At 67.4% G+C, this 55,025-nt stretch carries 66 protein-coding genes and 1 tRNA gene (1 of these 67 running past the window's edge); 18 read left to right on the top strand and 49 right to left on the bottom strand.

Annotated elements, in window-relative coordinates; genetic code table 11:
* From IPK75_17995 to IPK75_17925, 15 genes are all read left to right on the top strand, one after another.
* Positions 1 to 44, top strand: partial view of a hypothetical protein gene (locus IPK75_17995; GenBank protein MBK8200242.1) — the 3' end only. 724 nt of this gene lie to the left of the window's left edge; the window shows 44 of its 768 coding nt (coding positions 725-768); the start codon falls outside the window, past its left edge; it ends in the stop codon at positions 42 to 44.
* A gap of 35 nt (positions 45 to 79) precedes the next feature.
* On the top strand, positions 80 to 403 hold the full coding sequence (locus tag IPK75_17990; protein ID MBK8200241.1) for a hypothetical protein: 324 nt from the start codon (positions 80 to 82) through the stop codon (positions 401 to 403).
* Positions 393 to 686, top strand: a complete 294-nt coding sequence (locus IPK75_17985) for a hypothetical protein (protein ID MBK8200240.1) — start codon at positions 393 to 395, stop codon at positions 684 to 686. Before IPK75_17990 ends, IPK75_17985 begins: the two co-directional genes overlap by 11 nt.
* Entirely contained in the window at positions 676 to 987 is a 312-nt protein-coding gene (locus IPK75_17980; GenBank protein ID MBK8200239.1) for a hypothetical protein, read from the top strand. Before IPK75_17985 ends, IPK75_17980 begins: the two co-directional genes overlap by 11 nt.
* Complete coding sequence (locus IPK75_17975) at positions 984 to 1,256, top strand: hypothetical protein (protein MBK8200238.1); 273 nt, start codon at positions 984 to 986, stop codon at positions 1,254 to 1,256. The genes IPK75_17980 and IPK75_17975 overlap by 4 nt, the downstream gene beginning before the upstream one ends.
* Positions 1,253 to 1,510: a hypothetical protein gene (locus IPK75_17970; protein ID MBK8200237.1), complete on the top strand. Its 258-nt coding sequence runs from the start codon at positions 1,253 to 1,255 to the stop codon at positions 1,508 to 1,510. Before IPK75_17975 ends, IPK75_17970 begins: the two co-directional genes overlap by 4 nt.
* The gene (locus IPK75_17965; GenBank protein MBK8200236.1) at positions 1,507 to 1,911 is read left to right on the top strand and encodes a hypothetical protein; all 405 of its coding nucleotides are present in this window, start codon (positions 1,507 to 1,509) and stop codon (positions 1,909 to 1,911) included. The genes IPK75_17970 and IPK75_17965 overlap by 4 nt, the downstream gene beginning before the upstream one ends.
* Positions 1,908 to 2,234, top strand: coding sequence for a hypothetical protein (locus tag IPK75_17960; protein MBK8200235.1), 327 nt, complete (start codon positions 1,908 to 1,910; stop codon positions 2,232 to 2,234). Before IPK75_17965 ends, IPK75_17960 begins: the two co-directional genes overlap by 4 nt.
* 47 nt (positions 2,235 to 2,281) lie before the next feature.
* Complete coding sequence (locus IPK75_17955) at positions 2,282 to 2,428, top strand: hypothetical protein (protein MBK8200234.1); 147 nt, start codon at positions 2,282 to 2,284, stop codon at positions 2,426 to 2,428.
* A 111-nt stretch (positions 2,429 to 2,539) separates the two neighbouring features.
* Positions 2,540 to 3,835: a hypothetical protein gene (locus IPK75_17950; GenBank protein MBK8200233.1), complete on the top strand. Its 1,296-nt coding sequence runs from the start codon at positions 2,540 to 2,542 to the stop codon at positions 3,833 to 3,835.
* Entirely contained in the window at positions 3,825 to 4,607 is a 783-nt protein-coding gene (locus IPK75_17945) for a hypothetical protein (protein MBK8200232.1), read from the top strand. Before IPK75_17950 ends, IPK75_17945 begins: the two co-directional genes overlap by 11 nt.
* Before the next feature lie 217 nt (positions 4,608 to 4,824).
* Positions 4,825 to 5,127: a hypothetical protein gene (locus IPK75_17940; GenBank protein MBK8200231.1), complete on the top strand. Its 303-nt coding sequence runs from the start codon at positions 4,825 to 4,827 to the stop codon at positions 5,125 to 5,127.
* Positions 5,128 to 5,274: 147 nt separating this feature from the next.
* On the top strand, positions 5,275 to 6,324 hold the full coding sequence (locus IPK75_17935; protein MBK8200230.1) for a ParM/StbA family protein: 1,050 nt from the start codon (positions 5,275 to 5,277) through the stop codon (positions 6,322 to 6,324).
* A 3-nt stretch (positions 6,325 to 6,327) separates the two neighbouring features.
* Positions 6,328 to 6,642, top strand: coding sequence for a hypothetical protein (locus tag IPK75_17930; GenBank protein MBK8200229.1), 315 nt, complete (start codon positions 6,328 to 6,330; stop codon positions 6,640 to 6,642).
* Between the two features lie 26 nt (positions 6,643 to 6,668).
* The gene (locus IPK75_17925) at positions 6,669 to 6,860 is read left to right on the top strand and encodes a hypothetical protein (GenBank protein ID MBK8200228.1); all 192 of its coding nucleotides are present in this window, start codon (positions 6,669 to 6,671) and stop codon (positions 6,858 to 6,860) included.
* Positions 6,861 to 7,049: 189 nt separating this feature from the next.
* Here the strand turns inward: IPK75_17925 and IPK75_17920 are convergent, their stop codons facing one another.
* The 34 genes from IPK75_17920 to IPK75_17755 all read right to left on the bottom strand — a co-directional run bounded on the left by IPK75_17920 (position 7,050) and on the right by IPK75_17755 (position 36,192).
* On the bottom strand, positions 7,050 to 7,562 hold the full coding sequence (locus IPK75_17920) for a hypothetical protein (protein MBK8200227.1): 513 nt from the start codon (positions 7,560 to 7,562) through the stop codon (positions 7,050 to 7,052).
* Positions 7,563 to 7,574: 12 nt separating this feature from the next.
* Positions 7,575 to 8,156, bottom strand: coding sequence for a glucosaminidase domain-containing protein (locus IPK75_17915; protein MBK8200226.1), 582 nt, complete (start codon positions 8,154 to 8,156; stop codon positions 7,575 to 7,577).
* Positions 8,149 to 8,352 (bottom strand): hypothetical protein, encoded by a 204-nt coding sequence (locus IPK75_17910; protein ID MBK8200225.1) that lies wholly within the window; start codon positions 8,350 to 8,352, stop codon positions 8,149 to 8,151. Before IPK75_17910 ends, IPK75_17915 begins: the two co-directional genes overlap by 8 nt.
* A gap of 7 nt (positions 8,353 to 8,359) precedes the next feature.
* Complete coding sequence (locus tag IPK75_17905; protein ID MBK8200224.1) at positions 8,360 to 8,623, bottom strand: hypothetical protein; 264 nt, start codon at positions 8,621 to 8,623, stop codon at positions 8,360 to 8,362.
* A gap of 17 nt (positions 8,624 to 8,640) precedes the next feature.
* A complete protein-coding gene (locus IPK75_17900; protein MBK8200223.1) occupies positions 8,641 to 9,288 on the bottom strand; it encodes a hypothetical protein in 648 nt (215 codons plus the stop codon).
* Entirely contained in the window at positions 9,227 to 11,104 is a 1,878-nt protein-coding gene (locus IPK75_17895; GenBank protein MBK8200222.1) for a hypothetical protein, read from the bottom strand. Before IPK75_17895 ends, IPK75_17900 begins: the two co-directional genes overlap by 62 nt.
* An 8-nt stretch (positions 11,105 to 11,112) precedes the next feature.
* Positions 11,113 to 12,459 (bottom strand): hypothetical protein, encoded by a 1,347-nt coding sequence (locus IPK75_17890; protein MBK8200221.1) that lies wholly within the window; start codon positions 12,457 to 12,459, stop codon positions 11,113 to 11,115.
* A gap of 4 nt (positions 12,460 to 12,463) precedes the next feature.
* A complete protein-coding gene (locus IPK75_17885; protein ID MBK8200220.1) occupies positions 12,464 to 17,806 on the bottom strand; it encodes a phage tail tape measure protein in 5,343 nt (1,780 codons plus the stop codon).
* Between the two features lie 398 nt (positions 17,807 to 18,204).
* Complete coding sequence (locus tag IPK75_17880; GenBank protein ID MBK8200219.1) at positions 18,205 to 18,507, bottom strand: hypothetical protein; 303 nt, start codon at positions 18,505 to 18,507, stop codon at positions 18,205 to 18,207.
* 125 nt (positions 18,508 to 18,632) lie between these two features.
* Entirely contained in the window at positions 18,633 to 19,085 is a 453-nt protein-coding gene (locus tag IPK75_17875) for a hypothetical protein (GenBank protein ID MBK8200218.1), read from the bottom strand.
* A gap of 51 nt (positions 19,086 to 19,136) precedes the next feature.
* The gene (locus tag IPK75_17870) at positions 19,137 to 19,367 is read right to left on the bottom strand and encodes a hypothetical protein (protein MBK8200217.1); all 231 of its coding nucleotides are present in this window, start codon (positions 19,365 to 19,367) and stop codon (positions 19,137 to 19,139) included.
* A 50-nt stretch (positions 19,368 to 19,417) separates the two neighbouring features.
* Positions 19,418 to 19,756, bottom strand: coding sequence for a hypothetical protein (locus IPK75_17865; protein ID MBK8200216.1), 339 nt, complete (start codon positions 19,754 to 19,756; stop codon positions 19,418 to 19,420).
* Positions 19,757 to 19,794: 38 nt separating this feature from the next.
* On the bottom strand, positions 19,795 to 20,232 hold the full coding sequence (locus IPK75_17860; GenBank protein MBK8200215.1) for a hypothetical protein: 438 nt from the start codon (positions 20,230 to 20,232) through the stop codon (positions 19,795 to 19,797).
* Positions 20,233 to 20,274: 42 nt separating this feature from the next.
* A complete protein-coding gene (locus IPK75_17855; protein MBK8200214.1) occupies positions 20,275 to 20,667 on the bottom strand; it encodes a hypothetical protein in 393 nt (130 codons plus the stop codon).
* Positions 20,664 to 21,038, bottom strand: a complete 375-nt coding sequence (locus IPK75_17850; GenBank protein ID MBK8200213.1) for a hypothetical protein — start codon at positions 21,036 to 21,038, stop codon at positions 20,664 to 20,666. Before IPK75_17850 ends, IPK75_17855 begins: the two co-directional genes overlap by 4 nt.
* Positions 21,038 to 21,673 (bottom strand): hypothetical protein, encoded by a 636-nt coding sequence (locus tag IPK75_17845; protein ID MBK8200212.1) that lies wholly within the window; start codon positions 21,671 to 21,673, stop codon positions 21,038 to 21,040. Before IPK75_17845 ends, IPK75_17850 begins: the two co-directional genes overlap by 1 nt.
* Positions 21,670 to 22,044: a hypothetical protein gene (locus IPK75_17840; GenBank protein MBK8200211.1), complete on the bottom strand. Its 375-nt coding sequence runs from the start codon at positions 22,042 to 22,044 to the stop codon at positions 21,670 to 21,672. Before IPK75_17840 ends, IPK75_17845 begins: the two co-directional genes overlap by 4 nt.
* Positions 22,045 to 22,053: 9 nt before the next feature.
* Positions 22,054 to 24,039 carry a hypothetical protein gene (locus IPK75_17835; GenBank protein ID MBK8200210.1) on the bottom strand — a complete coding sequence of 662 codons (1,986 nt, stop codon included), beginning with the start codon at positions 24,037 to 24,039 and terminating at the stop codon, positions 22,054 to 22,056.
* Between the two features lie 15 nt (positions 24,040 to 24,054).
* A complete protein-coding gene (locus tag IPK75_17830) occupies positions 24,055 to 24,387 on the bottom strand; it encodes a hypothetical protein (GenBank protein ID MBK8200209.1) in 333 nt (110 codons plus the stop codon).
* 84 nt (positions 24,388 to 24,471) lie between these two features.
* Entirely contained in the window at positions 24,472 to 27,117 is a 2,646-nt protein-coding gene (locus IPK75_17825) for a hypothetical protein (protein ID MBK8200208.1), read from the bottom strand.
* Positions 27,110 to 27,280: a hypothetical protein gene (locus IPK75_17820; GenBank protein MBK8200207.1), complete on the bottom strand. Its 171-nt coding sequence runs from the start codon at positions 27,278 to 27,280 to the stop codon at positions 27,110 to 27,112. Before IPK75_17820 ends, IPK75_17825 begins: the two co-directional genes overlap by 8 nt.
* Entirely contained in the window at positions 27,280 to 28,584 is a 1,305-nt protein-coding gene (locus IPK75_17815) for a hypothetical protein (protein MBK8200206.1), read from the bottom strand. The genes IPK75_17820 and IPK75_17815 overlap by 1 nt, the downstream gene beginning before the upstream one ends.
* The gene (gene terL, locus IPK75_17810) at positions 28,585 to 30,069 is read right to left on the bottom strand and encodes a phage terminase large subunit (protein MBK8200205.1); all 1,485 of its coding nucleotides are present in this window, start codon (positions 30,067 to 30,069) and stop codon (positions 28,585 to 28,587) included. It abuts the gene before it with no gap.
* Positions 29,963 to 30,523: a hypothetical protein gene (locus tag IPK75_17805; protein MBK8200204.1), complete on the bottom strand. Its 561-nt coding sequence runs from the start codon at positions 30,521 to 30,523 to the stop codon at positions 29,963 to 29,965. Before IPK75_17805 ends, terL begins: the two co-directional genes overlap by 107 nt.
* A gap of 201 nt (positions 30,524 to 30,724) precedes the next feature.
* Positions 30,725 to 30,934, bottom strand: a complete 210-nt coding sequence (locus IPK75_17800) for a hypothetical protein (GenBank protein MBK8200203.1) — start codon at positions 30,932 to 30,934, stop codon at positions 30,725 to 30,727.
* The gene (locus IPK75_17795; GenBank protein MBK8200202.1) at positions 30,935 to 31,465 is read right to left on the bottom strand and encodes a hypothetical protein; all 531 of its coding nucleotides are present in this window, start codon (positions 31,463 to 31,465) and stop codon (positions 30,935 to 30,937) included. It lies immediately after the preceding gene.
* Positions 31,462 to 32,727 (bottom strand): hypothetical protein, encoded by a 1,266-nt coding sequence (locus tag IPK75_17790; GenBank protein MBK8200201.1) that lies wholly within the window; start codon positions 32,725 to 32,727, stop codon positions 31,462 to 31,464. Before IPK75_17790 ends, IPK75_17795 begins: the two co-directional genes overlap by 4 nt.
* Before the next feature lie 12 nt (positions 32,728 to 32,739).
* Positions 32,740 to 33,333: a hypothetical protein gene (locus IPK75_17785; GenBank protein MBK8200200.1), complete on the bottom strand. Its 594-nt coding sequence runs from the start codon at positions 33,331 to 33,333 to the stop codon at positions 32,740 to 32,742.
* Between the two features lie 109 nt (positions 33,334 to 33,442).
* Complete coding sequence (locus IPK75_17780; GenBank protein MBK8200199.1) at positions 33,443 to 33,769, bottom strand: hypothetical protein; 327 nt, start codon at positions 33,767 to 33,769, stop codon at positions 33,443 to 33,445.
* A gap of 287 nt (positions 33,770 to 34,056) precedes the next feature.
* The gene (locus IPK75_17775) at positions 34,057 to 34,323 is read right to left on the bottom strand and encodes a hypothetical protein (protein MBK8200198.1); all 267 of its coding nucleotides are present in this window, start codon (positions 34,321 to 34,323) and stop codon (positions 34,057 to 34,059) included.
* Positions 34,320 to 35,075, bottom strand: a complete 756-nt coding sequence (locus tag IPK75_17770; protein ID MBK8200197.1) for an N-acetylmuramoyl-L-alanine amidase — start codon at positions 35,073 to 35,075, stop codon at positions 34,320 to 34,322. Before IPK75_17770 ends, IPK75_17775 begins: the two co-directional genes overlap by 4 nt.
* A complete protein-coding gene (locus tag IPK75_17765) occupies positions 35,072 to 35,416 on the bottom strand; it encodes a hypothetical protein (protein ID MBK8200196.1) in 345 nt (114 codons plus the stop codon). The genes IPK75_17770 and IPK75_17765 overlap by 4 nt, the downstream gene beginning before the upstream one ends.
* Before the next feature lie 439 nt (positions 35,417 to 35,855).
* Positions 35,856 to 35,930, bottom strand: a tRNA-Met gene (locus IPK75_17760).
* A gap of 4 nt (positions 35,931 to 35,934) precedes the next feature.
* Entirely contained in the window at positions 35,935 to 36,192 is a 258-nt protein-coding gene (locus IPK75_17755) for a hypothetical protein (protein ID MBK8200195.1), read from the bottom strand.
* 316 nt (positions 36,193 to 36,508) lie between these two features.
* On the opposite strand from IPK75_17755, the gene IPK75_17750 reads away from it, so the two are divergent.
* Positions 36,509 to 36,814: a hypothetical protein gene (locus IPK75_17750; protein MBK8200194.1), complete on the top strand. Its 306-nt coding sequence runs from the start codon at positions 36,509 to 36,511 to the stop codon at positions 36,812 to 36,814.
* Between the two features lies 1 nt (position 36,815).
* Here the strand turns inward: IPK75_17750 and IPK75_17745 are convergent, their stop codons facing one another.
* The 15 genes from IPK75_17745 to IPK75_17675 all read right to left on the bottom strand — a co-directional run bounded on the left by IPK75_17745 (position 36,816) and on the right by IPK75_17675 (position 49,328).
* Positions 36,816 to 37,709, bottom strand: coding sequence for a tyrosine-type recombinase/integrase (locus IPK75_17745; GenBank protein ID MBK8200193.1), 894 nt, complete (start codon positions 37,707 to 37,709; stop codon positions 36,816 to 36,818).
* Between the two features lie 175 nt (positions 37,710 to 37,884).
* Positions 37,885 to 38,187: a hypothetical protein gene (locus tag IPK75_17740; protein ID MBK8200192.1), complete on the bottom strand. Its 303-nt coding sequence runs from the start codon at positions 38,185 to 38,187 to the stop codon at positions 37,885 to 37,887.
* Positions 38,188 to 38,268: 81 nt separating this feature from the next.
* A complete protein-coding gene (locus IPK75_17735) occupies positions 38,269 to 38,466 on the bottom strand; it encodes a hypothetical protein (GenBank protein MBK8200191.1) in 198 nt (65 codons plus the stop codon).
* A 309-nt stretch (positions 38,467 to 38,775) separates the two neighbouring features.
* A complete protein-coding gene (locus IPK75_17730) occupies positions 38,776 to 39,408 on the bottom strand; it encodes a hypothetical protein (GenBank protein MBK8200190.1) in 633 nt (210 codons plus the stop codon).
* 64 nt (positions 39,409 to 39,472) lie between these two features.
* Positions 39,473 to 40,327 carry a hypothetical protein gene (locus IPK75_17725; protein MBK8200189.1) on the bottom strand — a complete coding sequence of 285 codons (855 nt, stop codon included), beginning with the start codon at positions 40,325 to 40,327 and terminating at the stop codon, positions 39,473 to 39,475.
* A gap of 74 nt (positions 40,328 to 40,401) precedes the next feature.
* Positions 40,402 to 40,662, bottom strand: coding sequence for a hypothetical protein (locus IPK75_17720; protein MBK8200188.1), 261 nt, complete (start codon positions 40,660 to 40,662; stop codon positions 40,402 to 40,404).
* 90 nt (positions 40,663 to 40,752) lie between these two features.
* Positions 40,753 to 41,028, bottom strand: coding sequence for a hypothetical protein (locus tag IPK75_17715; protein MBK8200187.1), 276 nt, complete (start codon positions 41,026 to 41,028; stop codon positions 40,753 to 40,755).
* A 182-nt stretch (positions 41,029 to 41,210) separates the two neighbouring features.
* Positions 41,211 to 41,423: a hypothetical protein gene (locus IPK75_17710; protein MBK8200186.1), complete on the bottom strand. Its 213-nt coding sequence runs from the start codon at positions 41,421 to 41,423 to the stop codon at positions 41,211 to 41,213.
* Positions 41,423 to 41,881 (bottom strand): hypothetical protein, encoded by a 459-nt coding sequence (locus IPK75_17705; GenBank protein ID MBK8200185.1) that lies wholly within the window; start codon positions 41,879 to 41,881, stop codon positions 41,423 to 41,425. Before IPK75_17705 ends, IPK75_17710 begins: the two co-directional genes overlap by 1 nt.
* Positions 41,882 to 41,889: 8 nt before the next feature.
* Entirely contained in the window at positions 41,890 to 42,435 is a 546-nt protein-coding gene (locus tag IPK75_17700) for a single-stranded DNA-binding protein (GenBank protein MBK8200184.1), read from the bottom strand.
* A gap of 41 nt (positions 42,436 to 42,476) precedes the next feature.
* On the bottom strand, positions 42,477 to 42,800 hold the full coding sequence (locus tag IPK75_17695) for a hypothetical protein (GenBank protein ID MBK8200183.1): 324 nt from the start codon (positions 42,798 to 42,800) through the stop codon (positions 42,477 to 42,479).
* A 63-nt stretch (positions 42,801 to 42,863) separates the two neighbouring features.
* The gene (locus tag IPK75_17690) at positions 42,864 to 43,103 is read right to left on the bottom strand and encodes a hypothetical protein (GenBank protein ID MBK8200182.1); all 240 of its coding nucleotides are present in this window, start codon (positions 43,101 to 43,103) and stop codon (positions 42,864 to 42,866) included.
* A gap of 384 nt (positions 43,104 to 43,487) precedes the next feature.
* Positions 43,488 to 43,994 carry a hypothetical protein gene (locus tag IPK75_17685; protein MBK8200181.1) on the bottom strand — a complete coding sequence of 169 codons (507 nt, stop codon included), beginning with the start codon at positions 43,992 to 43,994 and terminating at the stop codon, positions 43,488 to 43,490.
* A gap of 2 nt (positions 43,995 to 43,996) precedes the next feature.
* Positions 43,997 to 44,788, bottom strand: coding sequence for a hypothetical protein (locus IPK75_17680; protein MBK8200180.1), 792 nt, complete (start codon positions 44,786 to 44,788; stop codon positions 43,997 to 43,999).
* A 4,390-nt stretch (positions 44,789 to 49,178) separates the two neighbouring features.
* Positions 49,179 to 49,328, bottom strand: coding sequence for a hypothetical protein (locus IPK75_17675; GenBank protein MBK8200179.1), 150 nt, complete (start codon positions 49,326 to 49,328; stop codon positions 49,179 to 49,181).
* 4,851 nt (positions 49,329 to 54,179) lie between these two features.
* Between IPK75_17675 and IPK75_17670 the strand changes: the two genes are divergently transcribed.
* A complete protein-coding gene (locus IPK75_17670) occupies positions 54,180 to 54,335 on the top strand; it encodes a hypothetical protein (protein MBK8200178.1) in 156 nt (51 codons plus the stop codon).
* 372 nt (positions 54,336 to 54,707) lie between these two features.
* A partial coding sequence (locus IPK75_17665) for a hypothetical protein (protein MBK8200177.1) occupies positions 54,708 to 55,025 on the top strand: 318 nt, incomplete at its 3' end.

The following is a 55,025-nucleotide window of genomic DNA, read 5'->3' as shown; positions in this document are numbered from 1 at the left end:
CGGCGGCGATGCTCGGCTTCAGCGCCCGAGAGGAGGCGGTGTGAGCGCCTGTTGCTGCTACTGCGACGAGCCGTGTGACGTGCTGCTCGATCCGCCGCGCCTGGCGATACCCAAGCCTATCGCGGACTATGACTATGCGCCGGGATCGTTGGTTGACTGGCAGGTGCCGGGGGACGCGTGGAGTACGGCATCGTTTGCGGTTGTGGAGGTGGAGGGCGATCGGCTGATCGTTCTCGCGCCGGAAGCGGTTGCCGATGGGCGATATTGTTATCGCTGCTGGGCGGGCCACACCTTTCCGTCCATACATGCCTATCTGGTGAATACGCCGGCACAGCTCCATCTGGACGGTTGGCGAACGGCCGAATGGAGCGCGTGCCGTGGGGAGGTGTCGCATGACCCCTGACGAGATCCGCCGGCTCTATGATCGCGAGCTGCGCGTTCGAATCAACTCAACTAAATCCGCGAGTCACGCGTGGCGGACGGCGCGCAAGCTCGCCACGCAGCTGCAGCAAATGTTATGGCCGTGTTGCATTCGGCCAGACGCTGTCGAAACAATGCGCGGCGTGTTTATCGTGCTCGAGCGCAAGGATGGCCTGCGGTACTACCACGTCTATGCAATGAAAGAAGACATAGGGTGGCCAGAATCGATGGCGCTGCGCGCGCCGGAGGTGCCGCATGACGCCTGACGAGATTCGCCGCCTGTACGCGGGTGAGACGCCCGCCACCGCGGCCGAGGCCGAGGCCACCGCGCAGGAACTGCGCACGGATCCGGCGCACGCGCGCCGGATGTACCTGACGCTGCTCTCGCTTGCGCCGACCGATGCCGCCTTCCGTGGCCTGGCCACCGCCATCACCCAGGCCGCCGCGATGGAGCTCATCCGGCGGGAGATGGTGGCTGACGACAGCTTCGCGCTGTTCGTGGGCGCGCTGATGGCCGATGTGCTGCACCCCGAGCGCACGCCGCGCGGAAAGGTCAAGAGTGCATGAGCGAGGAACTACGAATGGCGGCCGCTGACGGATCGACGATTGCGCAACAGGCCGCGCGGATCGCCGAGCTGGAGGTGCAGCTCGACATTGCGCGGAAGTTTGAAGCGCATTACCAGACACGGAACCACGAGGCGTGGGTGCTCGTCGGCGAACTGGATTACGGCCTCGAGTATCAGATCGGCCAGGCCAAGACGCTGCCGGCGGCCAAGAAAGTGGCGCGGGCGCTGCGCCAGCGGATCGCGCAGGCGATTGGAAAGAAGGCGGAATGATCACAGAGACCTATCCGCTCAAATGGCTGCTCGAGCAGCTACCCAACTACATCGCGCCCGAGGCGCTGGCCGAGCTGCTGCGGCGCTTCGAGGTGCAGAAACAGCGCTACAGCCACAATGTAAAAATCAACGACCTGGAGCGGCGTCTTCGATACGAGGAGTCCCCAGTAGGCCGCAAGCCCAACGCCGAACGAATCGCGAGTCTCCAGGCCAAGTTGCAGAAGCGTAAGCATAAGCAAGCGAGTGACGAATGACTATCACATCAGACTGGCGTACTACATTCCTGAACGATCGCCAGCAGAAAGAGCTGGCATTCAGCGAGCTGTATGTACGCGACTTCAACCACGGCGCGACGGGGCACAATCTGTACGTGATCATCGCGCGCCTGGCCGAGCTGCTCGACGTGGCCAGCGGTGCCAAGACGCTGCCGCCGCCTGTCGAGGGCGGCGACCTGGTGCTGACGTTTGGCAAGTATCGCAATCAGTATCTGGCCGATGTGTGGCGGCGCGACCCCGGCTACGTCGAGTGGCTGGCACGCGAGGGCCGCGATGCGGACGTACGCGCGGCCGCTGCTGCGCTGCTGGTTCCGGCCGGGCAGCAGCGGCTGTTTGACGAGCCACCCGCGCCGGAGACGGAAGCGGACGATCTGTTATGAGTGACACGCTGGAAATGCTGCTGATGCGCCTAGCAGGACTTAAACAGGTTGCGCTCACGCGCTGGGCCGAGCAGCAGCAGGACGATGACGATTTCGAGCTCGGCGAGGACTATCAACCTTGGCTTGCACTCGAAAGCGATGTCAATGATATCTGGATCTGTAGTTACTGTGTGAGAGTGGATGAAGCTACGGAGCGGATTATCCAAGAGGCCGGCGCAACGCCGCTCGCGGCCGCGCAGGCGCACCTGTACGCTGATGCGACGCCGTATGCGACGCCCATCGCCGCGCGCGGTACGGTTGGCCTTTGGACATATCGGCGGTGAGTGGCGGCACTCTGCCGCGCTATGACCTTACGAAAGAGGAGGAACCAATGCTACTCGATTGCTACTGCCTGGCAGCCGCGTCCTGGAATCCGGACGACGACGCGGAAATGTTAGAGGATCTACTCGGGGTATTTCAGGGCGGGGACGAGGCGCTGATTGAGGTTGCCAGCGAGGAGGAGGACACGGGCGATTAGGGGTGGCGGGCGCGGGGGGCAGTGAACACCCCGCGCCCGGTGGCCCGCATTGGGGAGATCAACGCGGGCTGTGCCGATGATAGCACAGCCTGCCACACGAAAGGGTGTGCTATGGAGCGCTCGTATGCAGCGCGTGGTGAGCGGGTTGCCGCGCGCATTGCCCGAACGACCGGCCAGGAGGTACTGTTCCTGCTGGCGATCGTATTTGTATGCGGCTTTGGTGTGTGGTGGTACCAGGCATGGAGCACGCTGATCAGCCCGCCGTCGCTGATCAGCCCGCAGGGTATTTTCACGGCGATGATCGCAGCGGTCTACGCGCTGGTGCTGCCGCTGTTTCTGTCGATGCTGCTGCCCAGCAGTGCGGTCGGCTGGCTGTTGCAGCAGCAGACCTGGGCCTACCCCGGCCAGATCGCGGTGCTGGTCGCCAGTATCGTGCTGGGGTTTTTCGGCGCGCGCACGATGTTGGTCTGGCTACTGGCGCAGGGGCCGGCGCTGGTCGAGTCGGGCATGCTCTACCCGGCGCTGGGCGCGGCGCTGGTCGGAGCCTACCTGGTGCCGGCCATCCAGTTTGCCTACATGACGCAGGGGCAGCAGCTCGTGCGGATTACGCAGGCACACGAGATCAAGAAGCTGCAGATCCTCCACGGCAGTGAGCGGGCCGTGCTGGAGACGCGCCTGATCTGGCTGAAGCAGAAGGCGCTGGTGGCCAGCGCGAACCTGCTGCCGGCGAGTGATCTGCGCGAGGTGCTCGAAACCCAGCGCGCGCTGTTCAAATCGATCGCCGACTCGCAGCGGCGCATCGCCCTCACGGCGGGCGTGAGTCGCGATGTGATGGGAACCATGGGCCTCCTCGAAGACGAGGAGGTTGATCAGAGCCTGCAGCGCATCGAGGCGGTGCTGCTCAGTCCGGCTGAGAGCGGCGACGATCTGGTGCGGCAGCTCGATGCGAAGCTGGCCGAGCTGCCCGATCAGGAGGTGATCGCGTTCGAGCCGGCCGCACGTTCTGTCAAGTCAGTGGGGCGGGGCGAGCAGCAGGACGCGCCCCCCGCGTTTGCGTTCGCCGATCGGGGGGCTGGTGCGCAGGGCGCGGGGGGCCGGGGAGCGCATCAGGACGCCGCCCCCGCCCTTTCCCCGCCAGCCCCGTCCCGCCCCGTCCCGGATGCGTCCCCGCCGCGCCCCGCCGCGCCCCGCCGCGCCCCGCCGCGCTACGCGGCGGAGTACGAGTCGGCGCGGGGGAAGCTGGCGGGGACGTGGAGCGCAGCGCAACTGGGCGATGTGCTTGACAAATCGGAGCGCACAGCGCGCGATCGAATCGCGGCATGGGAAGATGTGGGCCTGGTTGCCCGCGACATCGACGGACGGGGCAGCTTCTACTTTACAGAACGCGAGGCCGAGCATGAGCGGTAAATCGCTGATTTTCGGCCAGGACGCGCGCGACGCCAGCGGCCGGATCGATGTCGGTCGGTCGCTGGCCGATATGCTGCCGCCCGATCCGCCGCCAGACCCGGCCGGCGCGCAGATCTCGGCGGGGCCGGTTGTGCGGAGTGCCCAGATCCGTAGGGCGCAGATCGCTGCCCTGGCGTTTATCGGCCTGGCGGTGCTGATCGGCCTGGTCGCACTCACGCGGCCGGGCGCGGCCCCAGCTGCCGCCCAGCCCACGGTACTCCCAACTGCGCAGCCCGCTGCGGCGGCGGCGGCGCCAGCAGCCACCGCCACACCGCGCAGCTGCGTAATCACGCAGACGACGCCGGCGTTTTACGCGCCGGCGGGCGCTCCGGCCCCGCTGGCAATCGAGCGCGGCACGGACTGCCAGGTGGTGGCCTGGCACGCGGGCCTGCCGGACTGGCGGCAGATCCGCGTGGGCGGCGGCGCGCCGGTCTGGGTGCCGCTGGCGGCCATCAGCACGCCGGCGACGGCGGGCCTGGTCGATCTGGCGCCGCCGCCCACCGCCACGCCGGCGCCGGCCACCCAGACCCCCATCGTCATTGTGCGGGAGGTCGTGGTTGCGCCCGCGCCCTGCACCGAGCAGAACGCGAGCTTCCGATCGCGGCGCGATCCGCGTGGCAATGAGCCGCTCGTTGGCTACGCGGTCGCCTGGTCGTGTGAGAGTCAGGCGGATGCCGATAGTAAGGCGGAAGCGAGCTTTCAGGACATTATGAGAGTGAGAGGGAGGCCATGAGTACCACATACTGGAGCGCTGTCTGTATTTCATCCTGGCATCTGCGCCTACGCACGCAGCCGTGTTTCTGTGCGCACATTGGCCCGCTGGTCATCGTGTGCGGATCGTACGAGCAGCGTCTGGCACTCGTGCTACTGGATCAGCAGGAGCGTTGCCGCGAACGGCGCTTTACCCGTCGCACATCGGAGATGGCGCAACGCCGCTATCGGAGGTCGGAGTGAGTGCATGCTTTGCCCGTACGCTTATCGCCGGCGCCGTGCGCGCATTGGGCCTGCGCCTGGTGCGCCCCACCACCGCCCTGCTCGCGCTTATCCTGCTCGCGGGCACGGCGCCAGCGCCGGCGCCGGACTGCACCGAGGCCACCGCACGCTACGTCGTGCGTGGCCAGGTTGAGCGGCTGCGCACGAGCAACCGCGTGGTGATCAGCGTACCGAACGGCTATGCGGCCGGCTGGTCGTGTGTCTCGGCGGCGGATGCACAGGCTGCCTTCGCGCGCGCAGCAGCGGCGGTGGGGCGATGAGCGGCCGATCGGCCTGGCGGATCGGCACGATAGTGCCCATGGCGCGATCCGGGATGACTTGCTGAATATGCCGGTAACTGCCGTTGACAATGATCTACTACCATGGTAGACTACCGGCAGTTATCGGCATAATAACAAGGGGGAGACATGATGGGCACTATCGTGGGCTTGGACGCCGGCAACAGTGAGGCGTCGTTGACGTTTACGCCAAACAAGCAAGGGGCGGCCCTGACGCTCCCGAGCTACATCGGGTCGGGCAATCTTGCCGAGCTGCTGCGTATTCGCGGCGGCGCGGGGGGGGAGAAACTGGAGGCGGATGAGTTCGTCCTTGAGCTGGGCGGGCGCTCGACGTTCGTCGGCACGCTCGCGATCGAACAGAGTCGTGATGCCACGTCGGCGCGGGGCGATGTCTCGCGCTATTGGAGCGGGCACACGCTGCGCCTGCTCTGCACCCTGGCGGGCGCCGCCTTCAAAGGCGATCCGGCGCTGCGTATCGTGACCGGTCTCCCGGTCAGTGTCTGGAGTAAAGCGGCGGCGAAGCAGGTGCAGCAGGCGCTTGTCGGCGAGCACTGCTTCAAACTGAATGGGAAGCCGCGCCGGCTGGTGGTCGAGGGAGTCATGGTGCTGATGGAGGGCGCGGGCGCCTTGGCTAGGGAGGGCACGGGCGACGATGTGCCTCAGGCGGTGGTGGATGTGGGCGGGAGGACGACCGATCTGTTCTGGACGCAGGGCATGCGGCCACAGCCCGAGCGCTGCAAGGCCGCGCCGATCGGGATTGAGAAGGCTGGCGATCTGCTGTGCGCGCAGTTCCAGCAGCGCTACGGTCGCGAGCTGCGGCGCGTCGAGCTGCGCGGCGTGTTCCGCGCGCTGGCCAGCGGGCAGCCGTTACCGCCGCTGTTTGTGGACGGCAAGCGTGTGGATGTGCAGGCTGAGGCGCAATCGGCTATCGCGGCGGTTGGCGAGGAGATCGCCAGCTATGTCGCTGCGACGTGGAGTAGCGGCGAGTCGGGCAAGGTCGCCAGTGACGCCGCGCGCGTGCTGCTGGTGGGCGGCGGCGCGCACTATATCGCGCCGCACCTGAAGGCGATCATCCCGCATATTGAATCGCCGCGCCACCCTGAACTCGCCAATGCACAGGGCTACCTGGGCGTGGGCATGCAGGTGCCGGAGGCCGCATGGCAGAAGCTGCGAGGCTAGACCATGCCGCGCAAGGCTGGCGCGCCCATCGCGCGCATTGAGATCAATGGGCCGTTCCGGGAGGGCGACCCGGTGTTGGATGTATTGCGGGCAGAGGCGTCCGCCCGCAATACATCGGTGCAGCAGCACATCTACGACATCCTGCGGGCGCGCTATCTTGCGAGCCAGGGGCAGTCGTACATCGCGCTGCTGTGGACGCCAAGCGACCCGGCGGTATCGCCCCAGGCGGCGATACCGCCTCCCGCGCCACCTGACGCTGCCAGCCAAGCCGCGAGCGCATGGCTCGCTATGCTTGATGCGGATGCGGATGCAGGATGACGCCATGATCCGAGCAGGAGGTGGTGATGTACGTCCGTGTGGATATCTCGCTTGAGCAGCTGCAGGCGCTTGAGGCGGCGCTGCGCGCTGCGATTGCGCAGGCAATCAGCGCTGCCGCCGGCGGCGTTCCGCTCCCGCCGCACGATTCGCCAATTGATGAGCCACGGATTGCCGCGCTAGTGGCGCAGGCGCTCCGCCAATCGGGCCAGCCCGATTGAATCCGCGCATCCCCAGGCGCCGCGCCGCATGGCCTCGCGCCGCGCCGGACTCCCTCTCCCAAACGCCCCCGATCTGCGTACCAGATCGGGGGCGTTCTTCGTTGGTCGTGCGCAACGCAGCATGCGCAAAGGCCTCGATCATGCACGTCGATCGAGGCCTTCGGGCTTGGGTGTCTGCGTGTCGCCTTGCTACCGCAGCTCGCCCCGCTGCCGCGCCAGCCGCTGGAGCTGTACCACGGACGCGCGCAGCTCCAGCAGCACGCGGACGATTTTGCTCAGCCGCAGCGCGAGCTTGCCATCGCTCACGACATCGCCGGCGTAGGGCTGGCCGCCATTCGGCCACGTCTCGCCGGTGATCGGCGCGAGCGCGGCCGCCTGCTCGGGCGCCACGGCCCCACCACTGCCCGGCGCGCCGAGCGCGAACGGGACATACTCGGCGATGCGGTAGCGCGGCGGAAACTCACGCGGCCCCGCCTCGCGATTCCCCACGACCCATAGCCCAGCGAGCGGGTTGACCTCGAGCGACGGCCGGCCCACGATCGGCGGCAGTGCGATCTGCGTCATGGTGCCATCGGGCCGGCGCATCACGCAGACGCCCGAGTCAAGCGGGCCTTGGAAGACCGCGAACACATTGCCGGCCGCGTCTTCGGTGGTGAAGGCGTTCGCGCCGGTGTAGCGGGTTAGGCCATTCGGCAGACTCATCCCGATCTCCTCTCAGCTCTGGCGGATCGCCGCTGCGATCCGCGCGATGCGGGCGCTGTAGTCGGTGCCGGGCACGGCCCAGCGCCCGTTCAACCCATGCCAGCCTGCTGCGGCGACGCCTCTGATGTGTGCCGGCAGATCGCGCACCGCCAGCGCGCGCACGATCTGCGCCTGCTGCGCGGGGGTGCCCTGCCCCTCGGGGAGCGCGTAGGCCAGCAGCCGGCCCAGGTGCGCCGGGATTGCGTGGTCGTGCCAGGTGGGGAAGCTGACACCCTCGACCCACACGCCCAGACGCTGGGCCCATGTGCCCGCACGCGGGCGGATGATCAGGCGCCGGCGCCCGGTCACGCCGATCCCAGCCGGGTTGCGACGCGGCCGCTGCGCCCACCACGACGTGAAGTTGCCAGTCTCATGGATGGTCTGCGCGACCACCATGACCGGATCAATCCCCAGCGGCAGGCACTGCGTCCAATAGCCCTGGACGATCTGGTCGATATCGTCCGCCGTGTAGGCGCCGTGTTTGGCGCGCAGGATGTATCGTCGGGCCTGGGCGGCCGTGCCGGTTGCGGGCGCGATGATGGCGATGTCAGGCATCGGGGGTATCCGTCGGGGCGGGCTGCGCTACGTCGAGCTGGGCGAGCAGGCGCTCGATCTCGCCGAGTGCGACGCTGTAGCCATAATCGGCTTGCTCAGCCTGGGCGAGCAGCCCGCGCAGCTCGAGGATGTGCCGGCTGTTCTGCTCGCGTGCCGCCACGAGCTCTGCGTGGCGGGCTGTGAGGATTGTGTGCATGCTGCTCCTATGCCAGTACGCTGGCGTGATTCGTCTCCCAATCGGCCGCGAGGGCCTGTAACTGGCCGATCATCGTCGCCAGCTCCTGGCGATCCGTGACCGTAAACAGCGCGTTGAATGTCGCATTCAGCGTTGGATCGGTGCCGGCCTGATAGAGCTGCAGTATCGCCTGCAACTGCTGGCTATGAGCGTAGATTGTGCGCAGCGTCCCCAAAACGCTCGCGGCTCGCTCCACCGCAGTGATGCGCGCACGGGCAGTATCAAAGGACATCAGACCTCCTGCGTGTGCTATGCCGCCAGTAGTTTACGACTGACGCCATCAATGATGATCTGGATATAGCCCGTGGCGGTTGGCGCCCCAGCGATGTATGTCCCAAAATTCCAATGGTTGCCAGCCGCCGATGAGAACTCGCCATCCGTGGCGATCAGCGTCCGGCCGTAGACCGTGCCATCATCTCGCATGTAGCCGGCGACTGTCCCGCCGCTATTCTCGGCATAGATAGCGTACGTCCCGCTGCCGGTGCCGGTCCCGCGCACAATCAGCCGCGACACCGCTGACAGTGCGGTGCCCAAAGATGCGCGTGTCCCATCGAATCGCAAATCAGTATCCGACGCCAAGGTGAAGGCGTCAGTCCAGTAGGCAATCTGATTGGCTGTGCCGCTGCCGAGCGCGGCGGTGCCGGTCGCCGGGATCGTCAGCGTGTAGGCGCCGGCGGCGCTGAGCGTGAGTACGCCCGCCCCACTTTTGATCAGCGTCGAGGCCGCGAGCGTGTCAGCGTCCGACCACTGCGCGAGCCGCCCGGCCGTGCCGCTGCCATCGATCGCGCCGATCGCGGCCGGTGTGAGTGCCTTGGCGCAACGCCTCCGTTGAAGATCAGCGCTCCCCCGGCCGGCCCCCAGTATCGAGGCCCCATGCAGCCGCCCTGCCGCTGCCATCGATCGCGCCGATCGCGGCCGGTGTGAGTGCCGTTGGCGCGAACGCCGTGCCGTTGAAGATCAGCGCGTCGCCGCTGCTGGCGCCGCTGCCGGTCAGGCGGATCGAGGCGTCGATCGTGAGCGTTGCCGCCCCCGCAGCCGAGAGCGTCAGCAGGCCCGCGCCAGTTTTAATCAGCGTGCTGTCTTGCAGATCAGCCCCGCCTGTGGCCCATTGGGGAATGCGGCCGGCCGTGCCGGTGCCGCCAACGGTGCCGCCGGTATTGGCGATAGTGAGGACGTTCCCGGCATCGTTGTAACTCAGGCCGATGCCGGAGCCAGCCACGAGCAACGCCGCCACCCGATCATCGATCGACTCGCTCAGGCTGCCGGGCGCGACGTAGTCGGTGCCGGCCACCGCGTTGGTCAGCACGCCCGCGCCGCCATTACTCCACTTTGTCAGGGCGCCCGTGGTACCGCTGCCGGTGACGCCGGTCGCGCCACTGCCGGGCGGGTAGGTGATGTCGCCGCCACCAGGGTTGCTAATCGAGCCACCGCCGGTATCAATCGACCCGCCGCCGGTCGTAATCGAGCCGCCGCCCAGATCGATGGTGCCGTTGGTGCGGCTGAAGCGCGTCTGCGCCTGGCGATGCACCGTCCGCTCGATTGCGGCCTGGTGCGCGCTGACCCCGCTGACCCCCGCGCCGGCCGGCCGAGTCAACAGCTCCTCGAGCGCGTTGGCATCCTCGGGTTCGAGCGTGATGCGCTGGCTCGATCGGGTGATCTGGACGCGCACCCGCCGGATGTACATGCGCCCAACCCCCTGCATGGGAACGGTGCTCGACGGCGCAGCCGCGTCCAGGTCGGGCAGCGACACCATCCGATCGGGGCGCACATCCCAGATCGGCACAACTGAGCCGTACGGATCGCGTATATGCGGATCGCCGTCGCGCTGCACGTAGTGGATCGTGGTTGGCGTTGCCTGCGCCCACGGGCGGATGGTGATCTCGCGCTGCTCATAGCAGCCGTACACAACCCGCTCGAGCGCGCTGGTGCCGCTGGCCAGCTTGGTGCAAATCGCCTCCAGGTAGGTCGAGTCGTCCTCGATCAGGCTGGTATCCGTGACGCCGGTGGCGACGACGTTTGCGGCGCTTAGCCCAAAGAACGGATTGATCGCGTTGTAGGCCGCGAGCAGGGTGAGCGCCTGGGTGTGCGTGGCCACTGGTGCGGTACTGCTGGTGCTGGTGAGCAGATGCCCCAGCGTATCCCACCAGCCCCGACAGGTCAGGGTGACCGTCCAGGCGCCGCCATCATCGCTGCCGCTGCCGCTCTCGGTCGTCTGCGTAGTCGGCGGGTGCGCGATCTGCCGCAGCACGACGGCGGCGCGGTTGGCGGCGGCGGCAGCCGTGGTAGTCGAAAAATTAATCAGGCGCGCTTTCGTGCCGTAGCGGGCGATCGAGGCGGCGTCGCTCACGCTCGGCGCCGCCGCCTGCTGGCCATTTGTGGCTTTGTAGCGCACCACAATCAGGTTGGCCATCTCCGAGAGGCTGCGCGTCGTCTTCTGGCCGCGCGGGCTGACGATCGCGACCTGCTGCACCGCGCCCTCCCAGACCGTGCGGCCGCGCGGGCTGGTCGCCTCGACGTGGCACATCAGGCGCTGCAGATAGGCGCGCGCGGCGGCGCGGGTCGACACCTTAAACGACACCTCGAGCGACTCGAAGCCACCTTCGTTGACGATGCTGTGGTCGTAGGTGTCCAGGTTCGGCACGACATGCGGGTTCAGAGTCGTCGGCGCGCCGCCCACACCGGGATCGAAGAGGGTGACGGTGGGATACTGCATAGCGCCTCTTAGCTGAGCGTGCGGACGCTGCGCCAGAGCGGCGCGGTCTGGATCGTGAGGCTGGCCGTGTCGGCGGCCGTGTGCGCGCCGCCGCTCTCGACCCAGGCGACAAACAGCGCCGCGCCGACGACCGCGCGCGGAAGTTGGCCACGGATACGCCCCGGCTGAGTCGGGATGTCGCTGCTGTCCGCAACCTGCGCCACGGCCGGCGCGAGCGGCAGGTACGGCCCCCCGCTGACGGCCGCGTCGGCGCCGAGCGCGTAGAGCCGTTGCCCCACCCCCATCGCGCTGGCCAGCTCGATGCTTGCGTAGTCGTAGCACCAGAGCGCCTCGAGCGAGGCCAGCGTGGCCGTCACGCTGGTGCCGTCGATCGAGCGTAGTTCGGCGCGCAGCACGATCGCAGGCGCGCTGCCGACCGCGACGCGCAGCATATCGAGCGTGGTGCCGTCGAGATCGATGAGCTGGGTGGCGGTCGCGCTATCGAGGCCCACCCATGGCCCCTGCCAGAGCGTGCCGCCGCTCGGCGTCTCGGCCCGCACGCGGATCTGGGCCTTGGTCGGGCTAGTGATGCCGGTCAGGCGCGCGAGCACCCGCAGATGCAGGCCATCGGACTGGCGAAGCGCCACCGCGCTGATGCTGGATGAGGCCGTAAAGGCGCTGCCGCTCATGGTCGTGACGCCGGTCAGTGTGCTGCCGATTGTGGCGGTCGTGCGGCTGTGGATGCTGGCCAGGATGACCCGGATGGGGCGCTGACTGGTCGGCGTGTCGAGCCGAACAATCAGCGGCTGGCCTTCGGCGGCCATGTCGCCGATGAGCGTGCCGAGACTCGTCGCGCTGCTGTTCGTCACGCTGGTGGCGCTCAGCAGGGTCATGAGACTCGCCAGGCCGCCCCAGGGCGACCGGCGCACCCGCAGGGTGATCGCAATGTCGGTGGCGCCTTCGGCCGGATCGGTGCCGTTGGCCAGCGGAAGCGCGCGCGCCTCCACGCGACTAATCGCGAAGAGGATGGGCTGGGTGGTCGTGTGCGGTTGGCACCACAGGACGGCTGGCGCGGTCGTCAGGGTGGCATGGCGGTTGAGTGTGGCCAGGATCTGCGCGACCTGCTCCCCACTGCTGGCGCGACACAGCAGCGGAATCGGCTCCACGATCGGCGCGTAGCTGAGCGCCATAAGCGCCTGGTCGTCGCCCCCGGTCACCAGCGCGGCCTCGGGCGCGGATGGGCGCCAGTCATCGGCCACGACGACGAGCGGTGTGGTGGTGGGATGGTGGATGTTGCCGCCGACGACGGGCACGCCCGTCTGGTTGTGCAAAAAAATCGGCGTGCCATCGATGATCAGGCGGTAGTCGCTCGGCATTGCGTTATCCTGTTGCAGCCATGCGGGTGAGTTGGGTCAGGCGAGCCAGCGCGGCGTCGGCCATCGCGGTCTCACGCTGGCCGGGGGCGCCGTGGATGACAATCGCGCCGGGGGCGACCTGGATCGTGACGCTGCGGGCGTTGCTCGTCGGCCCTGCCGCCGTGGGCGTACCACGCAGCGTCGGCAGTGCCGCCGTCGTTGCCGCCTGCGCCAGCCCGGCGCTGGCGGCAACGACGGGACTCTGCTGGCCCTCCAGCCCCTGCGCGTAGCCCTGGCCCGACTGCATGCCCATCTCGTCGAAGACCGTGGAGGGCGAGGCGATGCCGAGCGTCTGCTGGGCAGCGGCGACGGCGGCGAGTACCGTGCTGACCATCGCGGTGATCAGGTTCGCGCGCTGGGCGAGGATGCCGGTAATCAGGCCGATGATCGTATTCTGGCCGATGCTGTTGGCGTTCGGCGGCAAATAGCTGGCCATCTGCGTCAGCAGCACCTGCGCCGCATCCAGAAACGCGCCGAGCACCTCGCCCTGGAGCTGCGGGGCATTGGCGAGCGAGGCGATGGTCTCCAGCGCGCTCTTCACGCTGGTCACAACCGATACGACGCCGGCGGCGAACTGGCCGGCGGCCGTCAGGGCGTCGGTCGAGAAGACCTGCGCGAGCTGCTGCAGCTGTGCGACCACCAGCACGACGTTGAACGACCAGGCGTTCACGGCGTCCGGATCGAGCCGCTTGCTCTCGGCCAGCTGCATCAGGCTATCGCCGGCGCCACCCAGGCCGGCGATAGCCTGTGTAACGGCGGCCGCGAACACGCCGACCGCCGTCAGGGCGTCGGCGGTGAAGACCTGCGCGAGCTGCTGCAGCTGCGCGACCACCAGCACGATGTTGAATGAGAAGGCGCTGACCGCGTCCTGCGAGAGCCGGCCCACGTCGGCCAGCTTGGCGAACGAGTCGACCGCGCCACCAATGAAGCCGATCGCGCGGCCAACCCCCTCGCCGAAGGCGGCGGCGGCGTCGACCGCCTCGACGGCGAACTGACCGGCCAGCACGACCAGCGCCTGCAGCGCCCGATCGAGCGCATCGCCGAAGGCTGCGATTGCGGCCTCAGGTACCCCCTCGAAGTCGGCCAGCTTGACGAAGCCATCGACCCCCGCGCCGATCACCCCGATCGCCGTCGCGGCCGCCTCACTGAAAACGGCGGCGGCATCGACCGCACCCTGCTCCCAGGTGTGCGCGACGGTCATCAGCAGCGCGATGGTGCCTTGGAGCGCCTGACCGAAGGCAAGGATCGCTGATTGCGGGATGGCCTGGAAGGTCGCCAGCTTGGCGAACGCCTCGACCCCGCCCCCGATCAGGCCGATGATCGTACCCGCCGCGTCGGCGAATGCGACTGCGGCCGCGAGGCCTTGCGACTGGAGCCACGTGCCGGCCGCAATGAACCGCGCGACCAGCCACGCGACGACATCGGTGAAGGCCTGAATCAGGCCCGGCACAGGGCGCACGAATGTGGCCAGCTGGGCGAAACCCGTGATCGCCGGGGCAACCAGCCCGACGATCGCTGCGGCCGCGTCGGCGAACGCCACCGCTGCGGGCATCCCCTGCGATTGCAGCCAGGTGCCAGCCAGCGCGAAGCGCGCGACCAGCCAGGCTACCACATCCGTGAAGGCCTGAATCAGGCCGGGCGCTGGTTTGGCGAACGCAGCCAGCGCGCCGAAGCCCTCAACTGCGGTGCCCAGGATGCCGGTGATTGTGCCCGCCGCATCGGCGAACGTGACCGCCGCCGAGAGGCCCGGCCCCTGCAGCCAGCGCCCCGCCGCAATGAAGCGCGCGACCAGCCAGGCGAGCACGTCGGTGAAGGTCTGGATCAGCCCTGGCACGGGGCGCACGAACGTGCTGAGCGCCTCGAACCCTGTGACTGCGGGTTCGATCACCGCGATCAGCGCGCCGGCGCTCTCGGCAAACGTGGTCGAGGCCTTGAACGAGCCATCCGCGAATTGCTGTGCGACCGCGTAGAGCATCGTCAGCACGCGCGCAAAGCCATCGGTGAAGGCCTGCATCGCGGCCTGGCTCGGCGCCACGAATCCGCTTAGCGCCTGCAAGCCCTCGACCGCCGGGCCGATTGCGCCGGCGACCTTGCCGATCGCATCGGCGAATCGGTTCGCGGTGCCCAGGATGCGGCCGCCCAGGGCAATGGCGGTGGCGTTGAACTGCGTTGCCAGCTCGGCGAACGAGGCCAGAAAGCCCGAGAGGCCGGAGCCGCCCGGCCCGCTGTAGCTGGCCGCCGCCGCAATGGCCTTGGCGCCGGCGTCGAGCGCGGTCGCCGCCTTCTCGCTCAGGCCCGCGATCCCGTTGATCAGGTTCGATTCCACCGCGGGCATGCCGGCCGTGATGCCGACGCTCATGCCGGCGGGGACGGTGCCACCGGCCTTGGCAAACAGGCGCGATGGGGAGTGCGCCTGGAGCGCGCCCATGGCCGCATCGTAGGCTGACCGTGCCAGGTTCTTGGCCGCATCGATCACCGATGAGATGCCGCCGGTGATGCCCTTGATGAAGCCATCGACGACAGCCCGCGCGATGCCGACCGCATCACTGGCCAGGCTGAGCAGCACGCCCTTGACCGCGTCTACGCCATCGGCGAACAGGCTCTTGATGCGATCCCAGGCTGCGCCCAGGATCTGGGGGATCTGGCCGAAGTTGCTCTGACTGGCCGCGACAATCACCGACCAGGCGGTGGTTACAGCAGTCTTGGCGATCTCGACGCCAGTGGTGATTACGGTGCGGATGGCCGTGATCACGCCGGCGATGATGCTCTGGATCTGCTGCCAGGCGCCAGTGGTCGACGTGCTCGCGCTCGACCAGCCGGCCTGGAAAACGCCCAGTACGGCCGAGACCCCGGACTGGATTATGGCTTGCAGGCCGGTAACCGCCGTGCTAATGGTACTGGTGATGGTGGTCCACGCTACCGATGCGCCGGCGCTGATGCTGGCCCACACGCTGCTGATGGTCGCGCTCGCCGCACTCAGCGCGGCGCTGATACCTGCCATCGCTACCGATGCGCCGGCGCTGATGCTGGCCCACACGCTGCTGATGGTCGCGCTCGCCGCACTCAGCGCGGCCGAGAGGCCCGCCATGGCCGCGCTGGCGGCGCTTGATATGGCGGACCAGATCCCGCCGGCGACGCTCGCCGCCCAAGTCCACGTATCGACCAGCGCATGCACCGCCGTCATGATCGGCGGGCCGATCACCGCCGCGACCGCCTGCACCGCTGGCGACACGGCCGCGACGATTGCGTTCCAGGCAGCGATGGTCAGGAAGACTGCGGTATTCCAGGCTGCCTGCAGGATGGTCGTGACAACGTAAATGCCGGTCTGGATGACCCCGCCGACCGTGGCGATCGCCGCCTGCACCGTGCTTGTGACACTGGCCCACGCGCTGCTGGCTGCGGTCGCGATGGCCGACCAAGTGCTCTGAAGCCAGGCGACGGCTGACCCAAAGCCGGTCTGGATCGTGCTGACCGCTGTGCTGACGGCCGTGCTGACGGCTGTGCTGATGCTCGACCATGCCGCCAAGGCGCCGGTGCCGATGCTCGACCAGGTGCTCTGAAGCCAGGCGATGGCTGACCCAAAGCCGGTCTGGATTGCGCTCGCGGCCGCCTGCACCGCCCCGATGATCGTCCGGAAGGTTTGCACGGCTGCGGCGATCGCAATCGGGATGTTGGTCGCCAGCCAGGTGCTGACCTGCGCAAAGATCGGCTGGAGGTAGGCCCAGGCGCTGGCGACGGCCTCCTGAATGCCGAACCAGTTGTTCTGCCAGGCTGCGACGAGCAGCCCCACCGCCACGCCGATCGCGACGATTGGCGCGATAACCGGCAGCATGGCCAGCGCCGTTGCGCCGGCTGCAGTGGCCCAAGCCCAAAACGCCGGCACGACCACGGCCAGGATTGCGGCGCCGATACTGGAGAGGATCGGGACGATATTGCCCGAGAGGAAGCCAACCAGCGTACCGAGTCCGGGCATGACGCCGTTGAGGCTGTCGAGGAAGAACTGCCAGGGATTAGACGAGGCGAGCAGCGCGTTGGCGAAGCCCATCACGGCGTTCACGCCAGGAATGAGCGCGTCGTTGATCAGGCTCGTGAGCATTGGCAGCAGCGCCGAGCCCAGAATGATCTGCACCGTCTCAATCGAGCCCTTGAGGCTGTCGAGCGCGAAGGCGAAGCCCTGGTTACGCTGCGCGGCCTGGGCGGCAGCCGTGCCGGCCCCGGCCATGGACGCGCCCATGGCGTCGAAGCCGGCCGCGCCGGCTTCGGCCAGGAACGCCGCCGCGCGGTAGGCGTCCGTGCCGAACATCGTGTTCAGCGCGGCCGTCTTCTGCTCCTCGGACATGCCAGCCAGCGAGGTCTTGAGGATCTCGGCGACCTGGCTCATGTCTTTCATGGCGCCGTTGGCGTCGTAGAACTGGTTGATTTGGAAATCTGCCAGGAACGATGCCATCGCGTCGTCCCAGGCCTTGGTGCCCTTTTGCGCGCCGCTCGTGGCGGCGACCGTCTTGTAGATCGCCTCGTTCAGGTTCGCGAGCGATGCGCCCGAGCCATCCCAGGTGACGCCGATGTCGTCGGCGATCGCCGCGTAGTCGGTCGTGATGATGTTCAGGTCTTTCATCACGCCGACTGCCGCCGCCGATTTTCCCTGCATCGCCAGCAGCATCGTCTTGAATGAGGTGCCGGCGTCGCTGGCGGACGAGAAGCCCGGCGCCAGCAGGGCCATGGTCTGGGTCAGATCCTCGAACGAGACGCCCGAGACCTTGGCAACGCCGCCGACGTTGGCCAAGCCTAGCGCCAGGTCCTCGACATCCACGGTCGAGGCATTGGCCGCCTGCGCCATCAGGTCGGCGACGTTGGCCGCGGACACGCCGGTATCTGCCCACACGCCCAGCTGCTTGGAGACGATATCGGCCGCAGTGGCAAGCTCGATCTCGCCAGCGGCGGCCAGCCCCAGCGTAGCGTCGGTGGCCTGGCCCATGATATCGACGATCGGCACGCCGCCCTTGGCCAGGTTGATCATCGCGTCCTGGGCCTGCGCCGCGCTGTAGGCGGTCACCGCGCCCAGATCCAGGGCCTTGGTTTTCACGTCGTCAAGCGAGAAGCCTGCCTGTGCCAACGAATCGCCGGCGACTGAGGCGAGGCGGTTCATGCCTGCCTCGAAGTTGCCGGCAACCTGGACACTGCTTGCGCCAAACTGGCCGAGCGCCTGCACGGCCTGTCCAGCCATGTCAACGACCGCAGCGCCGACGAGGTGGAGGCCACCGGTGGCGATGCGGTCGAAGACGGCCGACGCCTGGTCGTCGGCGATCACCTGAATAAGGATCGGCTGCGGGACCATAGATGCACCACGCCGCGCGGCCCACAGGGAGGGCCTGGGGACGCGCGGCGATAGAGGGCGCGGGTGTGCGGCACGGCCATGGGAGCGGGTGTGGTGCGTGCGGGCGCACAGCGAGGCGGGGTGGGGTGATCGGCCGGCCGGCGTGGGCGCTGCCGGGCCGGCGATCGGTGGGAGTGGGTGGGCTTAGCGGTGCGTACGGGCCTGCTCGACCTCGTGCTGCACACTCCATACGGTCATGTGCTGCAGCACGCGAATCGGATCTTGCCGATCGAGCACGTCAGGCGGGCAGTGGTACCGCGCGCACAGCTCGGTATCGAGCGCTTCGGGGGGCATGGGGCCGGCGGTCCAGTAGTGCAACCAGAGCGCCGCCCTTAGTTTTTTGTGTTGGCCCGCGCCTGCATCTGGGCGAAGAACGCCGTGATCAGGTCGCCGTACCGATCCATCGGCAGATCGGGCATGCCGCCGATAATCACGCGGTCGAGCAGCGGCGCGATCTTGAGGGTCAGCGTGTTCTTCTCGGTCTCGCTCATCTGCTCAAGCCGCGCCAGCTCCTGAAACAGCAGCAGGTCGGGTGTGCGCAGCTTCGACCAGTCGCAGGTGAAGGCGATCGTCGGGGCGGTGGTGGCAGGGATGGGGGCCGGGGCGGCGGCGACAAGCTTTTTCGGACGGGGCATGGGGAACCTCCTGATGCTGCTGAATGATGACGGATCGGGGCGGGCCGGGCACGATGCATCACACACGGCCCGCTATGGTGAGCGCCCGGCGCCGGGCGGGTTCCCGGCGCCCTGACGCGGGGCGCCTACGGGATGGCGGCATCGACGATGTCGGCGCATTCGAGCGCGATCTCGACCGCGAGCGCGTCGCCCGAGCCGGCGTCGATCTCGGTCGGCACGACCGGATTCTTCACGGTGCCGGCGGTCGAGGTGTAGCGGATATTGCCGGTGAGCGCCCCGAGCGGGGCAAAGCGCAGATAGAAGTCGGTGCCGTTTTTCCATGCGGCGTGGGCGATGCGCACGACATCCCCCCCGTTCTCGGTGTAGATCGCGTTGAGCTGCACGGTGCTCTCGCCGCGCTTGCCGCGCGTATGCACGGGCGTATCGCCGTCGAGGGTGTTGGTGTTGCCGGTGGCGCGCTCGCCACCGTCCCACTTGATCGTGTTGGCGACGCCGGAGCAGTCAGTCCAGCTCGACCCGTTGATCGAAAACTCAACGACCGCGTTGCGGGCGCTTTTGCCACTGGTGGTCTGGGCCATGGAACCTCTCCTATCGGTTGTGGGGCGCGCACGTCACGCGCACTCCGGGCGCTACTGTGCGTCGAGGGGCAGATCGGCGATCTGTGCGGGGCTGAGGGCGACCATCACGATCTGGCGCTCCATCAGGATGCTGATCGACTCAGGCCCGAGCGCGTCCATCGGGATGATTGTGTCTGGGGGCCAGAAGCCCCCCGATGGAGTCTCTAGCCATTCCAGCACGCGCAGCATGCGCGGCGCGTTGGGCGGTATGGCCATGGCATCCGCGTCGGCAGGCGGTGCCACGGTGGCCGTGTTTGCCGGCGCATCGGCCGGTGCGGAGGCGCGGCGCGGCATTAGCGCAGCACCGCAGCGGTGACCGAGGCGGATGCCGACACCTCGACCGTGACCTGGCTGCCGAACGCGGCCGGATCGAGGTTGCCGATCGTGACATCGCCGGTGGTGGCCGGGATAGAGACGGTCTGGTCGGCGAGCGCGACGCCGCCGACACTGCCGCGCGCCTTAATCGTCGCGATGACCGGTGAGGCGCTCGCGTTTTTGATGCGAAAGTCGCTCTTGCCATCCGGGTTGTCGAACACAAAGCCGTTGCCGGCGCCAATACCGCCGGCGGGCGTGAAGGTCGGGGTCAGCCCGGCGTAGCTCTTGGTCTGCGGGGTCAGGGGGACGGTGGCCATGCTGCCTCCACGGGATAGGCCCGGTGCGCCGGGCGCGATTAGCCAAACAGCGTGATGGTGAGTGGCACCCGCTCGCGGAAGCGCGAGATGCCGTCGTCGTTGAAGATGCCCAGCTCGATGCTGCTCTCGCCCTGGTCGATCGCCTCCCAGCCGCCAAGGCTGTCGGTCTGGTGCGTATCGACGAAGGTGTCGATCTGCTGCGCAACCGCATCGCGCGCATCGGCCTGGTCGGCCGCCGTGTAGCCGGGGTCGCCGGTCGCCACCGTGATGTAGCAGTCAACATACAGCAGCACGGCGGTCTGTCCGCCACGGAGTGTCAGGCGTGGCCGGGCGCGATTGCCCCGATCGACCACCAGCACCGGGCTGGCGTCGGTGAGGTCGCCCGGCTCCGCGTCGAACACGAGGGCCGCCGCTGGCACATAGGTGCGGAGCAGCGCGGCGAATCGGTGGCGCAGGGCGCCGCAATCAATGCTCATCGTGGGATACCTCGGGTTGCGCGCGCATCGCGGGCGTGGCCGTCACGACAGCGCTTCCTGCACGGCGTCTTCGTAGGCTGCCATGACCTCTTCCTGCAGCCGGTAGGCGATGCGGCTCGCCGGCTCCCAGCGCCCACGGAATCCAGGGCGCTGGGCATCGCCCTGCACAGCAGGCGCGTACGGCACCGCGTTGATGAGCTGGAAGCCGCCCCCGCCGGTAATGCCGCTGGCGCGCTCCCAGCCGCGCCGGAGCCGGAATGTGCGCACGTAGGTGCTGCCGGGCAGCGGCGCGGGATATTTGGTCAGCTCGGCCACGAGCAGGCGGCGCGCCACGCCAGCGGCCTGCACAAACGCCGGCGCCAGGCGGGCCGCGGCATCATGCAGCGCGTGCTGCACCTCGGGCAGGTGCGCAATCTCGACCTTGAGTCCGCTCATTGCGCCACCAGCTCGGCTAAGGCCAGCGCCACGCAGGCCGTCCAGCGCCCGAGGCCAACAACCTTGTAGCGCGTGGTTGGGGTCGTGATCGTGTAGCCAATGTGGACATCCGTCGTGTGGCGGGCAAAGGCGTACGCGTCAATGCGCACGCCGCCGACGGCGGCAATCGTACGCAGCTCGGGCGGGACGGTGTCCCCGCTCGACGGCCAGATCTGCATGGGCTCGTCGGCGGCGATGGGGGTCGTCGCGCCGGTCTGCATGCGGCTCGTGCGCAGCGTGCGGCTGATGGTTGTCAGCACGGGCGCCGTGGTGATCATCGGCGCGAGATCATCGGCGCGCCGCGCGCGGTCGCTGGCACTCATCGCTGGCATTAGCTCCGGCTCCCGTAGGGGCCGGCCGCGTCCCGCGTCGCGTGGGCGAACTGGGTCGCCGCCGCCGCCGCCGCCTTCTGGAGGGCCTCAGCCTGCTTGGTTTTATCGACCTTTTCAGGGCCAAGCTCGGACAGCCATGCGTCTTGCGCGGCGCGCGCGGCCTGCCAGCCGAGCACAATCGCGCGGGCGCGGTGCATGGCGATCTGTGCGCGGCTGGCATCCAGCGTGCTGAAGGTGTCGCCGTCTCCATCGAGCGGGTCGCTGGCCGCATACCACAGCGCGCGTTCGGCGCGGTATGCGGGGGTTGGGCTGATGGTGAGCTGGCCGCGCGCGGTGGTGACCTGCTCGCTGATGCGGCTGCTGAGCGGGATGATCCCATCGTCGGTGATCAGCATATCGCCCCCAGCGGTCGCGGGGCTGCGCAGATCGATGAGCCGCACGAAATCGGCGGGCAGCGCGTAGCTCCCGATGCCCGCCTCGATCGTGAGCGTGGTCACGATCGTCTGTGGCAGGGCCACGCCCAGATCGCGCACCGCGTCATCAATCGCCTGGCCGGCCTGCGCCGCAGACGGAATGTCGCCGAGCGTGGGAATCTCGCTCTGGAGCTGGGCTATCAGCGCTGCGCGGCTGATCATGCGGCCTCCTGGAGTATGAGCATGCGCCGCACTGCGCGGGCAAGCAGAGCAATGCGCTGCTCACTCTGGGCCTGGCGGGCAATGCGCTGCGCGGCCGTGAGTGCGCCTAGCTCGGCTGCTGAAAGTGCGTCATCTTGCCATGCCGCAAGCGTGACCAACGCCTTGCGCAGCACATCGGGCGCCTCACGGCGCTCTAGCTCGTTTGCGTCGAGCACGCGCGGCGAGAATATGGAGCCGTTGTAGCTGTCGCCCGGCGAGACTGCCTGGCCGACGCCGAGCGCCACCACCGTGCGTCTGGGCATCGTCGGCGCGTCATCGGCAACGATGATATTCTCGACCGTTCCATTCAGGATGATTGCGTAGCGTGGCATCACGTCCTCTTACATGACATAGCGCCGGATGTATCCCGGCCCGCCGTCGCCGCCCTTGCCCGAGTTGGCGCCGTTTTGACTTGCCCCGCCGCCACCGCCGCCATTGCCCCGCCCGCCGTTGCCCCCAGCCCCGCCCGGCCCGGCGTTGTTGCTGCCGCCGCCACCGCCTGCTGAGACAGGGAGCGGTGCGGCGGTTCGGGCTGATGGCATGGATGAGCCATTTCCACCGCCTGCCGCACCGGCGGTGGCGGGAGTGCTGCTTGCGCCTTCGCCACCGGCAGTACCACCCATGGCACCCATGCCACCAGCAGCATTGGTATCGGTCGCATTCAACCCGCCGCCGCCGCCGCCACCACCGCCAGCAGCGTTCGAGCCGTTTCCGTTGCCTCCAATGCTGGCGGCACCAGCACCGGCAGTGCTGCCCGTAAACATCCCGCCCGTGCTGCCACCACCGGCATTGCCACTGACTGCAGTACCACCACCACCACCATTGCCGGCGCTGGCATAGGCAGTGATCTTTCCGGCGATACTGACGGATGTGACACCGCCGGCCCCACCCGGATTGCCATCCGTGTTATCGGTCGTGACGGCCGCGCCACCCACGCCGCCCGCGCCAATTGTTTGCGTCACGCTGGTGCCAGGCCCACCGAGATCGGCAATGCGAAAGAATGGCGTTCTCGTGTGTGCGCCACCACCGCCGCCACCACCGCCATAACGATTCGTGCCACTCGCGCCACGACGGCCTGAGCCGCCACCACCGCTGGTACCATAGATGTCCCAATACACGAGCGTAAATCCGGCCGGCAGGGTGTCAATGGTAGTGGTGGTGTACTCGGTCAGGGCCGGGCTTGGGTTCGTCCCCAGGGTCGCCAGCGCCTCGGCCTGGGATGTGTCGTCGAGCAGCGTGCGTGCGAATGCGGTCAGATCGGCCAGACTCGCGGTGCCCGGCCCGGTAAAGTAGGCAAACTTGTTCGCGGCTGACACCAGCCCGGCCAGCGCCGCCAGCTCGGCGTCCCACGCCTGCACATCGGTGCCGATCAGCAGGCCGGCATTGCTTTGAAGCTGGGTCTTCTGCCCGCCGCTCAGGCTCTGCGCGACATCGAAGCGCAGCCGGTTGCCGAGCGCGGCGGCAATCGTTACCGAAAACGCCGGATCGTTGCCGAGCGCAGCGGCCAGCTCGTTCAGCGTGTCGAGCGCGGCCGGCGAGCTATTGATCAGTGCGGCGATCGCAGCAGCGACAAACGCGGTCGTGGCGATCCGGGTCGAGTTGTCGGTAATGATTGCGGTCGGCGCGGTTGGGGCACCTGTGAACGCTGGACTAGCCAGCGGCGCCTTGGCCGCCAGGTCGCTCACCAGGCCAGTTACCTGACTCTGTGCGAGCGTCAGCGCGTCGCTCCCGGCCGCTGCGTGGCTGCTCGCGTGCGCGGTTGGCGAGCGCGGATCACTCAGGCGCGGATCGGTCGAGGCTACGATGCCGCCGTGCGCGCTCGTGGTGAGCGCGGCGTGGGCACCGTCGGCACTACTGCGGGCGGCTGCTTCGGCGTCTAGCTCGACCTGGGTCGCCAGGTCGGTCGCGAGTGGCCAGTAGCGCGCATCGCTTTCGGCTTGAGTCTGGTATTGCGGGTGGGGATCGGATGCGGCCTCGTGGGTCGCGATCAAACTCCCAAGCGTTGCCCACGCGCTGGCTGGCGCGGTCGCGCTGGCGATGAGGTCGGCCAGGTCGATGCCGTCATCCGCTGCGGCCAGCGCAAGACGATGGTGTGTCCCGTCCGGCAGGGTGATCAGGTAGATCACACGGCCATCGCCAGTGTCGGGCACCGGCAGGGTCAGCGTGAGGGCGCCGTTGGCGTCGGTCAGCTCCGTCCACGTGGTGGCCGGGTAGACCGTTGCCGCCGTCACAAAGGCGGCCGGCAGTCGCACCGTCACCGGCGCATGGGCCCATGCCGCATCGCCGTCGGGCGTGTGGATGGTGGCGGGAATGACGATCGTGGCCATGACGGCGATCCGGGACTAGCGCCGGCGCGGGGCCGGCTGCGACGGGACAGGGCGATCGGGGTCGGCAGGCGGGGCTGAATCAGTGGTCAGGGAGTCTGCGGAGACCGCGGACTCGTCGCCAGGCGGCACCATCGCGGCGCCGCCTGGCTCGGGGCGATCGACCACCGGGGGAGTGGTGGCATCGGCGGCGGGCGGCGCGGGCGTGGGCGCGTCGAGCACCATAAAGCCGGTCGGATGATCGATCTGCGCTGCCGCAAGCTGCGGTGCGCTCACGTCGCGCACTTCGCCTGACTGGATATACTGCCCGGCTAAAATGGCCTCGCCGGGGCCAATGTACTGCACACGCATGGGCACCTCTGCGGGGATTGTCTACAATTGTGGACACGGGGCTGGGCGTGATGCCGCCCGTGGCATCACGCCCGACGCGGCGGACTAGGCGACCTTGACGAGGCTGGCTTTCTGGATCACCGGCGTCTCGGAGCCGTTGAACTCCTCGACGTAGTACTGCTCAGCGGCCAGCAACTCGCCCGCGCTGTAGCTAGGGAACGGCCCCTTCAGCGCCATCGGCTGCGCGATGCGATGCATCACGATCTCCCGGTTCGCAACCAGGATGTAGCCGTCGGTGAAGTTGGTCGTATCGAACACCGGCAGCGACTTCACGCGGCCGACATAGCCAGCGCTGGTCAGGTCGGCGTCGGGGCGCGCGCCAGCGGCAGTGAAGATGTCGGAGTTCGACAGGCGGTCGCTGTTGGTCTTCGACATGAGCACGGCGGTCGGGTCGTAGTTGCGGTTCGCGATCTTGGTCTTCGCCACGCCGATCTTCTTGACCAGCTCGCTCACCGCGTCAGTGGCCGCCGTCCATGTGCCGCCGGAGTTGCTGGGCACGCGCAGCGCGGCCGCCAAGGCCAGATAGAACAGCCCGCCGTCGATCTTGTTCTGGATCTGGCGGATGAGGCGCATGAGCAGGCGCGAGCGCACATCATAGCTCAGCGCCGCGCGGCTGAACACGACCGCCTCGTTCGAGATCTCGGCCGCCAGCCGATCGGCGCCGATAGTTAACGCCATGGAGGTGAGCGAATTCTTGCCGCGCTTGATGGCCGCCAGCTCGCCGCGCCGGATCGCATCATACGTGTAGTCGATCTTGAGCGACTGGCCCTCGGTAATGGTGGCCAGCGCCATCACCCGGCCGTTTAGGTAATCGACCACATAGTCGGTGCCCTCCACGTAGGTCACGGTCGCGCCGCTGTTCGTGAGCACCACGGTGCCGGGCTGCACGCGCTTGTTGGCGAGCGGCGTCCAGCCGACGAGCGAGCCGACGATCACCTCATCCACGACACTCGCGGTCGCGCCCGACTCGCCGGCGTAGGTCTCGAACCAGATGTTGGTCGTCGGCGCCGGGTCGACCATCTGCACATCGAACACGGAGAGCGCGACCAGCTCGGGCAGCGCCTCGGCGATGACCGCGCGCATCACCGAGTAGGGCAGCGACAGGTCGCTTGCCTGCTCGGCCTCGTGGAAGGCGCGCGCCTCGGCGGCCAGCCGCTGCTGGTAGACCTCATCGAATTTCCTGAGGTACTGCGCCGCGAACCGCTCGTTCACATTCGTCGGCTGGGCCAGGTTGCGGGGCTGCAGGTGCCCGCCGCGCACCAGGCTCTCGGACAGTTCGAACGCGACACGCGCGAACTCAGGCACGCCGCGATCCCGCTCGAGCACCGGCCCCAGGATCTCCACGCCGCGCCCGCGCGCGGCCAGCACCAGGCCAGCCTGGAGCTTGTCGTACTCGGCGCGCTTGGCGATGATGACGGCCTTCGCCTCATCGACCGTCTTCGCGCCAGCTGCCTTGACCGCCTCGATAAACGGCACTTTGAGCACGTCGGCGTATTTGATCGGGCCGCACTCCTGGTCGATATAGGCGGCCACCTGGCGCGCCTGCTCGGCGGCCTGCAGGCGGATCAGCTCGGTCTGATTGCGCTGCATAGCCTCGGCCAGGTCGTCGGTATCGCTCAGGCCCAGCTGCGTGCGCAGGCTGGCCTCGCGGTCGGCGATCAGCTTGGCGGCGGCCGCATCCTCGGCCTGCTTGCGCTGGAGCGCCTCCTCCAGTTTGGTGCGCTCGCGCGCATCGTGAGCCTGTTCGATCTGCGCCACTAGCTCGGGGTACTCGGCGCGCAGCGATTCGAGCGTGAGTTTGTCCATGATGGGGGGGTCTCCTTGCGCCGGCGCCGCCGGCTGGTGTATGCGAGACTCAAACATGAGCGTGTCGGCGGTGCGGTCGCCGGGATCCATGACCAGGTCGTACCCGGTGATGTGCAGCTCGGTAATCTCCAGGAAGCGCGTGCCGCCTTCTTCAATGACCTGAGCCAGGCCGTGGGCGCGCTGCGAGAGGCGCGGATAGACGCCATGCTCCATCAGGATGATCGCGTTCTCGCCCTTGCCCTTGGTCGGGATGATCTCTCCTTCGAGCAGGACTTCGCCGCCCTCGAAGGTGATCGCGTCCCAGCGGATGACCGTCTCCAAAAAGTCGGGCACGCCGCCGGGTTTGTCGTTCGGGTGTTTGCTCTCGGCCAGCAGCCGCTTAGCAGCCACGAGCTGTGTGGCTTCGGCGACGGCGGACTCCAGCACCGCGCTGGGGTACCGGCGGTTGTTGGCGTTGATGGTGTCCGCGGTCATGCCGCGCGCCGTGATCTTGCGCGGCCTCCCTGCGACGGCCTCATGCAGCTGCAGCGGCTGCCAGCTCACACTCTCGACCAGCGGAATCTGTCGGCCGTTCCGCGCCGCACGATGCTCGTTGACGGTCGCCGACTGGTAGGCCAGTTCGACCAGCACCCAGGCGTCGCGCGCCGCAAACACATAGCTGGCGCCGCTGGCCTGGTAGTCCACGCGCCAGAACTCATCGGGCGGCAGCTGGTCGTCCAGCACAATCACGTGGTCGCTGAAGGTCTCGACGATGTACCAGTTCCAGTAGGCGTCCTCGCTGCGAAACTGGCTGCGGAACGCAGCCCGCACGCGCTCGAGCGCGTAGGTCAGCGAGCCTTTAACCAGCTCGTCCAGCGGCTGGCCTTTCGGGATGCGGTTAGGCATTGGATGTGTCCTTTATGGCGACAGCGGTGCGGGCGAACGGCAGTGCGTCTGCATGCGCGGCATCGCGCGCCTCGACGGCCTGGCGCAAATATGCGGCGGTGTGGTGCGCGTCGCACAATACGGACACGATGCCCGCGCTATCCTGGCGGGTGTCGATCGCCATCAGGCTCCTCCTATCGGTGCAGGGTCGGCGCCTGAGCGCGCAGCCGCGCGCGCGGCCTGCAGCAGCGCGAGCGCCTCGTCGGGGTCGAGGCCGGGCAGCAGTTGTGCGAGCTGCTGGAGCAGCAGCGCCTCGGTCAGGAGGTTGGTTGCCTGCAGCGCCGCGATTGCCTCGCCGGCGGCTTTGAGCGCGGCCGGAGTAATCGGGTTGCGCGTTGGACGGACGATTGTGTAGGACAGCGCCTGCGGCCAGATGCCTTTGAGCAGCCATTGCAGCTCGATCAGCGGCTGGATAATGGTCGTGTCGATCCAGGCGCACAGCGCATCCAGCGCGCGGTCGTACTGCGCTTTCTGCTCCTCGAGCACGTCGCGATTGAGATCCTGCCCGTAGCCCAGCAGGGACATCGGCACAGGGCTGGCCACCCACCACGTGCGGATGTGATGCACCACATCGTCAATCTCGGAGAGGCGCGCATCGCCCTGCACGGCCGCGATCTTGACGGTGCCGAAGAAATCGGCGATGGCCGCCGTTGGGTTGCGTAGCGTGTCCTTGTTAAGCGCTTTGTAGGACTCGATCTGATCGCTACTCGTGCCCTGCGGAAACTCGTGGACATATTTCATGCCCGCGCGCGTCTTGCGCCGGATGGCGATATCGGTCTCGCCCTCCGCGATGCGCTTCCACGATTGGCGTGCGCTGGCGAACAGCGGCCGCCCGTAGCGACTGGCGGTGTCGTGCGCCCAGCGCGCGTGGATGATCTGCCAGTCGGCGAACCAGGTCGCATCCTTGGGCGCTGACTGGCCGTTCCATAGCTCGTCGGCCCACCAGTAGGCGCGGGTCGGATCGGGAAACTGGTCGCGGTCGTCGCTCGCGCGATGCAGCTGCAAGGTGGGCTTGCGCGTCACCGCGACAATATCGCCCGCGCTATCGGCCGTGATCTCCAAAAACGAGTCGCCCTCGCCGAGCGTGAGCTCGACCCAATCGGTGATCAGCTCAAGCAGGCCGAGCCGCTCGATGAGCGCGGCGGCCTCGCGGCTGGCCGCGCCTGAGCCGACGCCACGCCGCACCTTGACGCTGAATCCCCCGCGCGTGGCGTCGCGCGCCAGGGTTTTCAGCACGCCATCCGCGCGCGGATCCTCGTCGCGCATGCGCCGCACCAGGCCGATGATGCTGGCTCGATCGCGCTCGACCTGAAACGCCGTCAGCGCCGTGGTCGGCAGCGGGGGCGTGGACATCTCCGCCGTCGTGGTGGCCACGGGGCCTGCCTGGGTGCGGCGGATGAGGCGCGTGAGGCGCGCAATCAGCGACATTTAGAGTCCCAGTTCTGCGGCCGTGACAATACGGCCGGGGCTGCTCGTAGTGGTCGGCGGGGCGGTGAGCTTGTTATAGCCGCCAGACGATCCGTCAACCTGATCATCATGTGCGCCGGTCGGAAAGGCGCGCAGCTCATCGAGATAGTCCCGGTTCCACAGACCGCGCACGAGCCGGACGTTGCCCGCCTGCCACTGGGCTGCGAACGGCTCCGCTCGGCTGATCTTGTCGCCCTTGACCGGGTCGGCGTAGACCACGAAGCCCTGCATCAGCGCAATCACCGCGTCGGTCGCTTCTTTGGCCAGGCCGGGCGGCTGCTCGATCCAGTGCGTGACCGGCCCACGCACCAGGTCGAGCGTGGCCGTCTCCAGGATATGGGCGTTGCGCACGGCGGCTGGCCACTGGCCGCGCACCACATCCTCGATGTAGGTGATGCCGTGCAGGTGGGCCACCAGCACGCCGGCCGTGTAGTCGCCCTTGCCGGGCGCGGCGCCCGCCTTGTCCCAATAGCGGATGCGCGTGGCGCCGGCCGGCACGCCATCGACAATCGGGATAGCAGCGCCGAACATGCCGCCGTCACGCGGCCGAGGCCACTGCTGAAACAGCGACCCGAAGAAATAGCTGCCGATGCGTGTGGCGGTCTTCTGCAGGCGCTCCAGCGGGTACCGCGCCGCGCAGAGCGCCTCGCCGGGGGCGCGCCAGTCGGGATGCAGTGTGCAGCTCGCGGGCCACGTGCGCGGCGTGTCGTCGGCGATTGCCGGCAGGTTCACGATATACCAGTGCTCGGGTTCGTCGGCCTCCAGGTCGAGCAGGTAGCCGCTTAGATCGCCCTCGTGCCAGCGAGTCTGTACGACGACGATGGCGCCGCCAGGCTCTTCGCGGGTGCTGAAGACCGAGCTATACCAGTCGCGATCCCCCGATCGCTTGGCCTCGCTGGCGGCCTCTTTGGCATCCTTGATCGGGTCATCGATAACGCCGAGATGGAATCCCTTGCCCGTGGCCGGCCCCCCGACGCCGGCGGCCCACAGCCCGCCGCCCGCGCGAGTCATCCAGTGCTTGACTGCGCGGCTGGCCGGGTGCAGCTGCCCGCCGGCCCGCGTATAGTTCTCACGCGCGGAGCGGCTCAGCGTGTACGCCAGGTCGGCGCCGTAGCTTGCAATGCCGACGAAGCGCTCGCCGTGGCGATACAGGTAGTAGGCGGGAAACAGGCGCGACACCAGCTCGGATTTCCCGTGGCGCGGTGGCTCGAAAACCATCACGCGGAGAAGCAGGTCGTCTGCCACGCGCTGCAATACCGCGATCAGCTCCTCGCAGTGGCGATAAAACTGATAGCGAGGATTGACGCGCGCGATGAAGGCGCGAAAGCTCAGCGGCGCCTCATCCGGCGGGGCCAGTTCCTCCAGATCCTGTAAGAGCGAGTACCAACGCCCCGAGTTCCCGTAATCGGCCGATGATGCGCTGGGCTGTGGCGGGGTCTGCCTCACGGATCGCCTCGATCACGGCCCGCTGGAATGTGCGCGCCTCTTCGACATCGGCCAGCATTTTGGCAATATCGGCGTAGAGCTTGATGTGCTCGCGGATCTCCCGGAGTGCTGCCACGTGCGTGCTCATCGGGGTTTGCGTCACATACGGGCCGTCGCTGCCCTGCTTTTCCTCCCGGATGCCCTGCTCGAGCTGTGCGTAGAGCTTGAGCGCCCGCTGGTAGTTCTGCTCCATCGCGACGTGGGTATTCCACAGGCTGGCGCCGGCGGCCTCCACGATCCGCCGCTGGGTTGCCAGCGCGGGCGCGGCGGCCTTGGGTGTATCCGCGAAAAACCGCCGGGCGGCATCCTCGGACACGCCAATTTCGCGGGCCGCTGCGCTCTTGTTGCCGAGTCGTTTGTAGGCGTCCAGAAGCTGTGCGCCTTGCTCGGGACTGATGCTTGATTTGCGGCCCATCCGCGCGTGTGTCCTGCGCTATTTCCGCGCTATCAGTCGATCCACCACCAGTGGCGGCAGCTCGGGCAGCGATACGGCAGTCCCGGCAGATGCAATACCAGATCGCCGCAGTACAGACAGGGCGTGACGGTCGGATCGGCCTGCGTCTGGTGCTGCCAGTAGCATGCCGCTGCGCCCAGGAGGAGGAGCAGCAGGATGGCGCTAGTCGTCATAGGCCAGCAGCAGGGTATCCCCCTGCCCCGTTGTGTAGGCGATCAGCTTGCCGCCCACCAGCGCGAGCACCTGTGAAGGCGTGAGCAGCAAGAGCTCGGTGTGGCCGGGTGGGCCAAACGCCCGCACAGCGGCGGCGGTCGGCTCGAGCGTCGCATCCGGGCGCTCCGCAGGATAGGTCTCGCGCGCAGAGTGGGGCATTTAGCAGTCCTGTATGCTGAGTTCGATCGTCCGGTCGTCTTCCTGCCCCCCCACACTCGTCAGGTGGCAGGTGGCGTACGCGGTCGTGCCCGCCACGCCCGCCGTCACGCGCACGGTTGCGGCGGTGGTCGACCCACTGATTGCGCAGCCGGACGCAGACCACGCGTAGCTGCTGATCGGTTCCCCAAACAGCGCATCGGCGTTGATGGCGCATGCAATGAGTGCGGCCGGATCTTTGACCGTGCTGAGCACCGTCATCCGTGGCACAATCGCGATCTGAAAGGACTGCCGATCAATCTGGCCGTCGGCCAACGTCACCGTGCAGCGCACGAGATAGATCTGATCAAGCGTGCCGCCCGCGAGCCGGATCGACGCAGCACTCGGCGTGAAGCTTGTCGCGACCGTCGTCAGTCCGGCAGGTACGGACCAGGCTACGCTGGCGATTGCATTGCCCGGATAGGCGGCGCCCCAGTCGATGGTATAGTCGCGCTTCGCCGTCGCGGTTTTGGGATAGGTCGGAAACACGCTCATGCGCCACGAACCTCGCGGGCGACGCGCATGCGGAGCGGGTCGGCCGGAACACTGGCCGTGCGGCGACCGGCGGGGACGTGCAGCGTCAGCGCGGCGGTCGGTGAGAGCACGATCACCAGCATCACCAGCGCGGCTTCGCTCAGCGTGCCGCTGTCGGTGCGGCTGAGTCCGGCCGCGAGTGCGACCGCTTCGGCGAGCGCGCCACTGTCGGCGCGGGCCTGGGCGATGATCGCCACCTCGGTCAAGGTGCCGCTGTCGCTGCGGCTGAGCGCGGCGGCCAGGGCTGCCGCGTCACTCAGGGCGCCGCTGTCGGCGCCGGGAACGCTGGCCGCGAGCGCGGCCGCGTCGCTCAAGGTGCCGGCTTCGGTGCGCTGGAGCAGCGTGCCGAGATCCGCCACGCTCGCCGCGTCGCTGAAGCTGCCGGCGTCCACCACGCTAATCGTGACCGTGACACTCGACGCATCGGCCAGCGCGCCGCTATCGGTGCGGCTGGGCGCCACGCCCAGGCTGGCGGCCTCACTCAGCGCGCCGCTGTCGGTGCCGCTGGGCGCCACGCCCAGGCTGGCGGCCTCACTCAGCGCGCCGCTGTCGGTGCCGCTCTTCGCGACCACCGCCAGCACCAACACCTCGACCGCGCCCTGAATCCAGTCGATCGCGGATGCCAGCGTGCCATCAATCGTGACACTCGACGCGCTCGCAACGTCCTGGTACTCGGTCGAGAGCGAGGTGACATCGCCCGCCGTGCCGGCCGTCACATTGAGCGCGATCGCCGTCTCGCCGGTTCCTGTGCTGTATGCCTGCGTGCGGTGGGTCGCGCCGCCGTAGACCCGGCTGTTCGGGGCCGTGGTCGTAAGCGCGACGCTCGGCGTACTCGTGTCGCTGGCCCCGGTGTTCGCGATGGCGCTGGCGCCGATCGCGCCTGCACCATTGGCGCCGCTCGTATCCGCGCCGCTGATACGGTGCGCTTGGATGACGGCGGCGGTGGCTGTGCCCGAGAGCGTGGCGGTAATCGCGCCGGCCGATGGACTGGCCGCCATACCACGCCAGAGCGAGAGCGTACACTGGTTCTGCGGCGACTCGGTGTCGCTCAGCACCTGCACGAAGGTGATGCCGTTGCCCGCGACCGACGCGGCGGTCACTCCTGAGCGGCAGGCGACCCACACCAGAATGCAATCATTTGCGGCGGGTGTCCAGCTCGCGGTCGCCACGCTGTTCGCGGCGGTCGCGGTGCCGGAAACGGTCTCGCTCGTGGCGATCGCCATGGCGGGTCTCCGCTAGGCGAGGGTCAGCGTGACCGTGAGCGCCCAGGTCGTGCCGCTCGCCTTGGTTCCCAGCGACTCCACCTTGCGGTTGAGCATGCGCCCGCCGGCCGCGCCGTTAAAAATCGCCCACTCTTGCCATGCGAAGTTGGCGTCAGCGCTGCCGAACGTGCTTTTGAACACAATCGAGGCGGCGCCCGACGTGGTCGCGTCGGTGTGCTGCGGGTAGGTCGCGTCCTGCGCCTTGCGCAGCTTGTTGGTCGCGGCCTGCAGGTCGGTCTGGGTCGCGGCGGCCGCAGTGGTCGAGTCGCCGACCCCGATGGTCGCGTTCGCGTTGTTGAAGAACGTCAGCGTCTGCCCGGCGGTACCGGTGCCGTTGCCGATCAGGCACTGCCACAGGCACGACACGCCGCCGTACATCAGCAGATTGCCCTCGCGCACGATCGTCTCGTAGGGCGCGGGGGCCAGACCTGCCGCGATCTGCGCGGGAGTCCAGTCGCCGTGGTATTTGTCAACGCGCCATGTGGCGCGCCAGCGAATAACGTCGTGCATGCCGGCGGCGGCGGCCAGCGCGGCGGCCTCGTCGAGGTGGCCCTGTTCCTGGGTCATGAGGCGTCCTTTGTCGTCAGGCGTGCGGCGATGCGCAGCGCCAACCAAAACGGAAAGTAGAGCGCGAGCAGCCACCACGCGGGGTCGCGCCAGCGCGGCGTCGGGCGCATCAGAGCGCGGTCGGGTTGCTCGCGCGGCCGCGCGGCGTGCGCCGGCCGCGCGGCCGCTGCGCGGCCAGCGCCCGGCGGCGGGCCTGGCCCGGCCTGGGCGTGCCCCGCCCGGCGTCGCGGTAGCGCGGCTGCCACGGCCAGATGACGCCGGCGAGCTGCTTGGCGCCGAGCATGGCGACTATCCGCATGGCATAGAGCCGCCACTGCAGCAATTGATCGCCGTCCGCGTCCTTCGGGATCGTGCGCAGCACCTGGCGCAACCGCCAGAGATAGACGGCACGCGCGTGGCGCCATGCGCGATCCGTGCGGGGATTCTGGGGATTCATCCATCCTCCTCGGGGGGCGAATCGGCGGCCGCCGCACGCGCCGACACGACCAAGCAGGCCCATACAACCAGCGCATTAGCGGCGAGCAGTGCGACACTGAGCCAGAGCAGCGGCGTCAACGACCACCTCCTGGCGGCGCGCAAAGACCGCACGCCAGCGCACATCGCGCGCGCACACGCGGCACCAGAGCATCAGCACGCCGGCCTGCCGCCAGATAACGGTCGATGCGGTGCGGCACACCGGGCAGATCAGGATCGGCGTTGCGGATCGGTTGGCAGATCGGGGCCTCATCCGCCATGGGCCCACTCCAGCGCCTGCACGCGCTCGCGCAGGGCACGGATCTCCTGCTCGCGGACGCGCAGGGCATGCAGCAGCACATCCACCAGCATGGATTGCACGGTCAGGCGCGCCGAAAGCCCGGTCAGTTCCTGCGGCGCGGGCCGCGCGCAGTGCGGACAGTCCTGGTTCGGCGGCAGCGGGTGACACACCGGGCACTGCGCGCCGATGAACCACAGGCGGTGTTGGGCGCAGCCGCGGTAACGGCGATCGATCATGGCGCCTCCAGCACACTCATGTGCATGAAGCCAACCTGGCTTGCAAGGTGTACCCAGCGCGGATCGCTGGAGCCAGCCGGCGGCGTGCCATGGACAATGGCGTCGGCCACGACCATCGCTCCGCGCGGGAGCCGGGCGGTGCCGTGCAGCGCAACCCGATACTGCTGGCCCGCCCCTTCACGAATCAGCGCCACGTCCGCCGCGACGCGGTAGGTGGCCGCGCCCGCAAGCGCGCCGCGCCACTGCTCGAGCAGGCGGGTCAGGATCGGGCCGGGGCAGCTCTTCTGCGGCTTGCCGTCGCTCCGTGGCCACTCGCGGTGGCCCTTGATCGCGTGGCGGCTGGCCCAGCCGTAGCGGCTGATCAGCGTCTCGAACAGCGCGGTAGTGGCCGCCCACTGCGCCGGCGTCGGCTGCTGGGCGCCGCCGATCGGGATGTGGATCGCTACATGGTGCATGTTGCCGATGTGATTTGCGCAGTGCCACAGCATGGCGTGGTCATCGCGCAGGATGGCGATCGTCCCATCGGGCAGCGCCGCATAGGTATATTGGATCCCATCGGCGTGCAGCCCGTTGGGCCGCATGTGGTAACGCGCGTCGGCCTGGAGCTGCCGAATGCATGCGTCCACGTCGGCCGCGCCGGCCACGGGCGGGCCATTGAAATGCAGCGTGCCGCCATGCGGATCGCCCGCGCGCCGACCGATTGTCCAGTCCGCACGATCGAGGTGCGGGCGCAGATCGCGGTACGGAATCATCGACTCACCAGGAGATAGATGACCAGTAAAAAAGAGGTCAGGCTCAGCACGAGCGCAATGGTGCTGAGAATCAGCACCTGCGTGATCCGCGCGACCTGCGTGGCCAGCATCGCAAATTCATAGCGAGATACGGGATCGTGCGGCATGGCCTCGTCCTGATTCCACGGCGGTACATCCGGCGACTCGTCCTTGTCCGCCAACGCAGCCTCGAGTTCGGCGATCTCGACCAAGACGCTCGGCGGAGTCTCGCTGCCCTGGCGCGCCGCGCGCCGGCGCAGCTGGCCAAGGCGGCGCCGCTGCTCGGCCGCGACCTGCAGCGCGTCTTCCGGACTGATCGCCATGGCGGATGCTCCACCGCGCCCAGGTACGCACGTACGGCATAGTGCCGGAGGGCCGCAGCAGGGCGGCGTGAGTGCGGCTGGGCGCGGATCTCACAACAAACGGGCGAGCCAATGCACCCGTGGGGTGAATCAGCCCGCCCGTTGGTCGGTACGGATCTCAGTTGTCAGGGTTCGGGCGCCTGCCCCACGGCGCGACCGTGGCTCGGCCCCAGCGATTGCGGACGGTATAAGCGGTCAAACCATGTGCGAGTGTTCTGCCGTCAGTGCGCTCCGGCTTGTGCCATCATCGCGCCACCCGCGCAGCCCAGCGCAATCACCGAAAAACAGGCGCCCCGCGCGCATTGTGGGCATTGGTCGGCGGTGGGAGTCTGCGATCCTCCGATCGCCGTCAGGTTGGGCCGGTTACACTGTCCGGCTCGCCGTCTGAGCGGCGATGCACTGGTCGCGGGAGACAGACTCGAACTGTCGACCTTCGGGTTATGAGCCCGACGAGCTACCCCTGCTCCATCCCGCTCTGTCTAGCACCGCGGCAGCTTGGTGATTTTCGCGATGTCGAGCTTTCCGCCGGCGCTGATAAACTCGAGCGTGTCACCGCGCTGCATGCCATAGTTCGCCGTCAGGCGCGCAATGAAGTGCGCGATCGGCTCGTTGGGCAGCTGCCGGACGGTAATCACGGTCGCCAGCTCGTGCAGCTCGCCGGTCGCGCCCAGCTCGAAGCGCGCATGGCCCCAGCCGTACCCGTTGAGTTCATTGATCCGCTCGACCGGGTCTGTCATGGAGCCACCTACACAAACACGCGATCGTAGTTCTCGGGTGGAGAACGCCGATCGCGCGTGGTTCGCTGCGATGAGGTATGGTGATCTGACCGCTGAATTCTATCACACCCACCACGCCCTACGCAATGGCTTTTCCTAGTACTGTAAACCATTTTTCGTCTAGTACCTGCTATGACCGGGCGTAGCGAGGCCATCTTCACAAGAGAGAACGCCTGTGCGCAGCAAAACGATACGGCACTGTCACGCGCCGCGCCCAGCGCGCACTGGCTTGCGGCGCATGGTACACTGGTGGCAGGCCACGCGAGAGGAGAGCGGCATGCCACCAGTGAACCCCGACACCCCAGCCCTACCATTGCACGACATCCCCATCCCGATCGCCATTGAGATCTTGACCCGGCTCTTTGCGCTCGAAGCGCGCCTGCCTGAGGCCATTGAGCTAACACGGCTGTATGCCACGCTGGACGCGCAGGCGCGCGCCATAACAGCGCTGACAACTGAGGTTGCTAAGCTGCGTCTAGCGATGGAGTCGCAGCAGCGCACGCTGCATGCCGCGGTCGCGCTGCAGCTCTCCGACCCTGCCGCCCCGCTGCATATCCGCGAGGTCGGCGCACCACGAGCCTAGCCTAGATCGGCAGATAGCGCGCGCTGGAGTCGCTCGGCCGCGCGTGCGCGTAGGCGCTGGTGGTCTCAAGCGACGCGTGGCCCACCGTCGCTTTGACCAGGTGCGCCGGCGCGCCGCGATCGAGCGCATGGCTAATGTGGGCGTGGCGCATCCAGTGGGGGCTGACGCCGTCGGGCAGTCCTGCGCGCACGGCGGCGGCCTTCACGACACCCCAAATCCACGAGCGCGCCAGCGGTTTGCCGGTGCGGCTCCGAACGATCGGCGCGTCAGGGCTGGCGTCGGCCGGGCGACTGCTGCTGAGCACCTGCCAGGTTGCGCGGCTCAGCAGCACCACGCGCGTGACCCCGCCCTTGCCCAGCAGGGTGAGCTGGCCGGCGTCGCCATTGGCGACCGCGTCGCGCCAGGTTAGGCCACACAGCTCCGACACGCGGCCGCCGGTCGCGTAGAGCATGCGGATGATGAGCTGCTTCTGCACGTCAGGCTCGGCTGCGATCATGCGCAGCACCTGCTCCTCGCTTAAGATCCGCGCGGCCAGTGTGTTCTTGGTCTTGGCCACCTCGAGCGCGGCCCCGACGTTGTACTGGCAGTAGCCGGTCTTCTGCGCAAATGTCAGCAGGCTTTTGACCGCCGATAAGATCGCCTTCTGGCTGTTCGGCGCCATGTCCGCCAATGTCTCGGCGAAATCGAGCAGCTCGCGCAGCGTAAGCCGGGGCAGGGCCGTCGTGTTCGCCGCCATCCACGCGCACAGTCGATCGGCCACGCGCCGATACTGCGCACGGGTTTTCGCGCTCTTCCGATGGCTATCAATCCAGAGCTGGATCAGCTCGGCGTCGCCACTGTCGGCGACAACCATCGGGGCTGCGGCGGCGATCGAGGTGCGGACACGGTCGGTCATGATCGGCTCCTGAGAGGGCAATTCGGGCGAAAACCTGGAACGAAGTATAGTACATAAGTCGGGTTTTGTTCAAGTCCCCTGCCTCCATGGGCTAAAGTACTACGGCACACATGAGGGGGTGTACCGGTGGCACAGGGGCGCCCCGACGGGTGAGGCCGGGGCGGGGCGGGAGAAACTAGAAACGATATTCGCGCGCCCGCATAATCGCCTGTTTTAGATCAATGCCTGGCAGACCGGGGCGGCGGCGCACCTCGATCTGGGCATTGCGATAGCCCAGTAGCGAAATGAGCCCCCTGTTATCGCCAGGGGCCATGCTGCCCCCCAGCGTGGAGAGTAGCACCCACGCATCGGCGTCCCAGTCCTCGGGGACACCGAGGAATTCGGCTCGCGCCGCTGACACACATATCGGCTCAAGCCCGCCGCTTCGATATGTGCGGCGCTCTGCTTCGGCTTCGGCCTTCGTAGGAAATAGTTGCATGATTTGCTCCCTTCTGCCGCCCAGATGGCGGCTGATCTTTAACAACGCTGCCACCTACGCAGGCGGCAGCTCATTACATATTTATATTAGCTGCACACTGTCGAAATGCGCGCGAAGCTCCGCTTCACGCTGCTCGGCGTCTGCTTGCGAGGCGAATGGCCCCTCCACATCGCCGAGATCCTGCCATATCCCATCGTCATTTAATCGCTCAGAGTCGAGAACGAAGACGTGACACTCGCCACGAGGGGCATCCACCGCTACGAAATAAACGATCCCCATGATTGTGCTCCTTCTGCCGCACGATGGCGGCGGCTATGCCAGAAACCAGCGCCAACCACCACCGCTGGAATCGTACGTTCGTACCACCTTGTCCGCTTGTTCTGCGACCAGCGGCACCTCGCTCCGCCCCATCGTCGCACCGATACCAGCCCTGCGGCATTTTGGGTCGTTCACCGCGCTGGCGATCGAGGTACATCGTCAGCGCGGCCCCATCCAGATGATGCGGGCCGTCTTCCCAACCCTCCACGCGACAGCGCGCGCAGAGCGTGAGCCGCGTCTGCACGGCCGCCCCGCATTGCGGACATCCCATCATCCGTCATCCTCGCCCAGCTCCGCCAGCCGAGCAGCAATGTGCCGCTCGACCTCGACGCGACTGAGTACCCACGCGCCACGCGTCGCCCCATCCGGCGTGGGATTACGATAGCGCTGGAGTTCGCCGCGCTCGACCATCCTGCGCACACGGGACTCCAGCGCTTTCGCAATCTCACGCGACTCGACCCCACCTGGCGCGTGCGAAGTCAGGCCCGCCGCGACCAGCAATCGGCCGGCGTCCATAAAGCTGATGAGATCGTCGCCGCGCTGCCAGGCCATGACGATCGCCACCAGCTCGCCAATCGGCGTTGCAAAATATGCGTCGTCGATTGTGTACTGGCTCAGCAGCGGTGGGCCGGCCGTAATCTCAACAACGCCCTGCACCGTGTCGGCGATCTCGGCCAGCTGCTGCGCGCTGGCAATCTCGCGCAGCAGCTGGCCATTCGCCACGCGGCAGAGCAGCCCGATCTCCTCGCGGAGCGGGCTTGACTGACGGGACTGCCACACTTGTAGGCTATAGGCCGGATTGGCCTCGGGCTCGCTCGCCCAGAAAAGGCGCATGTGAACTGACTGTAGGTGGGTCGCCATCTGCACGACAACCCACTCCGTGATCTGCTGCGCGTCGAACATGGTGTGGCGCCTCCGGTATGCGTGGGGGGCGACGGAGCACGCCGCCCCCCACGCGGATTGAACTCTATATGAACCGTATCAGGTCGTACTTGCCGAGATAGCCGTGAATGACCACGGCCTCGCCCGGCTCCTCCTCCTCGTAGTCGATCCCCGGCATGGCCGTGATCCAGACTACTTCCCCGCCCACGCGGGCGGCCTCGTCCAGCGCGGCTTCGCTCGGCCCGCTGCGTGCCTTCCAGTTCCCCCTATCGTCGAAGTCGACGATGTAGCCGGGGTGTTCGCGCGCCGCGCGCTCGAACACGTAGAGGCGCTGGCAGTCATAGTCGCCTTCGACGCACTTGCGCAGCCGGGGGCTGCCGTATTCCAGCGCCCACACTTTTCGCTCGGCCAGGCGCGCTTGCTTCTCGGCCTCTTTGGCAGCGGCCTCCCGGTCGCGCTGCGCCTCAATCCTGCGCGCGATCTCGTCCGCGTGCGCAACCGCCTCGGCGTGGGCCGCGATCCACTCCTGGCGGCGCGGCGAGCGCTTGTACATGCTCGTGTTGAGCATGCCCGGCCGATGCGGCTCGCGCCACGCGCGGAACGCGGCGATCGCCTCTTCGATGCGCTCGGACTCGGCCGCGTCCACACGCGCCCGCCCGGCGGCGCGGGCGTCGCGGTAGGCGGCGAGCAGCTCGGTCGCATTGGCGGCTGGCGACTCCAGCCGCAGCCACGCCGCTGCCGGCTGCCAGCCACCCCACTCCTCGAATTGGAGGTGCGCCGCGCCGCTCGGGATCGCCCCGAGCTCGGCCAGCAGCGCGCGTTCCTCCTGGCTCAGGTCGGCCGGGTCGATCTCCAGTGACTGCACTTGGCCGGGATCCCGGCCAATCTCGACGAAGAGGCGTTTCCGTGCGTCGTCCGACAGGTGATAGATCAGCTTCACGGTGACTCCTTGCGGCACTCGCCGCCTATGCCCACCGCGCCACTCGGCGCGATCAAGGCCCGAAAACGGGGAAGCTACCATTCCAGCCCATGCTTTGCCAGTGCCTCGCGCACTCGCGCCTCGAACGCGATGCGATTCGCGCGCTCGCGCGCCACGAACGCTTGCCCGCTTTCGTGTAGACGGCGGCTGCTGCTCCCGGCCTCGTAGACCAGATCGATCGGCGTCTTTCCCGCCGGGCTCGGGTCGCCGAGCACTTCAGCGAACAGCATCGCCAACTCGTTGCCGCTGATTAGCATGTTCTTCTCGCGCCAGTCGTACAGGTATGCTGCTTTCATGGTTCCCTCCTCTCGCCGCGCCACTCGGCGCGGTGCTACCGACTCGACGGTGGTGCGAGGCGGTAGCGAGCCGCCTCGCACCACGACTAGCTACTTGATGCCGAGCGCCTTCTTCAGGGCGCGAATATCCTTCCTGACACCATCCTTGTAGATAGCGACTGACTTATAGACGTTGTTGCAGCTCTCGTCGTACGAAAACTCGACCGTGACGCCTGCGGCCGCCAGCGCTTCGGCGTGGCGATTGAGGAACTGCTGCACTTCAGCGGCGTGGCGGGCCTCGTTTGAGCGGCGCGCGCTGGCCGAGGAGCCTGGGCGCCAGAAGTAGGTGTTCGCGGTGAGGATGCTGGGGATCTCGATGGTCGTCATTGGAGTTCCTTTCCGGGGCACTTGCCCCGCTGCTGGTGCGACTCGCCACTCGGTTCGCCGCATTTCATATGTCCACGAGGACTAGTATACACTAGTCTTCGTGGACTGTCAAGGGGTTTTCGCGGGTATTTCGGGCGGATTCTTGTGCGAAGAATCCGCCGCGATCCGACAGCGCCACACGATCACGCATCCCCTTCCTGTCCCACCCAAAACGTATTCGCGCGGACGTAGCCGACCGCGCGGATCGTCACGCCAGGAACCTCGACCAGGTCGGCCGCGTTAACCAATACGACGGTCGGCCGTACCTGGAAGCGCGCCATGTAGGCGGCAATTGCCTCCGCGATCTTAATCCCCGTCGTCTTCTTAGGATTGTCGTCGAACCAGGCGAGAAACATCACGCCTCCTGTGCTGCCAGCCATGCGCGGGCGGTCGCATAGCTAGCCATTCGCCCGCCGTGGGCACCGTCAGCAAAATAGCGCCTGGTGGTGGCGGCATAGGCGAGCCAGCCGCACATGCGCGCATACTCGGCGCGCACCACCCGCACCGTCTGCCCGCGTCGTGGGGGCCGTGGGCCAACCGCCGCGCGAGTACACTCGCGCCACGCGACGGCCGCCTCCAGCGCACCGAGCGGCCCACCATACGCGCGATCGGCAAACTGCCGATGCAGCTCGCCGCCGGCCGTGTAGACCCGTGCGCGCCAGGCATGCTCGCCGCCGGCCGCGCCGTGGGTATCAATCCGGGTGATGCCCCGCCGATCGGCGAGCCGATCGCGCAGCATCTCCGCTGATACCTGCGCCTCGTCGGAGCCACCCCACTGTGCGGCCTCGTCGGGTGTACATTTCCGTGCCCGCATACCCCCTCCTAGAATGGCAGATCCTCATCTGCAAACGCCTTGACGGCGCCTGCGCTCGATTTCCGCACGCCGGGGACATGGCGCGTGGCCGGCGGACGGGTCTGCGCCGGCGCGGCCCCACGGGTGGGGAACAGCACGTCGTCGTCGCCTGGCTCCGCATCGGGAATCCCAGGGTCGGCACTATCCGGCCCCTGGGGCGGCGTGCCGCCGCCGATCTCGCGCCGACTGTCGAGCATGATCATGTCGCCGGCCACCACCTCGGTGCTGTAGCGATCCTGGCCTGTTGCGTCCTGCCACTTGCGCGTTTGCAGCCGGCCCTCGACATAGACCCGACTGCCCTTGGTCAGGTACTGGGTGCAGGTCTCCCCCAGCTTGTCCCAGGCCACCACGCGGAACCACTCCGTGTCCTCGTGCTGATTGCCGCCGGCGTCGCGCCAGCTCCGGCCGCTGGCCACGCGGAATGAGCAGATCGCCTGCCCGCCTTGCGTATACCGCAGCTCGGGGTCGGCCCCAAGCCGCCCGATGATCATCACCTTGTTTAGATCCTTCGCCATAGGTTCTCTCCTATGTGATGTCTACAATTGTGGACATCACATTATCGTGCGTCCGCCGGCAGCTGCCGCCGCCAGTCGGCGCGCCAGCCGAACGGAACCTCCGAGACGGCCGCGCCAATCAGCGCGCGCCACACCATCCACGCCGCCAACACCAGATCCTCGCTCGTCGCCGTCTGGGCGAACAGATGGGCCGCGAACGACTCGTAGCCCACGCGCGGCGTATTGAACGCGAACCAGCAGCCGGGATCGGAGTCCCCCTCCGCAATCCCGAAGATCAGGTACTCCCGGACGAATCCACGTCCAGGAGACCGGGCGAACATCACCCGATACGACGAGCCGTCCCCCGGCTCGAACTGGAAATACATACGCCCTCCATGTGTCACTTGTGGGCATGCCGGAGCATGCCACGTATCACCACCAGGCACCCCCTAATCCCGCCGCCGGAACAGCCATGCCAGCGTCGCTGGCGGCCCCCCAGGAATATCCCAGAGCGGCTCCTGCGCCTGCGGGTCAAAGCCTACAAGCACGATGCGCCCGTCGAGCGCATCGTGCAGCAAGCCGACATTGGCAAGGATGCGTTCGGCCCACGCCCCGATCGCGGCACGATCGGCCGGGCTGACCTGCGCACTGATCGCGGCGAGGAGCGCCGCGCCTTGATCAGGAGTCATGGCGTCGCTGCAGCCCGCTCGCGCTCATGGCGTGCCTCCAGTGCGAGCGAGTGGCCGTAGTCTGACAGCGCATCGGCCAGATCGGATATATCCTCGTTACCCTTGCGCTCGGCCCACTGGACGCCGCCTTTGAAGCAGGCGACCACCGCATTGACCAGCGGCCCCCCCCCCCCCCCCCCCCCCCCCCCCCCCTCGCCGCCCCCCCCCCCCCCCGGTCGATCAGCGTCTGCCCCCCGTTGTTACCGATGGAGAACTTTTCGACAATTCCTTGTTCCCCGTTGTTCATCGTCCCTCCTTTCCCCCTCGCCCGCGCCCCGCCCCGCGGCGCGCTGACGCCCCCCGGCTACTGCGCCAAGATATACAGCGCGTCCGATACCACGAAACTCATCGCCGTTTGCGTGCGCGATCGGCGGCGTCCACATCGCCCAGCGCGCCGGCGCACTGCCGGCGGTAGCTGGCGGCGAGCTGGGTAGCGTTCCCGCCAACCAGTGCCGCCCGCCGGCGCCACGTCCACTCTGGTGTCGCGCGCACCAGGTCGGCGAGCGCGATCCGGCGGCGCAGCGCCGCCATAAGCTGATCGGCGCGGGTCTGCCGGCGCGCGGCTATCTGCCGGAGGCATATCCGATAGAGCGTACTGTCTGGCTGCGCATGATACCGCGCCAACGCGTAGGCGCTGGCACAGCTGCGGCAGCGCGCATCTCGACCATGCTCGGCCGTGGAACGCAGCGTCTCGCAGCGCGAGCAGTATCGATGCGTACCGATGTGCGTGGCGCAGAAATAGCTCGTCGCGCGATTAGCCAGATCGCGCGTGCCGCACACCAGGCAGCGCCGCTGCTGCAGGCGCCGGCGCCACTGCTGGCGCGGCGCCTCTTCGACGGGAGTCTCCCACATCGCTAGGCCTCCCGCGGTGGCTCGTCGCCGGCCGCGATCTGGGCACTGGCCGCAATCGACCAGCGCACCGTGTCGGCGACCATGCCCTCGACCAGCCCGACCCATTCACGCCTGATCCAGTGGCTGCGAATGTACGCTTTGGTGATCGGCGCGGGAATGACCGCGACCGGCGGCGTAATCGCTTTGGTCTGTCCGCCACTGCCGCGCGTAACCTCCTGGCCAGGGCCGAGCGGGATGCTGCAGGCGTAGAACGGCGGCTGGAGCGGCGGCTGCCCACCGAGCGTGCGAAAGGCATCGACGGCATCCAGTACCTCGTACTGGCGGGTGAGCGCGGCGATCAGATCGCCGGTCAGGGTGCTCTTGGCCGTGATGAGTAATGGCTCGTAAAACCCCACTTGGAGCAGCTCGGCCAGGAAGCCGCGAAAGCGCATGACCGACTGCTGCCGGCCGCCGTCGAGCGTGCGCCAGCCGAAGGCGATGCCGTAGCGCTCGTCGGTGTGCTGCATCTCGCCGATCGATTGCACACCCTCGGTAATCACAAACAGGTCGGCCGTCTCGACTGCCCAATGCGTGACCATCGTGCCGCTGCCATGCTTGATCGTGACCTGGCTAAATCCGGCCGCGCCCATGGCGTCGTCGAGCGCGGCGTGCGTGCCGACCTCGACCAGCCAGCCGGCGTAGATCCGCCGTTCGTTCGTCTGGAGGCCGGTGGCCCACTGGAGTAGTGGATCGGTCACGCGCGGCGCTGGGCGCCGCGCCGGGCCGCGCCGGAAGGTGATGGTATCGTCTGCCATATTCCTCCTCCGGTGGCCCACGGCGCAGCACCGTGGGCCACCGCTACAGTTACCGCGAGCGCGGCCGATCGTATGGCCGTGGGCCAGCCCCACCGTGGGCCAGCCGCACGTATTCGGCATCCCACTGCTCGAGCGGCTCATGCACCCTGAATGACCGCATTGCGCATTCGGGGCTGTCTACCAATGGCAGACGGGCGGTGTAGGCCGACAGCGCCTCGTCCACACTGTCGGCAACCAGGAATGATCCCTTGATAAACACGGCCACACACCCTGCGCGGCCGGCGACCAGATCGCGCCGACATATGACATGCCAGCTAGAGACGGTTCCTCCTCCCGCGTTGACCGCGCTCCCCGAGAGGCTGGCGCGGCCCCGCGCTTCGTACGGGAGCAGAAATACATGCACCATGTTGTGTCCTTCTTTCTGCCCTATCGCGGCAATCTCCTGCCGCGATAGGGCGCGTGGTTCCCTGCGCGGTGCGGCGCCTCGTGCAGCGCGGCCGCGCGTTTGGCTAGTCGCGCCCGCCGATCGGCGCGCTGGTCGGTGCGTCGCTCGGTGGTGGCGGTGGCGGGGGCGGGGGTGGGCCACCGACCGGGCCACCGCCGATCGGAGCGCTCTCCAAATAGCATAGCATTCCATACCTCCTGATGGTTCGCCGCGCGGTGCCGAGGCCTCGCTCGGGGTGGTGGGTGCGACCACCGCGCAGCGCGTCAATGATCTAGGCCGTGCGCTGCCCGTCCGGGGCAAGCAGGCTCGCGGCCGTGGCGAGCGCCTTCGACCATCCATAGCCCTTCGTGCGCATCAACATTTGCGCATACGCCAGCACGCGCTCGCCGTGCGGCCGGCCGCTGGGCGCCGGAGTTGTGGGGCGGCTGCTCGCGCATCTACGCGGCCTCCACGGCGCGCCCACGGGCGCGCGTGATGCGGTACCGATCGGCGCCTCCCGCCGTGCCGCCTCGCTGGGCGGCACGGTGGCAGGCTCGATCCTTGCGCCGCCGCCAGGCGCAGCGCCGCCGCCTCGATCGCCACCTGGCGCTGGCCAACAGCGCACGCACACGAGCGGGTCGTGGATCAAAGACGGCGAACACGCCACGCCGGTAAGGTCGCAGCAGAGTCAGTCGGCGGGCGGGAGTGGCACGGGCGCCTCGTACAGCAGCAGCAACTCCCGATCGGGGTCGGTCGGCTGCCGGTGTTACCCCCGATATCGATGTGGACATTGGCTGCCTCCACCCGAAACGGCCACCACAGCCGCCCCGCCTGCACCACCTAGAACCAGTCGCCGACATCCTGTGCGATACAGGCGCGCGCCTGTGCCAGCCGCGCGCCAAGCGCACTGGCACCGCGCTGCTCGTCGGCCAGAGACGGATCGTCGCAAAAATCCGCGTGCGGCACTCGAACAGCGACGGCAGGTCATCGATGCCAGCATCGCCAGCTCTTCGGCGCGCTCAAATCCCTGCGATCAGCGCGCCGTGCCAGTGGAAGGCCGTCGCCTTGCACGACGGCCTACTTACCCACACGCCGCCCGCGCAGCGCTTTGTCGCCAGATCGTGGCTCCGCCCTGACTTCCCGACAGGATGAGCCGATCGCCCGCAGCACCTGCGAGGCCAAGGATGCCCTTTCCCAGTAGAACAAGGCCCCTTAAGTATAAGCGGTTAAAATGCTTCAGCAAATAGGTGTTAACCATAGCTGGGTCAGGGTCACCTGCGCGTCATTCGCGGTAATCGCGAAGCCAGAGGCGCGCGATCTCTCTGACCTGTTGCGCCCGCTCTTCCAGCGCCGCGACCACCGACTGCACACGTCTCAAACAATGGCTGTGAAATCTCCTTGCTGATGGTTTGGTGGGAGGTCTGATTCACCTCCCCTGCCGTAGCTTCTCCACCGGGGGCTGCCGTCAGCTTTACTGTGCCCGCCGCGCCATGTCCTCGAACTTGATCTGCTCGGCCTCTTCGGCCCGTCGCGCCGTAGCCGATGATCTCACCATCGAAGTACACTGCGAAGTCCCGATCCGCCCGATTGAACTTGACTGCGGCATTTGTGTATTCCTTTCCTGGCCCTTCGTGTTCGCTTATAGGTACATTATACTACTAAATATGTACGTGTCAAGTCCCAATTTGAGATATATAGCGGCCAATTTTGGGGCTTGACACGTACGTAAGGTGTATCGTTCATATAAACGATACTCATCAGAGGAGCATAGTGGCGAAAATCGTGTGTCCAAGGCGCTGCAACTACGCCTGGAACGTCAGGCTAAGCTGGGGAGAAAAAATCACCCGGATCAAGTTGCAGAACAGGCGGGAGATCGAGCGCAAGGCATTAGCGCGCCTTGAGCGTGGGAGCACGGGAAGCGGTTCGATGAGGAAAATTCTGTATAAACTGTGCGTGTAACCTATGGGGTGGGTGTGGAGGGATATCTTGGAATATGATCGATGGGATTACTTATGGGTGGCTGTGGGGGCGAGAGTCAAGTCGCACCACGGCTACCTATAGGTGTTGTCGGGCATAACACCCCGACACGATACTATGTGCCTTCGCGGATCGTCACTCAGTACGCAGCGAATAGCATCACCATGCCCGGCCACGTCGCCTCTGCGTAACACAGCGTTGCCATCGCCGGGCTTTTTGATCGTCTTTCGCCGCCCATCCACCACGATCGCGGCGAGGTCTGTGTCAGGCGCAAACGCCTTGACAACATCACGGATCTGAACCGTCCCGTTGGGATGTTGGGCGCCATCTGCGCCGACTCTCGTAGCTCAGCGCCATCTGCGCTGAGCTGGACCGCTGCGCGGATGCGCGGAGGCGTGGGGTGTCCGTGGTGGATCGGTTTCCGCCGGGCACGCTATGGCCCCGCGCATCGACGAGGACTGCTGCGACGTGCGCATAGTGTCTACGGATCGACCATGCCCCGCGTGGCTGCGCGTCCGATCCGTTGGACGCTGTGAACGCCACGCGATCGACGACGCCTCGATAGTGTTCGCTCACTATCACGGCACAGTGGCAATCCACATGTCAAAAGCGGCTGCAACAAGATCTTTAGCCCGGGTCAGCGGATCGTCTCGCCGGATTGGCCCAAGGTCGGCGTAGTGCTCCGTCCCTTTGGCCGTGCCATTTAAGGCGTAGAGTTGTGCCGTCCGCATCGAACACTAGTTCGCGCCCGATGACTCAACGCACCGCAGCCGGATCGCGTCAACCGTGAGCGGCCACTGCGCACCCAGATCGGCCTTGAACATCACGCCCCGTTCGCGTACCACGGTTGACGTGGCTGGGATCGCCGTAGGCGGCGCGGGCGCGGCGCTCGGCGCACTCGTCGGTTCAGGTGCTGCCGTGGCCGCGCTGGTCGACTCTGCCGCAACAGCCGGTACGCGGGATGCTGGGGGTTAGCGGTGCTGCCGTTCGTGGCTGGCAGTACAGCCCCGATCAGGGGTCGCTCCGCAGCAGCTCCGCACAAACGCCCCGACGACGACCGCGATCTTGCCTTCGGCGGCCGCTGCCAGGTGCGAATGATGCCACGCCGGATCGCGGCAGGATGGGTTGGAGCCGTTTCCATACATCCTCCAGTGCGGGCGGGTACCGTCCCACGACAGGGAACGCACACTATGTTCTTTATGGCCGCGCCGAGCGAAAACGCACGGTGCGTTGATCAGCCCCTCAAACGTGCTCGTGTTGGCCCGTGGTTGGGGGCGCCAAGGTCAATCAAATCCTCCACGAGGGGTCATCATACTGCTCTCGGGTATTGCGCCTATGCCGATGCCACAACACGATGCGGCAAATCCAAGCCACAGCTCTTTATACCGTATGCAAATACGCAAGCCCGCGTGGCGCGTTGAAGTCGAATTGACACTAATTCGCGATGTCGCGCGTACGCACTGGTCGCCGGTGCTGGACTTGAACCAGTGACCTGGCGATTATGAGTCTGCGGCGGGATCGGCCTGGTGGAGTGCGCGGGCGTGGGATCGGCTCGGAGGAATTACCGGGGCGCTCGTGCGGGTAGCATGGTCGTGCGGACATCGCCATACCCATCAGGTCGGCGATCTCCGGATCGCCGCGCCGCCATCGAGGCATCAGGTGGGCGAACACATGCCGTCCGGCGTGGATCGGAGCGCCCGGTGGGAGCGTGACGCCGGCCTTCCGCGCCAGACGCAATCTGCGCGCAGCGCCATCGTCCGAGACGCCTGGCCATTGTTGTGGGCGCTGGTGCCGCGCAGCCTGCGCCCGCGTCCGGCCCACGCCGCACGGCGAGATAGGCATCCAGCGCCGTGGCGGACGCAGCGCCCAGTAGACCCAGCGCTTTTTCCGACCTTTCCCACAATCCGGGCACGGCGGCGCGCGCAGTCGGTGTCGGCATCGATGCCCGGGCGACACAGCTCGTCGAGGCACCATCACCGCTCTCGTGAATCAGCCCAGATCATCGCGCGGCACCGCCCGCCCATCCTCATCGTCGCCGGCTGCCGCGCACCGCGCGGTCACGGTGGCCGCGTCCCAGTACGCGCGATCCTGGATCTCACGATCGCCCGGCGATGGCAGCCAGCTCTGCTGCAACCACACGCGCCACTCCGGCGCAAAGATCGCCGACTCAACGCGAAGAGCATAGGCGCGCGGATGATGTTGCGGGCACTCCGCACGGCATTCGGCGAGAGGCCGCGCCGCGCGACTGCCGGCCGGCGGGGGTTGGTGCTGTGCGGCACATGCTCGATGAGCAGGTAGCGCACATACTCCGCAGCTCGACCAGCGTCACGGCGGTAGGCTCCATCGATGCGGTCGCGTCGCGCGCGCCAGTCCCGCCACGCATGCGGCGCGGCGCGGTGGCGGGCGATGGTTGCGGGCGATCGGCGCTTGGGCGTGCGATCGTCGAAAGCGATCGATCGCTGTGGTCAATTCGTCACCAATAGCTCCGTTCCGTCCTGGACTGCGCCCATGAGTCCCATAAGAAAACAGTCGTCTCGAGACTTTCATCAGCAGGAAGGAGGTGCGCCCCAACTTGACACACGGGAGTAGCGAGAAACAGCGACGCCCGCATTGCTGCATCGGGATCAGCAATGCGGGCGTCTCATGGATGCGGCGCGCGAGCAGGTGACGCGCGTGCGCCGCAGCAGCACTGGCATAGGAGACAATCATCGTTCGTCAAACTGCCATTCTGTCCCGGCACGGGCGTGCTACGCCCGACCTGGCGATCTGCTTCTGTTCCGCTGGCTGCCCGATGCGCGCATCATGCCACATCTCGGCGCGCGCTCGACTCGTTCGCCCCCGGTGCCGGGCTTCGCCGCCGGGGTGCGCGGTGCGCCCGGCGACACCCGCGCACTCGGCCTCGTGTGGTGCCCTCGCCACGTCGCGCAGGCGGCTGGGCCGCGATCGACGGGGCGATCGGCCCAACGAGCTCACGCCGTGGGCGGGGCACCTCCATCTCGAGGGGGGCTGGACGCCCCTCGTCGGCCAGCCATATCACGCTGGTCGGGCTTGCCAATCAGGCGCCGCCGGATTGGCTGCTCGCCCCTGCTCGTGCCGACGCGGCAGGGGCGCTCGTGACGCCCAGCATTGACATGACGACGGTGCGACTGCCGCCCAGCTCAAGGCCCGCGTCGCTCAGGGCGCTGCTGCGCGACCCGCCGGGAGGCGCAGGCGCGGCAGTGGGAGGCGGAGACGGCGCGCAACGACCACCTGAACGGCCTGGTCATTAAGGCCCGGGCGTTCGTTGTGGTCGGGTCGTCCCTTCCGGCCGGATAGCCATAAGCGCCCATCGTCATTCGCAAACCCACGGGTCGTCGTTCGGGCCGACATCATTGTCCCGCAGGCGCGCTGTATCGCGATCCGGGATGCGCTCGCCACTATGGTCGCCGCAGCAGGCAGCGGCATTTACGGCGGACGCGGCCGCTGCAACCACGTGCGGCGACCTGCGCGTCATCGCCGCAGCCTGTCGAGACTCATTCCGCTACCGTCTGCCTGAGTCACGCCGCCGGGTGCCTGCTCCGGCGGCAAGAACCTATGGACATCGTCTTTCTCAAGCCGCCGGCGATCGACCCGGCCGTCTGGCGGCCCGACACATCCCGCTCATTGTGCTCGAACGCACCGCCAGCAAAGAACAGCTGTGTGTGTCTGGATCGCGGTTCGCTGGCTCATCGGCGGCGTTCCCCGCGAAAAGGGTTTCGGCACGCGCAAAATCGCGGCGCGCGCCAAGGAGACCAAAAATACATTGCGCGCTGGTGCGACGATCTCATGATCTCGGTCTCATGTTGTCTGGCCGGCGAAGAGAGGCATCCGCTGGCTTCGCGCAGTCGCGACCGATCTGCACCATCGACCTGCGGACGCTCGACCAGCAATCCGCGCGATCGCGCTGGATGTTCTGCAGTGGGGCGCGCCGATCGTACTACACGCCGCCTAACGGTCAGCTCGATTTTTGACCCCGCACTGATCCCCCGAAGGATCGGACCCCATCCCCCAGGGGATCAGACTCACTCCCCTGCGGCATCACATCACGAGGATCCCCCAGGGATCGAGCCCCGATCCCCCAGGGATCAGATCACTCATCCCCCAGGGATCAGACCAATCCCCCAGGGATCAGATCACTGATCCCCAGGGATCACATGGAGGAGCATGGAGGGGGAGGAGGAGATCATGCGCACGCGCGCAGATCGTCAGCCGGCAATACCCGCCTGCGGGGGGCATGGGTATTGCCTGGCCACATCCATTCGACTTGTGGGCGGATGCATGTGATGCGCCTTTGCCAGTTGCGCATCTGGCTGCTCGCAAGCGGGCACCAGCACCGCCACCCACGCTGCGGTTGTGGTACTGGGTCGGCCGGGCAATCCTGGCCGGCAGCATGACGAACCGTTAACTCCGTTGCGAAGGTACGAAACATCCTCAACCGTTGGCGCGTGGAGGGCGCATATGGGAAGTGACATCAGCTATGGACGCAGCCCCAAGCCCCGATCCGCTGGTGTGGATCGACGGAGTGCCGATGCGGGGGCGGGTGGTGGCGGAGCGTCCGCGCGGCCGCCGCAGACCGCAGCCCCGACCGGGGAGCGTGGCTGTCTCGGAGGTCGCACTGGGTGGGGTGCTCAGCGCGCCGCCCGCGCCCTGCACAGAGCCGGCACACATTCCGCCACCGGCCCGCACTGCCCTGATTGTGGCGGTGCCGGCTACTGCAGGCCGTCCCCTACGGGGACGCCCGCACTTTGCCCAGATCTTCCCTTGCCGCTGTAAGATCGCTGCGCGTAATCGGTGGGCCGGATGCGCCGGCGCGATCAACACCTGGTTTGGCTGCACAGGGATGAGCAAACTGGCCGAAGTCGCCTTCACCGATCGAGATACCGGCCGAGTATACGCCAAGAACGGCGACGGCTGCGGCGTGCCGCGACATCGCACAGCGCTATGCAACAGAGCCGCGCGGCTGGCTGTACCTCGTGCAGGCCGGCCGGCGTGGCCAAGTCGCACTTGGCTGCGGCTGTTTACCGATGGTCCACTACGCGTTGGCAGGATGGCGCGTGGCCTATGCGACAGTCGCGCAACTGCTGTAGGGTGTTCGTGCGCCCAGTGGCTTCCGCGACAATTCGGCCGACGAACGCGTGCAGGCGCTCATGCTGGTGGATCTGCTGATGCTGGACTGATCTTGGCACGGGTATCACGCGCCGGGCAGGATGGACGACTCGACCACGCAAATGCCACGCTGTTCCACGAGATCCTGGACGCGCGCTGCACCTACGCGGCCGACCGTATGATACCAGCAATATGGCGCGTGCCGACCATAGGCCGCGCATGGCCAGGTTCGGATCTTTCTGGGCATGGCCCGAGCTGTCCATCTGACCTGTGCCGGGATACCGTGAGTTACTGCTGCGGCGCCGGCACAGGATAAGAAGCCTTGTGACAATCGAACAGGTGATCGCGCGGGTGGACGGGCACTTTGGCCTCTCCGGTCGCGGCACTGACCGGACGAGGCCGCACGCGCGCGATGTGGCGTTTGCGCGCCAGGTGGCGGCATGACGCCCGCGCAACACTTCCGGGCTGCACCTGTCGCAACGGCAACGGTGGCAGCCTGCTGGGCCGGGCTGGATCACTCGACCGTACGCTACAGCTGGGATCGCGTAGCGCGGTTCGGACGGACTCGACGCTGGCGACCGCTATCCGGGCGCTGTTGCCACCGACATCGCAGCCATCCGCGCGGAGCGTGCGGGCGATGCGCTGGTGGGCCGCGCAAACCCAACAAAACTATCTGGTGGTGGCGGCATGAATACCCCTGCGGGTCGTTTTCCTCGGTCTATGCCGCGCCGGCCAAAGCCACGGCCTAACGAGCTCACCGCCGCCAGACCCAGGATCGTGCGTTAACGTGCGGCTGCGGCGGCACGCGGCCTGGGCGCGCCATTCGCAAGGTGCCGTTCGCGTTGACGGACATTTCGTGGAACTCGCGACGGGACTCGCTACGCACAGAGTCATTTCCTGGACTGCCCGCACGTTCCGGGCATTGGAGTAAATAAAGGTAACGACCGTTGACGCGGCCGGGCGGGGGCGCAGGAACCACCTCCCCGCGCCGCATGGCAGCAGTATAGCAGAACAGAGGAACCACTTATGTCTACGTCTGACGACCAAGATCGTGGTGTGGCCGGGCAGGTTCAGTGTCCCGGCCGCGACCGACAATGAGGCGATCCGCCAGCAACTGCTGGCGATGGGTTCCACCGATGTGGCGGGCGCCACCGTGCAGAGGGGGCGCGCGACGGCACCGAGACGGTGAGTTCGTCAAGCGCGCGGGCACCAGGGGCTGCGCGGCGCGGATCTGGCGCCATGGCTCGCCGCCGCGCCGCTGGCCCGCACACCGTAGAACAGCACAGCCAATGGCGCCGTGCTCGACCGGCTTTCATGCGCGAGCAGATGACAATTGGCGAGGCGCTCGCTACGGAGAACGATCCGCAGTGGTCTGGGAAGAAGCCGCCGACGTTTCATGGCCCGAAAGTGAGAGGAGCTGCGCTATGCGCCCGCGTCGATCGCGTGCCCGCCATCGCGTCTACCATCCTACTCGACTGGTAGACCTCACCGCGACGCAGTGCGCATTGCCCCCTGGGGAGGCCAGCGCCTATCCGGTTGGACTGTCCGGGGCGGCGCTGATCTATGAGCAGTTCCCCGACTTTTATCACGGTCGCACGTCGACGCCATGCCGGTGACGCTCCTCCGGCTGTTGGGGTGTTGCGCAGCTTTCTGGCAACTGGTCGAACGGCGGGGGCTTCTGCTGCGCTGGCCGGGCGATGAATGTGGCGATGGACTTACGCCCTACAATCAATGAAGATACGCCCGAGGAGACGATCGGCATGTTCCACGGCCGTTAGTGCGGAGTGGATGGATGACGTGCCCACTTCATCAGGATTCCCCGCCCGCGTTCCCACGGCTACGGCGTTGCAGGCGCTGGTCGATGACGTGAGCGATATACCTACCCCGACGCGCCGCTCACGCTCTTGCTCTGGCACATGTTTCCAGCACACGCCGCTGGGGCTGAGCGTGCCGATCGCACCGATGGCTGCGTCTATCGACGAGGATCTGGCGTTCGACCTGCTGCATCAAGCCGTTGCCTAGCGATGTGCCGCTCCAGCTGTTCGGCGCGACGCTGCGGCTTGCAAGCGCCCAGGCGTACGGGGTCTCGGCCTGGGATCTCGTGGGCTTCCCTTTTTGGCAAGACCACGAATACCCTGGCAAACTACGACGAGTACGAGGTGGAGAGCGTGCCGGGCGAGGTAGACGAGGCGTTCGACTGGGGACGATCGATCGCCTGGCGCAGCAACAGCGCGCGGCCGCGCGCCTCGAAATACCGTATGCGGACCTGGTCGCGACACGTGACACAGCTCGACGCGCTACGGAACCTGGCGAGTCAGCTCCACAAGGTACGGCGTGCGGCCACGCGCATAGCTACCCAGGCGGCGCCGAAGTCCTTGATCACGCTGTAAAGCGATGCAGAAGAAGAGGCAAGTGCGGTATGAACCGAACACGCTGAAGACTGGCCCCCGCGCGCTCGACGTGGTCGTCACCGCAGGCGAGCCGCTGGCGCAGATCACGATCTACGACGATCTGACCCTCCTGACCCGGCGGCACCATGGCCGCTGGACGCGGTACCGATCACCCCCGCCGCGCTTGGCGACGTGCTGGGCAGCGCGCGCCGGCTTCGGGTCTGCTGCCGCCACTGCGCTCGGCACCGGCCGCATGCTGGAGCAGGCGTTCACCGTGGTGTATGTGCCGCCGAGCGTCCACACACTGCGCATGGAGGTCGGC

Source organism: Acidobacteriota bacterium (assembly GCA_016712445.1).
Classification (GTDB): domain Bacteria; phylum Pseudomonadota; class Alphaproteobacteria; order Caulobacterales; family Hyphomonadaceae; genus Hyphomonas.
The sequence above is the reverse complement of the archived record's forward strand: the minus strand, read 5'-3'. Positions and strand labels throughout refer to the sequence as shown.

Coding starts and splice junctions, on each gene's coding strand:
- IPK75_17900 (MBK8200223.1), bottom strand. CDS start 9,288: ATGGCAGCGGCAGGGCGGCTGCATGGGGCCTCGATACTGGGGGCCGGC.
- IPK75_17805 (MBK8200204.1), bottom strand. CDS start 30,523: ATGGGCCGCAAATCAAGCATCAGTCCCGAGCAAGGCGCACAGCTTCTG.
- IPK75_17850 (MBK8200213.1), bottom strand. CDS start 21,038: ATGCCAGCGATGAGTGCCAGCGACCGCGCGCGGCGCGCCGATGATCTC.
- IPK75_17780 (MBK8200199.1), bottom strand. CDS start 33,769: ATGAATCCCCAGAATCCCCGCACGGATCGCGCATGGCGCCACGCGCGT.
- IPK75_17775 (MBK8200198.1), bottom strand. CDS start 34,323: ATGATCGATCGCCGTTACCGCGGCTGCGCCCAACACCGCCTGTGGTTC.
- IPK75_17985 (MBK8200240.1), top strand. CDS start 393: ATGACCCCTGACGAGATCCGCCGGCTCTATGATCGCGAGCTGCGCGTT.
- IPK75_17680 (MBK8200180.1), bottom strand. CDS start 44,788: ATGGCAGACGATACCATCACCTTCCGGCGCGGCCCGGCGCGGCGCCCA.
- IPK75_17960 (MBK8200235.1), top strand. CDS start 1,908: ATGAGTGACACGCTGGAAATGCTGCTGATGCGCCTAGCAGGACTTAAA.
- IPK75_17915 (MBK8200226.1), bottom strand. CDS start 8,156: ATGCCTGACATCGCCATCATCGCGCCCGCAACCGGCACGGCCGCCCAG.
- IPK75_17845 (MBK8200212.1), bottom strand. CDS start 21,673: ATGATCAGCCGCGCAGCGCTGATAGCCCAGCTCCAGAGCGAGATTCCC.
- IPK75_17965 (MBK8200236.1), top strand. CDS start 1,507: ATGACTATCACATCAGACTGGCGTACTACATTCCTGAACGATCGCCAG.
- IPK75_17855 (MBK8200214.1), bottom strand. CDS start 20,667: ATGAGCGGACTCAAGGTCGAGATTGCGCACCTGCCCGAGGTGCAGCAC.
- IPK75_17750 (MBK8200194.1), top strand. CDS start 36,509: ATGCCACCAGTGAACCCCGACACCCCAGCCCTACCATTGCACGACATC.
- IPK75_17785 (MBK8200200.1), bottom strand. CDS start 33,333: ATGACCCAGGAACAGGGCCACCTCGACGAGGCCGCCGCGCTGGCCGCC.
- IPK75_17745 (MBK8200193.1), bottom strand. CDS start 37,709: ATGACCGACCGTGTCCGCACCTCGATCGCCGCCGCAGCCCCGATGGTT.
- IPK75_17905 (MBK8200224.1), bottom strand. CDS start 8,623: ATGTCCTTTGATACTGCCCGTGCGCGCATCACTGCGGTGGAGCGAGCC.
- IPK75_17710 (MBK8200186.1), bottom strand. CDS start 41,423: ATGTTTCTCGCCTGGTTCGACGACAATCCTAAGAAGACGACGGGGATT.
- IPK75_17920 (MBK8200227.1), bottom strand. CDS start 7,562: ATGAGTCTGCCGAATGGCCTAACCCGCTACACCGGCGCGAACGCCTTC.
- IPK75_17860 (MBK8200215.1), bottom strand. CDS start 20,232: ATGAGCATTGATTGCGGCGCCCTGCGCCACCGATTCGCCGCGCTGCTC.
- IPK75_17765 (MBK8200196.1), bottom strand. CDS start 35,416: ATGGCGATCAGTCCGGAAGACGCGCTGCAGGTCGCGGCCGAGCAGCGG.
- IPK75_17910 (MBK8200225.1), bottom strand. CDS start 8,352: ATGCACACAATCCTCACAGCCCGCCACGCAGAGCTCGTGGCGGCACGC.
- IPK75_17975 (MBK8200238.1), top strand. CDS start 984: ATGAGCGAGGAACTACGAATGGCGGCCGCTGACGGATCGACGATTGCG.
- IPK75_17865 (MBK8200216.1), bottom strand. CDS start 19,756: ATGGCCACCGTCCCCCTGACCCCGCAGACCAAGAGCTACGCCGGGCTG.
- IPK75_17820 (MBK8200207.1), bottom strand. CDS start 27,280: ATGGCGATCGACACCCGCCAGGATAGCGCGGGCATCGTGTCCGTATTG.
- IPK75_17735 (MBK8200191.1), bottom strand. CDS start 38,466: ATGGGGATCGTTTATTTCGTAGCGGTGGATGCCCCTCGTGGCGAGTGT.
- IPK75_17880 (MBK8200219.1), bottom strand. CDS start 18,507: ATGCCCCGTCCGAAAAAGCTTGTCGCCGCCGCCCCGGCCCCCATCCCT.
- IPK75_17835 (MBK8200210.1), bottom strand. CDS start 24,039: ATGGCCACGATCGTCATTCCCGCCACCATCCACACGCCCGACGGCGAT.
- IPK75_17950 (MBK8200233.1), top strand. CDS start 2,540: ATGGAGCGCTCGTATGCAGCGCGTGGTGAGCGGGTTGCCGCGCGCATT.
- IPK75_17930 (MBK8200229.1), top strand. CDS start 6,328: ATGCCGCGCAAGGCTGGCGCGCCCATCGCGCGCATTGAGATCAATGGG.
- IPK75_17715 (MBK8200187.1), bottom strand. CDS start 41,028: ATGACGACCATCGAGATCCCCAGCATCCTCACCGCGAACACCTACTTC.
- IPK75_17695 (MBK8200183.1), bottom strand. CDS start 42,800: ATGTATTTCCAGTTCGAGCCGGGGGACGGCTCGTCGTATCGGGTGATG.
- IPK75_17795 (MBK8200202.1), bottom strand. CDS start 31,465: ATGAGCGTGTTTCCGACCTATCCCAAAACCGCGACGGCGAAGCGCGAC.
- IPK75_17935 (MBK8200230.1), top strand. CDS start 5,275: ATGATGGGCACTATCGTGGGCTTGGACGCCGGCAACAGTGAGGCGTCG.
- IPK75_17800 (MBK8200203.1), bottom strand. CDS start 30,934: ATGCCCCACTCTGCGCGCGAGACCTATCCTGCGGAGCGCCCGGATGCG.
- IPK75_17830 (MBK8200209.1), bottom strand. CDS start 24,387: ATGCGTGTGCAGTACATTGGCCCCGGCGAGGCCATTTTAGCCGGGCAG.
- IPK75_17755 (MBK8200195.1), bottom strand. CDS start 36,192: ATGACAGACCCGGTCGAGCGGATCAATGAACTCAACGGGTACGGCTGG.
- IPK75_17690 (MBK8200182.1), bottom strand. CDS start 43,103: ATGACTCCTGATCAAGGCGCGGCGCTCCTCGCCGCGATCAGTGCGCAG.
- IPK75_17685 (MBK8200181.1), bottom strand. CDS start 43,994: ATGTGGGAGACTCCCGTCGAAGAGGCGCCGCGCCAGCAGTGGCGCCGG.
- IPK75_17945 (MBK8200232.1), top strand. CDS start 3,825: ATGAGCGGTAAATCGCTGATTTTCGGCCAGGACGCGCGCGACGCCAGC.
- IPK75_17925 (MBK8200228.1), top strand. CDS start 6,669: ATGTACGTCCGTGTGGATATCTCGCTTGAGCAGCTGCAGGCGCTTGAG.
- IPK75_17890 (MBK8200221.1), bottom strand. CDS start 12,459: ATGCCGAGCGACTACCGCCTGATCATCGATGGCACGCCGATTTTTTTG.
- IPK75_17770 (MBK8200197.1), bottom strand. CDS start 35,075: ATGATTCCGTACCGCGATCTGCGCCCGCACCTCGATCGTGCGGACTGG.
- IPK75_17740 (MBK8200192.1), bottom strand. CDS start 38,187: ATGCAACTATTTCCTACGAAGGCCGAAGCCGAAGCAGAGCGCCGCACA.
- IPK75_17705 (MBK8200185.1), bottom strand. CDS start 41,881: ATGCGGGCACGGAAATGTACACCCGACGAGGCCGCACAGTGGGGTGGC.
- IPK75_17790 (MBK8200201.1), bottom strand. CDS start 32,727: ATGGCGATCGCCACGAGCGAGACCGTTTCCGGCACCGCGACCGCCGCG.
- IPK75_17955 (MBK8200234.1), top strand. CDS start 2,282: ATGCTACTCGATTGCTACTGCCTGGCAGCCGCGTCCTGGAATCCGGAC.
- IPK75_17700 (MBK8200184.1), bottom strand. CDS start 42,435: ATGGCGAAGGATCTAAACAAGGTGATGATCATCGGGCGGCTTGGGGCC.
- IPK75_17730 (MBK8200190.1), bottom strand. CDS start 39,408: ATGTTCGACGCGCAGCAGATCACGGAGTGGGTTGTCGTGCAGATGGCG.
- IPK75_17970 (MBK8200237.1), top strand. CDS start 1,253: ATGATCACAGAGACCTATCCGCTCAAATGGCTGCTCGAGCAGCTACCC.
- IPK75_17875 (MBK8200218.1), bottom strand. CDS start 19,085: ATGGCCCAGACCACCAGTGGCAAAAGCGCCCGCAACGCGGTCGTTGAG.
- IPK75_17825 (MBK8200208.1), bottom strand. CDS start 27,117: ATGCCTAACCGCATCCCGAAAGGCCAGCCGCTGGACGAGCTGGTTAAA.
- IPK75_17720 (MBK8200188.1), bottom strand. CDS start 40,662: ATGAAAGCAGCATACCTGTACGACTGGCGCGAGAAGAACATGCTAATC.
- IPK75_17895 (MBK8200222.1), bottom strand. CDS start 11,104: ATGCAGTATCCCACCGTCACCCTCTTCGATCCCGGTGTGGGCGGCGCG.
- IPK75_17815 (MBK8200206.1), bottom strand. CDS start 28,584: ATGTCGCTGATTGCGCGCCTCACGCGCCTCATCCGCCGCACCCAGGCA.
- IPK75_17980 (MBK8200239.1), top strand. CDS start 676: ATGACGCCTGACGAGATTCGCCGCCTGTACGCGGGTGAGACGCCCGCC.
- IPK75_17840 (MBK8200211.1), bottom strand. CDS start 22,044: ATGCCACGCTACGCAATCATCCTGAATGGAACGGTCGAGAATATCATC.